General features: G+C 39.7%; 32 protein-coding genes, 3 tRNA genes and 4 pseudogenes. 23 read left to right on the top strand and 16 right to left on the bottom strand.

Annotation, left to right across the window (positions count from 1 at the left end):
- Positions 1–161 precede the first annotated feature (161 nt).
- The 6 genes from BACCOP_RS05485 to BACCOP_RS05455 all read right to left on the bottom strand — a co-directional run bounded on the left by BACCOP_RS05485 (position 162) and on the right by BACCOP_RS05455 (position 12,398).
- Positions 162–1,844 carry a SusD/RagB family nutrient-binding outer membrane lipoprotein gene (locus BACCOP_RS05485; RefSeq protein WP_007566306.1) on the bottom strand — a complete coding sequence of 561 codons (1,683 nt, stop codon included), beginning with the start codon at positions 1,842–1,844 and terminating at the stop codon, positions 162–164.
- Between the two features lie 565 nt (positions 1,845–2,409).
- Positions 2,410–3,363 (bottom strand): IS110 family RNA-guided transposase, encoded by a 954-nt coding sequence (locus BACCOP_RS05475; RefSeq protein ID WP_007566304.1) that lies wholly within the window; start codon positions 3,361–3,363, stop codon positions 2,410–2,412.
- Between the two features lie 134 nt (positions 3,364–3,497).
- A complete protein-coding gene (locus tag BACCOP_RS05470; RefSeq protein ID WP_040311849.1) occupies positions 3,498–6,692 on the bottom strand; it encodes a SusC/RagA family TonB-linked outer membrane protein in 3,195 nt (1,064 codons plus the stop codon).
- A gap of 19 nt (positions 6,693–6,711) precedes the next feature.
- Positions 6,712–7,545, bottom strand: a complete 834-nt coding sequence (locus BACCOP_RS05465) for a glycoside hydrolase family 16 protein (protein WP_007567110.1) — start codon at positions 7,543–7,545, stop codon at positions 6,712–6,714.
- Between the two features lie 304 nt (positions 7,546–7,849).
- A complete protein-coding gene (locus BACCOP_RS05460) occupies positions 7,850–11,866 on the bottom strand; it encodes a hybrid sensor histidine kinase/response regulator transcription factor (RefSeq protein WP_040311848.1) in 4,017 nt (1,338 codons plus the stop codon).
- Between the two features lie 187 nt (positions 11,867–12,053).
- On the bottom strand, positions 12,054–12,398 hold the full coding sequence (locus tag BACCOP_RS05455; RefSeq protein WP_007567108.1) for a winged helix-turn-helix transcriptional regulator: 345 nt from the start codon (positions 12,396–12,398) through the stop codon (positions 12,054–12,056).
- Positions 12,399–12,565: 167 nt separating this feature from the next.
- Here BACCOP_RS05455 and BACCOP_RS05450 point away from each other — a divergent pair, with 167 nt between their 5' ends.
- On the top strand, positions 12,566–13,096 hold the full coding sequence (locus tag BACCOP_RS05450) for a DJ-1/PfpI family protein (protein ID WP_007567107.1): 531 nt from the start codon (positions 12,566–12,568) through the stop codon (positions 13,094–13,096).
- Between the two features lie 5 nt (positions 13,097–13,101).
- On the opposite strand, the gene BACCOP_RS05445 is transcribed toward BACCOP_RS05450, so the two are convergent.
- From BACCOP_RS05445 to dinB, 4 genes are all read right to left on the bottom strand, one after another.
- Positions 13,102–14,334, bottom strand: coding sequence for a clostripain-related cysteine peptidase (locus tag BACCOP_RS05445; protein ID WP_007567106.1), 1,233 nt, complete (start codon positions 14,332–14,334; stop codon positions 13,102–13,104).
- Positions 14,335–14,336: 2 nt separating this feature from the next.
- Positions 14,337–14,747: a hypothetical protein gene (locus tag BACCOP_RS05440; RefSeq protein WP_007567105.1), complete on the bottom strand. Its 411-nt coding sequence runs from the start codon at positions 14,745–14,747 to the stop codon at positions 14,337–14,339.
- A 167-nt stretch (positions 14,748–14,914) separates the two neighbouring features.
- Positions 14,915–15,775, bottom strand: coding sequence for a sigma-70 family RNA polymerase sigma factor (locus BACCOP_RS05435; protein ID WP_007561648.1), 861 nt, complete (start codon positions 15,773–15,775; stop codon positions 14,915–14,917).
- Between the two features lie 171 nt (positions 15,776–15,946).
- Positions 15,947–17,047: a DNA polymerase IV gene (gene dinB, locus BACCOP_RS05430; RefSeq protein WP_040311859.1), complete on the bottom strand. Its 1,101-nt coding sequence runs from the start codon at positions 17,045–17,047 to the stop codon at positions 15,947–15,949.
- 113 nt (positions 17,048–17,160) lie between these two features.
- Between dinB and BACCOP_RS05425 the strand changes: the two genes are divergently transcribed.
- Genes BACCOP_RS05425 through fmt form a run of 3 tightly spaced genes read left to right on the top strand, consistent with a single transcriptional unit; the run spans position 17,161 to position 20,525 of the window.
- Positions 17,161–17,724 carry an L-threonylcarbamoyladenylate synthase gene (locus tag BACCOP_RS05425; protein WP_040311858.1) on the top strand — a complete coding sequence of 188 codons (564 nt, stop codon included), beginning with the start codon at positions 17,161–17,163 and terminating at the stop codon, positions 17,722–17,724.
- A 15-nt stretch (positions 17,725–17,739) separates the two neighbouring features.
- Positions 17,740–19,539, top strand: coding sequence for a chloride channel protein (locus BACCOP_RS05420; RefSeq protein ID WP_007567102.1), 1,800 nt, complete (start codon positions 17,740–17,742; stop codon positions 19,537–19,539).
- A 14-nt stretch (positions 19,540–19,553) separates the two neighbouring features.
- On the top strand, positions 19,554–20,525 hold the full coding sequence (gene fmt / locus BACCOP_RS05415; protein ID WP_007567101.1) for a methionyl-tRNA formyltransferase: 972 nt from the start codon (positions 19,554–19,556) through the stop codon (positions 20,523–20,525).
- Between the two features lie 73 nt (positions 20,526–20,598).
- Here the strand turns inward: fmt and BACCOP_RS05410 are convergent, their stop codons facing one another.
- Positions 20,599–21,339 carry a NigD1/NigD2 family lipoprotein gene (locus BACCOP_RS05410; protein ID WP_007567100.1) on the bottom strand — a complete coding sequence of 247 codons (741 nt, stop codon included), beginning with the start codon at positions 21,337–21,339 and terminating at the stop codon, positions 20,599–20,601.
- A gap of 156 nt (positions 21,340–21,495) precedes the next feature.
- On the opposite strand from BACCOP_RS05410, the gene BACCOP_RS05405 reads away from it, so the two are divergent.
- The 9 genes from BACCOP_RS05405 (at position 21,496) to glmM (ending at position 32,075) form a co-directional block, all read left to right on the top strand.
- Entirely contained in the window at positions 21,496–22,047 is a 552-nt protein-coding gene (locus tag BACCOP_RS05405) for an RNA polymerase sigma factor (protein WP_040311857.1), read from the top strand.
- Entirely contained in the window at positions 22,044–23,339 is a 1,296-nt protein-coding gene (locus tag BACCOP_RS05400; protein ID WP_007567098.1) for a porin family protein, read from the top strand. The genes BACCOP_RS05405 and BACCOP_RS05400 overlap by 4 nt, the downstream gene beginning before the upstream one ends.
- A gap of 76 nt (positions 23,340–23,415) precedes the next feature.
- Entirely contained in the window at positions 23,416–24,075 is a 660-nt protein-coding gene (rpe, locus tag BACCOP_RS05395; protein ID WP_007567097.1) for a ribulose-phosphate 3-epimerase, read from the top strand.
- A 4-nt stretch (positions 24,076–24,079) separates the two neighbouring features.
- Positions 24,080–26,044 (top strand): ComEC/Rec2 family competence protein, encoded by a 1,965-nt coding sequence (locus BACCOP_RS05390; RefSeq protein WP_007567096.1) that lies wholly within the window; start codon positions 24,080–24,082, stop codon positions 26,042–26,044.
- Positions 26,045–26,092: 48 nt separating this feature from the next.
- Positions 26,093–27,127, top strand: coding sequence for a DHH family phosphoesterase (locus BACCOP_RS05385; RefSeq protein ID WP_007567095.1), 1,035 nt, complete (start codon positions 26,093–26,095; stop codon positions 27,125–27,127).
- Between the two features lie 101 nt (positions 27,128–27,228).
- A complete protein-coding gene (locus tag BACCOP_RS05380) occupies positions 27,229–28,773 on the top strand; it encodes a Gfo/Idh/MocA family protein (RefSeq protein WP_007567094.1) in 1,545 nt (514 codons plus the stop codon).
- An 18-nt stretch (positions 28,774–28,791) separates the two neighbouring features.
- On the top strand, positions 28,792–29,880 hold the full coding sequence (locus BACCOP_RS05375; protein ID WP_007567093.1) for a phosphotransferase enzyme family protein: 1,089 nt from the start codon (positions 28,792–28,794) through the stop codon (positions 29,878–29,880).
- A 111-nt stretch (positions 29,881–29,991) separates the two neighbouring features.
- Positions 29,992–30,687 carry a DUF4827 domain-containing protein gene (locus tag BACCOP_RS05370; RefSeq protein WP_022124832.1) on the top strand — a complete coding sequence of 232 codons (696 nt, stop codon included), beginning with the start codon at positions 29,992–29,994 and terminating at the stop codon, positions 30,685–30,687.
- Complete coding sequence (glmM, locus tag BACCOP_RS05365; protein WP_007567091.1) at positions 30,687–32,075, top strand: phosphoglucosamine mutase; 1,389 nt, start codon at positions 30,687–30,689, stop codon at positions 32,073–32,075. Before BACCOP_RS05370 ends, glmM begins: the two co-directional genes overlap by 1 nt.
- A 144-nt stretch (positions 32,076–32,219) precedes the next feature.
- On the opposite strand, the gene BACCOP_RS05360 is transcribed toward glmM, so the two are convergent.
- The 3 genes from BACCOP_RS05360 to BACCOP_RS05350 all read right to left on the bottom strand — a co-directional run bounded on the left by BACCOP_RS05360 (position 32,220) and on the right by BACCOP_RS05350 (position 32,484).
- Positions 32,220–32,293: transfer RNA gene (locus tag BACCOP_RS05360), tRNA-Met, on the bottom strand.
- Between the two features lie 21 nt (positions 32,294–32,314).
- Positions 32,315–32,388: transfer RNA gene (locus BACCOP_RS05355), tRNA-Met, on the bottom strand.
- Between the two features lie 22 nt (positions 32,389–32,410).
- Positions 32,411–32,484 (bottom strand) — tRNA-Met (locus BACCOP_RS05350).
- Between the two features lie 219 nt (positions 32,485–32,703).
- Between BACCOP_RS05350 and BACCOP_RS05345 the strand changes: the two genes are divergently transcribed.
- The 10 genes and pseudogenes from BACCOP_RS05345 to BACCOP_RS05305 all read left to right on the top strand — a co-directional run bounded on the left by BACCOP_RS05345 (position 32,704) and on the right by BACCOP_RS05305 (position 42,087).
- A complete protein-coding gene (locus BACCOP_RS05345; protein ID WP_040311856.1) occupies positions 32,704–33,084 on the top strand; it encodes an START-like domain-containing protein in 381 nt (126 codons plus the stop codon).
- Positions 33,085–33,163: 79 nt separating this feature from the next.
- Positions 33,164–35,071, top strand: a complete 1,908-nt coding sequence (locus BACCOP_RS05340; RefSeq protein WP_007567089.1) for an LptF/LptG family permease — start codon at positions 33,164–33,166, stop codon at positions 35,069–35,071.
- 4 nt (positions 35,072–35,075) lie between these two features.
- The gene (locus BACCOP_RS05335; protein ID WP_007567088.1) at positions 35,076–36,290 is read left to right on the top strand and encodes a bifunctional 3,4-dihydroxy-2-butanone-4-phosphate synthase/GTP cyclohydrolase II; all 1,215 of its coding nucleotides are present in this window, start codon (positions 35,076–35,078) and stop codon (positions 36,288–36,290) included.
- An 11-nt stretch (positions 36,291–36,301) separates the two neighbouring features.
- A complete protein-coding gene (locus tag BACCOP_RS05330) occupies positions 36,302–37,003 on the top strand; it encodes a Bax inhibitor-1/YccA family protein (protein WP_007567087.1) in 702 nt (233 codons plus the stop codon).
- Between the two features lie 72 nt (positions 37,004–37,075).
- Positions 37,076–38,269 carry a pyridoxal phosphate-dependent aminotransferase gene (locus BACCOP_RS05325; RefSeq protein ID WP_040311847.1) on the top strand — a complete coding sequence of 398 codons (1,194 nt, stop codon included), beginning with the start codon at positions 37,076–37,078 and terminating at the stop codon, positions 38,267–38,269.
- A gap of 482 nt (positions 38,270–38,751) precedes the next feature.
- A pseudogene (locus tag BACCOP_RS05320) lies at positions 38,752–39,516 on the top strand (reverse transcriptase domain-containing protein); the annotation flags it as partial.
- 108 nt (positions 39,517–39,624) lie between these two features.
- Positions 39,625–39,789: pseudogene (locus tag BACCOP_RS21530) on the top strand (DUF4372 domain-containing protein); the annotation flags it as partial.
- A 160-nt stretch (positions 39,790–39,949) separates the two neighbouring features.
- A pseudogene (locus BACCOP_RS20985) lies at positions 39,950–40,789 on the top strand (IS4 family transposase).
- A 38-nt stretch (positions 40,790–40,827) separates the two neighbouring features.
- Entirely contained in the window at positions 40,828–41,487 is a 660-nt protein-coding gene (locus BACCOP_RS05310) for a group II intron maturase-specific domain-containing protein (RefSeq protein WP_007565755.1), read from the top strand.
- Between the two features lie 105 nt (positions 41,488–41,592).
- Entirely contained in the window at positions 41,593–42,087 is a 495-nt protein-coding gene (locus BACCOP_RS05305; protein ID WP_007567082.1) for a hypothetical protein, read from the top strand.
- A gap of 40 nt (positions 42,088–42,127) precedes the next feature.
- Here the strand turns inward: BACCOP_RS05305 and hemW are convergent, their stop codons facing one another.
- Both hemW and BACCOP_RS19605 read right to left on the bottom strand, forming a co-directional pair.
- Positions 42,128–43,258, bottom strand: coding sequence for a radical SAM family heme chaperone HemW (hemW, locus tag BACCOP_RS05300; protein WP_040311846.1), 1,131 nt, complete (start codon positions 43,256–43,258; stop codon positions 42,128–42,130).
- Between the two features lie 49 nt (positions 43,259–43,307).
- A pseudogene (locus BACCOP_RS19605) lies at positions 43,308–43,718 on the bottom strand (transposase); the annotation flags it as partial.
- Positions 43,719–43,822 lie beyond the last annotated feature (104 nt).

Raw genomic sequence — 43,822 nt, 5'->3', positions numbered from 1 at the left:
GAATTCCAACAAAGGGTCAAGGATTCGGGGATCGTCATTTTCTGTTGCTGTAGAAAATGGAGTTTCTTCCGTGCAGGCGATGAGTCCGAAGCTCATAGCAAGCATGATTAATAGTATGTGGTATATCTTTTTCATATCTGAATCTAATTAAAAAATGATTGTTATTTTGTTGCATCTTTGTCCCACCATACCGGAGTGTACCAGTTGTCTGTTCCTCCCATGCGGTTTAGAGCTTCTTCGTAACTTACTTTATTGTAAGATGATTCCAGAACCGGGTAGCAAAGGCGCACCGGAATTTCAGTACCGCCGGTCAGATATTGTCCGAAACCGTATTCAGCAGGTGATTTCAATTTCGGATAACCAGAACGGCGTATGTTTGCCCAACATTCAGCCGGATTGGTGAAGTGGAGAATCCAGGCCTGTGTATTGATGGCTTCTTTTTTCTGTTCGTCAGTATGTCCGATTCCGTTTTGATTTATATATTCTTCGAATGTTTCATCCGAAACCTGGTCGCATCCATAGCTTTCTGTCAGGAAATCGATAGCTGCACGTACTCCTGTTCTGTACAGTTCGTCTATAGACTTACTTCCTGTATTCCATCCTTTGAGAGAAGCTTCGGCCAATAGAAATTCAACTTCTGCGTATGTCATGACTACGCCGGGGTTTGTACTTTTCAGAAAGTTGTTAGCCAGTTTAGGTTCTGTTTCACGAGCTACTGTTGTGCTTATGGAAGGATTGGTTTCTGCAAGCTCCTTCAAAATATCGCTGTCATATCCACTAGGCCACGGATCATAGCTGAATGCTCCCGGTTCGCATGGCTGGAAAGCGATACCTTTTTCCAGCATTTCGTTTGTCAGATCGATGCGGTTATCGGGGCTGGTAGAACTCATCAGGCCATCGTAATAGCAGCGTCCGATCATAAACGTACGAGGATCACCTGTGTTATACAACTGATTGAAGAGAGTAGAACATAGATAGCTTGGGTTATTGGCCGGATCGTTACCGAACAACAGTTGTGACAAGGCATTTCCACGGTAGTCTGTATAGGCTTCTTGTCCGAAACTGAATGATTTTTCCATGTATTGGATAAGTGCATTGTCATCATTGCTTTGGAAGATGCCGCCTTCGTCTTGCAGGGCTGCCTCAAACTCTTCCTGAGCTTTTTGAGGAGCGACATTGGAGATACGCATGGCAAATCTCATTCTCAATGAATTGGCAAGTTTTTTCCATTTGCTTACGTCGCCGTTGAAAATAACATCACCTGTAATTTTGTCTTTGCTGACATCCATGTTGTTGCCGGCAGTTTTGAGTTCTGTGAAGAAATCGTTGTAGATTTCTTCCTGTGTATCGTAACGTGGGTTGAATTTCTCTTCCAGAAAGCCTTTGCCTGCTTCACTGCAAGGTACATCTCCATGAATATCTGTAATGACCGACATAAGGTATACTCTGTAGATACGTACTGCCGAATTGATATTTACTTTTTCAGCATTATCGGCTGTACGATATTGAGCATCTGTCAGATTTTTGATAGCTGTGGTATAGAATGTTGTCCAGACACGTCCCATTTCATTATTGTCGACAGTATGTCTGCCTCCATAGTTTGTTGTATTCCAACATCCCATAAGTTGTTGGTTGAATGCATACAGGTAGTTTCTGTAAATTTCTACCATTCCTAGATCACCGTAAGTCTGTAGCTGGGCTGTGGTAAGCTGTGCATTCGGATCGATAGTTGAGGCTTTCGACGGATCTGTATTCATATTCTCCATATACTCATCGCTACATGCTGTAAAGAATATGATGAATGCCGCCAATATCAGGGTAAAATATGATTTATAGTTTTTCATACGTAAATATTAAGCGTCCTACACACAAAGTAGGACAGGTTTATACTAAAATTGATATAAATCCGAGGTTTTGGATAAAAGAAAGATTAGCACTTATGAGAACACAAGTGCGGCTATTGTACAATAATAAATAGCAACAGCTAAGAATTTAAAAGTTTCATACACGTGTACATAAGTCACAATCTTTGGCGCTTAGCTGTTGAGACCAATTTCATTGTCGGGCTATGGTAATTCCAGTAAAAGTCGGCCTTTGGTCTATATTATTAGTTCAGTGTTACAGCTTGTGGAACTTTAGTAAGTGAGACATTGTATCCAAGCTTTTTAAGTTCAGAAGACAAATATACCTTGCGTTTCTGCTCTATCTTGGATTGCATATATTGTGCTCCAAGTTCATGGTAACGGGACCCTGTACTCAGTATCAGATAAACGGATATCAACTGAGAATGTCCCACTGCAATCAAGGCACGTTTCTTTCCTCTGCGGGCAGCTATACGATGGTATCTCTCACTAAAAAACGTATTCTTTGTACGGGTCGCAGCCCATGCGGCTTCTGTGATTACCGCCTTTACCTGTTTGTTTCCGTGAGTGATTCGTGCGCTTTTTTTTTACCCGCACTCTCGTTGTTGCCCGGAGAAAGACCGGCCCAGGACGAAAGATGCTTTTCAGAAGGGAAGTGGGACATGTCAAGACCTATCTCAGAAACCAGATCCTCTACAACCTTGGTGCTAAAACCGGGAATCTCCCTGAGAAGTTCAAGGACATTCTCGTACTTGGACAACAGTCTCTTTATACGTTCGGACAAATCATCAACCAAAGTCTGAGTCTGGTCTATATCCTTTCGGATCATCTGAAGAAGATAAATGTGATGCTCTTCAACAAAACCGGTACACGCCTCAAGCAATTCTTCAGGACTGGCTGACAGTTTACCGTGATAAACTGAATTTATATCATCAAGAGTAAGGACTTTGCCTTCACAAAGCATATCAATAAGAGAAGTAGCTGTCGTACCGCTTGTATTACTTACTACACTTGAAAGCTTGATGTTGCAGTCTTCAAGAATACGCATCATACGGTTCTTCTCTGAAGCTATCTGCTGAATAAGCTTGTTCCGGTAACGCGTCAGGTCACGAAGCTGACGCTGCTCCTTGGGAGGAATATAGCTCGGTTTGAGAAGACCTGCCAGAAGAAGCTTGCAGATCCATTCGCTGTCCATCTTGTCTGTCTTGTGACCCGGAACATTCTTAATGTGACGGGCATTGACTATCCAGACATTGGGAATGGAATCTTCAAGAACCTTATAAACCGGCTTCCAGTAAACACCGGTACTCTCCATTCCCACATGCGTTACACCATTGGACAATAGCCATTCTTTCAATTCATTCAAAGAACTCGTGAAGGTTTTGAATGAGCGGGTCTCGCGTTGGATGCCTGCTCCGTCAATTGTCGCCACCACAACCTTCAGGTGGACGTCGATACCGCAAGCGCGCTGTATCAACTGAGGGAATGTCACTTCTGCCATAACTGATACATTTTAGGGTTACACTATACAAAGGTAACTTCAGCTTGACTATTTACATTCTCTTGGGCGTGATTTTTTATCTCATGGGTATTTCATTGTATTTCTTCTTTAATATATTACGTAATGAACTATCTTTAGAATTTGAGATTGACATTGAATCCGTAACTTCTGCGTGATGGGAGTGAACCATATTCCAATCCCATACCGGTTGTATTGTTATAGTTTGAATCCGGATCAATATTTGGAATATTCTTCCATACGATAAACGGATTACGTGCAACGAATGAAACTGTGAGTCCTTTTACTACGTTTTTCAGCCATGACTGAGGTACTCTGTAGCTTAAGGTGATTTCACGGCATTTGATGTATGAATTGTCGTAGATAAACATTGACGGAGCATTTCGGCAGACACTCATCCAGTAATCTTCCGGGTTAATGTAAATATCATTCGGACGATAAGTTCCGTCACCGTTATCAATTACACCCGGAGCAATGAAACCACCGGTAGGAGTCCAGTCGGGAGAACCTTTGGCAATACCTGCGGCCTGGCGTTGTTCTTCCGAGCGATACCATTCTTCACGGCCTGCGAGTGTTTCTTTACTTTTACCAGATTCATAAGAAGCACGGGCAGACATAGAATAGAGGTCAGCTCCGACTTTGATATCGAAAAGAGCAGAGAGAGATAAGTTTTTATAAGTAAGCGTTGTTCCAAGACCTCCGGTCCAGTCCCAGGAAGCATTACCCAGTACATGATTGCTCTTGTCGTACTGTGGAAGTCCGGTCTGCGGGTCTATAAGAATATCTCCGTTTTCATTGCGTTTGAAGTCCGGTCCTACGATGGCTCCGAAGTTCTCGCCGACTTTTGCTGCAACTTGTACATCCAGCCATGCTGCTTTTTCAAGTTCGAACATGTCCATGCCATCTACCAGTTTCTTTACTTTATTGCTGTTCTTTGAAAAGTTCAGGTTCAAATCCCAGGAGAAATCCTTAAGTTCTATCGGACGTGTGTTAAGTGCGATTTCGATACCTTTATTTTCAATTTCACCAGCGTTGATCAGGCGGTAGTTATAACCGGAAGTCCATGAACTGGCCATACCCATAATCTGATTCTTACTGTTTTGAGTGTAGTAAGTAAAGTCGAGTCCGATACGGTTCTTCAGGAACTTCATCTCCAGACCAAGTTCGAAAGAGTTGGTCTTAGTCGGTTTCAAGTTTTTATTAGGCATTGTCGAATTATTGATGTATCCGATGGTATAGCCCGGGTAGGTAAATTTCGATTTGCTGTAAACCAGTCCCAACTGATAAGGATCGGTGTCGCTACCTACTTGTGCCCATGATAAACGGAACTTTCCGTAAGGCATCAGGTCACTTTGTTTTAGTAATTCCGAGAATACAAAACTTCCGGAGAATGACGGATAAACATATACATTGTTTCCGATAGGCAGGGTAGACGACTGGTCGCCGCGTAAAGTTGCATCGAGATAAACCAAATGTTTCCATCCTACGTTTACTGCACCATAAACCGAATTGATTTGTTTACGGTAACTGTTCTGTTCCAAGCTGGTTTCATTGAAGCTCATCAGGGCTACTACATCACGAATCTGCATATCCTGGGCAGTAGTGACGGTAGTCTGATTATTGACCTTGTAAACGTTTCCTCCCAATGTTGCATTGAAATCGAAATCTCCCCACGTATTGTTATAGAGGGCAAGTAGTTCGAAGTTGTACATGCGGTTACGGAAATTACTGTTCTGCAAATAACCGGCTTCGTATCCCGGGGTAGTAGGAGCTTTGAAATCTTCGAATATGAAGTAGTTCAGTTCTGCACCGATTGTACCTTGCAGTTTCAGGTGTTTGTTAATGTTCCAGATTGCTTTTCCATTGAAACGGAACTGGTCTTTCTTCGAATTGTTGGAGTTTTTGTAAACGTCCCAGTAAGGATTTACGTTGTATGGGTCCATACCATTCCAGTTGGAATATTCACCGTTTTCATCCTGATAGTTTTTCAGCCATTCCTGATCGTAGGTTGTTGCCAGAGTCATCAGGTTCTTTCCGATGTTCGATTTGCTGTCACCCAGTGCCGGGCGATTTTTTACAGCTTCGCGAGTATAGTTGGCACTGAAGTCAACATCTACCTTTCCCAGACTGGTGTTGGTACGCAGGTTGAAAATGTCACGGCTCATGTTCGACTGAGGAACAATATCTTTGTTTCTCATATCGGTATAGGTGAAACGTACACCTGTATGTCCGCTGTTGGCACTGATGATAGCTGTATTGGTAGCTGTCAGACCTGTTTGGAAGAATCCGGAAGTATTGTCTGGAATGATGAGATAAGGACGTGCTACACCGTCAAAATATGTCAGCATATTACTGCCGTCAGCTTTTGGTCCCCAGCTTTTGTTCGTATTTGAAATGGCATCGATGCTGTATGTTCCGTTGCTTCCCATACCATATACCTGCTGTATATCGTTCCATTTAGCCAACTGGGTATCGAAGGTGAGTGTACCATTATATTCTACACTGAATTTCTCTTTTCCATTGGCTTTTTTGGTTGTAATGAGGATAACTCCATGACTGGCACGGCTACCGTAAAGAGCAGATGCAGCAGGACCTTTCAATACAGACATGTTTTCGATATCATCGGGATTGATACTGGAAATTCCGTCACCTAAATCGAAACCTCCTGAAGTACCAGCACTACCATAGTTGGTATTATCAAGAGGCACACCGTCGATGACATACAACGGCTGGTTGTTTCCTGTCATTTCTGTACTACCACGCAAAATAACTCGTGTTGATCCGGAAGGACCTCCGGCTGTCTGGCTGACTACAAGTCCCGGAACGCGACCTGCCATTGAGTTGATTACGTTTGTTTCCTTGGCTTTTGTAAGCGATTCACCTTTTACCTCATCAACTCCGTAGCCCAATGCCTTACGTTCTCTTTTGATACCTAATGCAGTTACTACTACTTCATTCAATACCTTACTGTCTTCAGCCATGACAATATTCAATGGCTTTTTACTTGCTTCTATTTCTATCGTTTTGTAGCCAATGTAACTGATAACCAGTGTTGCACCTGGAGCTACGTTTAATGTAAACTTTCCATCTAAGTCGGTGATGGTTCCGTTGGTAGTATTTCCTTTTTCTATAACTGATGCTCCGATAACGGGACCGGTAGCATCGGTTACAGTTCCGGTTACAGTGTGGGTCTGTTGCTCAACAGCAGAATGAACTGGTTGGGTAATTGCTTTCATCGGTGAAATTCCACCTATAAAACAAAGTGAGAGTGTGCCACATAATAGTGTGTACCTGCAATTTTTTGTTTTCATAGATTTGTTTGTATTAAGATTAATAAACTTTTATCCAGTCGATATACATGTTTACCTTCTCTCCGTCTTTCAATGCAGTGATGGCATTGACATCTGTGATGCCGGTAAAACTTCCACCTACAGCCAGATTGAACAGGATGTAGAAGTTATGGTGAAAATATTCATAACGTCCGCTGACTTTGCTGATGTCGAAAGTGTAAAACTTGGTTCCGTCTATGCTTACAGTCAGACTGTTTTCATTCCATTCCAGCAAGTAGGTATGATATTTCCCATCTTGCAGACTCTGTGAAACATTATCGGCATGATATTCCTGACGATGTCCGCTTTCGTAGTCGGTTCCATAGTGGATGGCTGTGTTGAGATAGGTTTCAGACGTACCGTTGATTATACCGTTTTCCTGTCCCATTTCCATAATATCGATTTCTCCGCACTGAGGCCAAGGCATATTATTGTCGCCCATCATCCAAAATGCAGGCCATAGACCATTTGCTGTTTGGGGAAGCTTGATGCTTGCTTCTATCTTACCATATTGAAAACTTTTTTTACCTTGACTGTTTACTCTTCCGGAATAGATTTTGTCTCCTTTCCGTTCTGCCGTTAAAATAAGTACAGATCGTCCTTCATCTGTCCCGGTCGATACATGTGCTGCATCATATATTTGCAGTTCTTGATTTACCCATCCGGCTTCGTGTTCTTCTTTGGTCCATACATTGCTGTCGAATGTTTCGAAGTCATCTTTAAATACAACTTTTTCCTGAGATTCTTCCTGCGGATTCATGTTTACTTCATCGGATGAGCAGGACTGATACATTGAGCACATTGCCAGTGCCAGTAGAATTTTTACTTTTTTCATATTACAGATATTTATGGGTTAAGATCATTATCGGTTCGTAGGGAGCCCGGTTGTAGCTGCGGTGACTAATACGCCGTGTGGCTGTTGAGCTCTGTGCAAAAGTGGGGATTGTATGCAAATAAGATGGTCAGATAGCTGACATATAAGGTTTGATTGCTGACATTTCTACTGGAAGTGATAGTTTTATGACTATCTGAAACAGCTTTATGCCGGTGAAAAGAGTCGTTTTTGAGAGAAGAAGGCATAAAAAAAGCCGGTAAACTGTTTTTTTACCGACTTTCTTATGTAAGACTAAATGAATTTCTTATTGCTTGTCTGATGATGAGGCTGAACTGTCCTGCTCATATTTGCTGGGCTGAATGCCAAATTGTTTTTTGAATAGCATGCTGAAATATTTTACATTTATAAATCCTGTATCAGTAGCTACTTCTGTCACGTTTTTGCCTTGCTTCAGCAGTTCGGCTGCTTGTTGTAATCGGATGATACGGATAAACTCTTGCGGAGCTTTTCCTGTCAGCGATTTGAGCCGGCTGTAAAAAAGAGTACGGCTCATAGCCATTTCCTGACACAGACTGTTGATATTGAATTCTGCATTGCTGATATTCTCAATGACCAGTTGAGTAGCACGTATCACAAATGCATGGTCACTTTCGGAAAGTGCCGGCTGGTTATCAATGGTGTCATCACTTTGTTGAGCTGGCTGGTCAGGAGTTGATGTGGTATTGTTTCTGCCATTTTCTACCTCTTTGAGAGCTTGTCGCATGAAGAAATCTCGCTGACGATTTCTGTTTTCTATGAATCCGCGTACCTTTAACTTTAGTATTTCTGTACTAAAAGGTTTGGGGATATAATCGTCTGCGCCTTTTTTCAATCCTTCTACTACGGCATCATAATTGGTTTTGGCAGTGAGCAAGATAAAAGGTATACCGGCTGTATCCGGATTTTCTTTTACCATTTGACATAATTCGTCCCCCTGAGTCCCCGGCATCATTACATCCGATAAGATCAGATCGGGATATTCATTCGACAGATAATCGAGAGCTTCTTTCCCATTTGCGACATCAATGACACGATAATAGTGTTCAAAGGTCTTGCGTAGATAGTAGCGCAATTCTTCGTGATCTTCTACTATCAGCAACGTATCTTTACCTTCCAGTTTCTCTTCAACCTCTTTCTTCTCTGGTGAAGAATATGTAGTATTTTCGTTTTGTTGTGAAGGTGATGATAGGTGTGAAGTAGCCTGAAGTGTTTGTGATACGGCAGCTGTATTATGAGCTTTCTGTAATGTAACAGAGAATGTTGTACCTTTGTTTACTTCTGATTCATAAGATACTTTTCCATGTAGCATCTTTACAATACGCTGTACCTGCAATAAACCGAATCCTGTGCCAGACTCGTGTGATTCTCTGGCATTTTCAGCCCGGTATACACTGTTAAATAAGTGTTTTCTGGCTTTGGAGGGTATACCGATGCCATTGTCTTTTACTTCGATGATAACTTTTTGCTTATTATATCGCAGACTTATTTCTATATTTCCGTGTGATGGAGTGTACTTGCATGCATTGGAGAGTAAATTGTCGAGTAACATTTCCATTAGATGTCTGTCTGCCATGGCATATACATCCTGATCTGGTAATGAAATATGCAAATGCAACTGTTTTTTGTCGCATAGTGCCTGGAAGCTTGCACATTCTTCAACAAGCAGTTCACTCAGATTTACAGGTTCCAGTGTGATAGACTTCTTGTGTGTATCTACTTTCTCAAACTCCAGCAGTTGTGTGATGAGAGTGTGAAGCTTGCGCGTGTTGTTACGTGCCATATCCAGCAGCTGACGTGCATCGACAGATAGTTCCTGTTGTTTTCCTAAATCTTCCAGTGGGGCCATAATCAGTGTAACCGGAGTTCTGATGTCGTGAGCCGTATCTATGAAGAATTTGATTTTGTCTTCATCATATTGCTTCTGAAGCTGGTTGCTCTTGAAGCGGAGGATAAAGTAAAAAATACCTCCTACCAGACAGATATATACTATCCATGCATACCATGAGTTCCACCAGGGCTGTGCGATTTGTATGGGTAGTGTCTGCTCGGATATAATTTCTCCATTACTTTTTCTCAAACTGCGTACTTTGAGTGTATATGTTCCGGGAGATACATTGGTATATCGTACAGATCCGTTTGAAGATAGATTACTCCATGACTTTTCGTATCCGTCTAAAATATACTGATAAGCAATGTCGTGCTGGAACCGATAGTTTATAGATTCGAACGTAACGACAAACGAATTGTGGCTGTATCCCAGATGGACGTCCTTATCGACTAGCATCTGATAGATGCAGGGATGTAGCTGTCTGGCTTCATGCGGATTGAGATATTCAACTCGTAAATCGGTAAATCGCAGTGGAGCTTGATAATCTACCATCATTACTGCGTCGGGAGAAATAAATACAGCTCCGTTAGTGCTTCCGTATGCAAATCTTCCATCAGATAATTGGGTATACGATGATTTATTATATACTTTGTCTATGTCATAGATATAATTCAAATTTGATACCTGGAAGTCTTTAACAATAGCCAGTCCTTTTCCTGTACTTGCCCATATACCTCCCTGGGAATCCCGTTGCAGACTGTATACGTCGTCAGACAACATACCTTCGTGGGTAGTAAATGTTTTCAGCTCGTGAGTATTCATGTTATATAAACTCAGTCCTCCTCCTTCTGTACCTAACCATACCGTTCCGTCATCATTAAAAAGCATGGAAATGATGTAAGCACTGGCATTTTGCTCATTGAGATCTTGAGTGGTAGCATAAGGTTTGACAGTTCCACTCTGTTTGTCTATTATGCAGAAGCCGTTTACTGTGGCTACTGCTATCTGATGATGGTTTATAGCCATAATGGAGTGTATCCAGTTCACATCGAACACCTGTTTACGTTGTCTTGATTTGTCCCATTTAACCAGTCCGCCATCAAGTCCCCCAATCCACAAGTCGCCGTCATAATCTTCGGTGATCGAGAATATGTAGTTGGTAGTCAGTTCTCCTTTTCCTTCTGTGAGGTGTGTGGTTGTTTTTCCGGACTTATCTATTTGATACACACCGTCTCCGTAGGTTCCGGCCCATATATTGCTGTCTTTACCTTTGCACAACGTTACGGTAACGGTTGATTTCAGTATATGTTTCCAGATGCCGGAGGGAGTTAAAATACTGATTCCGTCGTCAGTGGCAAACCATATATCACCGTTGGTATTTTCTTCGATATCATTGACATTATCGTTTGCCAGCGATTGTGGATTACCTCTTTCATGGTTGAGGATAGTTATAGGATATTTCAGGTAGATAGCAACAGATACTCCTCCCGTATAACTTCCTATCCAGATATTTCCCTGATGATCGCGGGTTACGGCATAAACTCCATTTCCTTGCAGGTAGATATCGCTGTTATCTTCTGTATTGATAAAAAGATTACTTCTTTTAGTTTCCAGATTGACTGTATGTACACCTCCTCCATCTATTCCGATCAGTAGGGTATGGTCGTCGTAGGCTGTGATGGCCCGGATGGGACTGGAAAAGCAGGAGTTCTGTTTTTCGATGTGTTCTACTATGCCAGTTGTCGGATCCAGTGTCCATAGTCCATTATTGAATGTTCCGATCCAAAGCTGTTTATGTGCGCTATCATAAAAAAGAGTTTGTACGTTTTTGTTCTCTGTGAGAACTTTGGTGTGCCGAGGATTTGAACATGATATATATAACACTCCGTTGGATGTTCCTGTAAATAGAGAATCTCCTACACAGATAATGTCATTGATGTACTTATTCGGAATAATCTGTGAAACAGCTTCATCGGGAGCTTTTTTGTATAATCCTTTACTTAACCCCAGCCATAATGTTCCGTTTGGGCCCATACAGAGCTTATTCAGGATAATTTCTCCCTTGATAGATTCGCCTAAATATAATTCTTGTTCGAAACTGTCTGTATCAGGCCGGTATCGATAGATTCTGCCAGTGTGATCGTATGCCCATAATCCGTACTTTTCGTGATACAGTAAGCGGATTCTGCGTCCAGCCATATCACCATAATAGAAGTTTCCCTCTAAGGTATAGTTTTTTACCATCTGGCCATTGTATCGGTCTATACCTGCTTTTGTTGCAATCCACATTGCATGATGGTTGTCTTCTACGATTGAAAACACTCGTTGGCTGCTAAGTCCTTCTACGTGACCGATATGTCTGATGTTGAACATCTTGTTTGTCAATTCAGCCTGAGCAGTAGTACTTATAGCCCATACAAGGAGAATAATGATATATTTCAGTAAGATTTTCATGCGGTAAAGTTTATCAAAGACATGAGGTCGTTTTTCATAAGTATGATATACTGATTTTGTTGGTGATTCAAGGATTATTGTAAAAATAGCTGTATGCAAAATCATTTGTCATATATTGCAAAAATAATTAAACTAAATCAAATATGAAAAACGCATGTGAATATAACTTTTCTATTTTGCTGTATAGTTACTTTTGTCGGTCTTTCATGATTTCTTCTGCATGATCAAGTGCCCAATTGGTTAACATTTTCAATATTGGCATTAAACTTTCACCTCGTTGAGTCAACTTATATTCCACGCGAGGGGGAACTTCCGGATAAACGGTGCGTTTTATCAGTCCGTCTGTTTCTAAAGAGCGTAATGTAACAGTTAGCATTCGTTGTGAGATCTCTCCGATACTTTTCTGTATGTCATTGAACCGCATAACTCCGTTGGTATGGAGGCTTATTAAAACCAGCATTGCCCATTTGGTACTAATGCGTGCGATGATATCTCGGATAGGACATATACCTGAATGATGAAAGTTTTGCATATATTAACAGTTTGTAAATGCTTGTTTTATAATAATACTTACACTGGTGTAAGTGACTGACGTTGATGTGCCTTCTTGTATTATCCGGGTAAGGTCGATACATTTGCAACACAAAAGTAATAAAGTTACTAATAATAACTAATGTATATTTAAAAAAAACTAGAATTATGGCAAAGCGTGTTGCAGTATTAGCCGTCAATCCGGTAAATGGATTGGGGCTGTTTCAGTACTTGGAAAGTTTTTACGAAAACAAAATTGAGTATCGTGTCTATGCCGTAGCGGAAACGACTGATATTCGTACGAATTCAGGTATCGCACTTCGCACAGATGATACTGTAGAACATTTGAAAGGGCATGCCGATGAGTACGATGCACTGGTCTTTTCTTGTGGAGATGCGATTCCTGTTTTTGGAGAGCATGCTTCAGAAGCTCCTTATGTTGCTATGATGCAGGTTATTAAGGAATTTGCAGAAAAAGGTAAACTGATGGCAGGGCATTGTGCTGCTGCACTGATGTTTGAAATAGCCGGTGTGACAGAAGGTAAGCGACTTGCCCTTCATCCAATGGTAAAATCGGCTATAAGCAAAGGGATTGCTACGGATGCTGAGTATGAAATTGATGGCAATTTCTTTACGGCACAATGCGAACATACCCTGCCTTCGATGATGCCTCAATTGATTGAAGTACTGAAGAAATAAATCGATTAGGGTTGTATTTTATCCCACCCGGCAGCGTTATACCATGCGATAGATGACTGACAGTATCTGTCCCACGTATAACTGATATTTCTGCCGGGGAAATACATACCCATACCGCAGAAACGTTCCGGAGCTATTTTTAAAGTTCCCAATGGATATTCTTCTCCATCTAAGCAATCTTTGGCAATGACAGCCTTGTTGATGCTGCTCTGTACATTGGCAGATACGACACCTCCGTTCAGTTGCGAAATGAAGTCGACTACATCGAACGAAAAATATCGATATTCGCCGTAACCGTATTGCTGGACTTGTGTATAATCTAAAGTCTGGAGTTCCGACTGATGGCTGAGGAGTTCTGCTTGTATGGCTTGGGCTACTTCTCCCATTGCTGTACAATCAACTGCGGCGTACGTACCCCACCAGTTGTTTTCCTTATTAAATTGTGCTGTTTCACTGCATATCTTTGCATAATCAATCACATCCTCATAGAGATTGATGAAGAAACGATCGTAAGGAAAACCAGCTATAGGGGTTTCCATTACAGAAGCTACGCAGTAGTGAGTTGCATTGCGCAATTCATAGAAAACTTCTGCTGTACCCATCATGCAGGCATCGAACAGTGTAAATTCGAGATTGCCGCTGGGGAAACTTTGCTCTAAGGTTGTTGCCAGTTCTGGAATATTAATGGCATTGCTTGTATCACCATCAATTCCAAAGGAACGTGAATATTGTGCATTAGTAGAAGGAAGCCATCCGGTAGCGTGGGAGCCCAATATCAAGCCGTACGATTCTGCTGGAGCAATGTCTTGCATGATTCGTAGGTTTTCTTTCATAATATCGGAATTGGTAGCGATGCCGAGTTGTGCCTGATGATGTTTTGCCTGCGCTATCACATTTTCTATGGTTAGTGAAGAGCCTTGTAAAATTTCCTGACCATTTATTTTCCCGTAACCGTCAGTCTGGAATTCCAATATTTCCGCAGTTTTTATGTATTGATTTTTGTTTGAAGGTTTATAATAAACCATTAGGGTACAAGTATCTTTGGCGGTGGATAGACTTTCATACATCCATTGTAGGTTCTTCATAATACATGCATCAATATTATCAAAAGGACTATTTGCTGCCATATAAGCAAGTACCACACGTTTGGCACGTGCAGATTCGTGGTATTCGGGAATCTCATCGGAACAGGCGTTTAAAACCAGTATCGAAATGAGATATAGCAAGACTTTCTTCATGCTTAATAATATAATTCGGCTTTCTTGAAGATAAATTCAGGATCAACCTCTAATACCACGATACTTTTATTCTTCTGATATTTTTCCTTCAGCTTGTTTATTTCTTTTTGCAGATTTTTCTTTTTCCGGTTGAAATAAACGAAGCAAGTGCGGTTTTTTAACTGTTTGTTTGACTCCAGATAATCTTTAAGCTGCATGCTGTATTCTGCACGTCCGACAAGCAGATCCTTATCATCAACAGCAGCACTGTCTACGTACTGTATATTAGTAAAGTAAACCAAAGAATCTGAAAATGATGCAGAAACTCCTGTAATGTAAACACCGTATTTATGTTTGTCTTTTGGTGATTTTGCCAGCGCAGGGAAAATTGCAGACGCAACCAATAAAAGGCAGAGTAATTTAAGATATTTCATGATTTAGTTTATTTTAGGTCACAAAAATAGATATTTGCGATAATATATGAAAAAGGAATAGAGAAAATTAACAAAGAAAAACGCATGGATATAAAAAAAGATGCAATAGTGTGGCGCTCTGCCCACTGTTGCATCCTGTTTTGTTTTCGGAAACGATCTTTATCTTATTACCCTAAATAAGATTTGAGCAACTTGCTACGAGAATTTTGTCTTAATCTTCTGATAGCTTTTTCTTTAATCTGGCGTACGCGCTCACGTGTGAGGCCGAATTTATCGCCGATTTCTTCCAACGTCATTTCTTGCGTGTTAATACCGAAAAACATTTGGATAATATCCTTTTCTCTTTCGGTTAGCGTAGAAAGTGCTCTGTCGATTTCCCTCGAAAGTGATTCATTAACCAGCGAACGGTCCGCCATTGGAGAGTCGTCGTTTACAAGGACATCCAGCAAGCTGTTGTCTTCTCCTTCTACGAAAGGAGCATCTACAGAAATGTGGCGTCCTGAAACTTTCAGCGTATCTGAAATTTTATCTACCGGAATCTCAAGTTCGTCTGCTAGTTCTTCCGGTGAAGGACGACGTTCGTTTTCTTGTTCGAACTTGGAGAATGCCTTACTGATTTTGTTCAGTGAACCAACTTGATTCAACGGTAAGCGTACGATTCGCGATTGTTCTGCCAAAGCTTGAAGAATAGACTGGCGGATCCACCATACAGCATAACTGATAAATTTAAATCCACGAGTTTCGTCAAACTTTTCAGCAGCCTTTATCAAACCTAGATTTCCCTCGTTTATCAAGTCAGGAAGGCTCAAGCCTTGATTTTGGTACTGTTTGGCTACTGATACTACGAATCGCAAGTTGGCACGTGTAAGTTTCTCCAAAGCAATGCGGTCCCCCTTACGAATACGCTGAGCGAGTTCTACTTCTTCTTCAACCGTAATCAGGTCCTCGCGACCGATTTCCTGCAAATACTTATCAAGAGAAGCACTCTCTCGGTTAGTGATACTTTTGGTAATCTTTAGTTGTCTCATTATTATACACCGAATTTGGCTACAAAAATACTAAAAAACTTTCATATAGCGATTCTTTCATTAAGAAAGATTAAACATAAAGCTAAAAATATTCGGATAATTTTCAGGGATTTTGTCGTGTTTTTATTGAAAAAACGTCAGATTTTTTGAGAATGAAGACACTTTTCTCTTTTATTCTTTAAAATTCAGAGTTAATTGGATCCATTTTTCTTTATTGCTTTCTGTAAATTGAGATTCTTCTTCTTTGGGGTTAGAAACGGAGAGTCCGAGAAGCCGTATAGGATGTTGCTCGTAGTCTACTTCCGCAAGTAATTGTTTGGACAGCGGAAGGATATCTTGCAAAGTATGCAACTGTTTGTTAACACTAATACTGCGTGTAATCTGAGTAAAATCGTGAAATTTTACTTTCAGTGTAAGTGTACTGCCTTGAAAATCTTTGGCTTTAAGCCGTTCTGCCAATTCGCATGCGACATGGTACAGTTCTATGATAACAGATGATTTGAGTGATATGTCTTTTTCGAGTGTGTGCTCACATCCTATTGATTTCCGGATACGTATAGCTTCAACCGGACGGTTATCTATGCCTCGGGCAAAGTCGTAATATACTTGCCCCATTTTTCCAAATTGCCTTGTCAACATTTCTAGTGAACAGTTACGAAGCGTACTTCCATTGTAGATTCCCAATGTATGCATCTTTTTGGCTGTGACAGGTCCTACTCCCCAAAAAGCTTCAATCGGTAATCCGGCAATGAATTCTTCAGCTTGGTCGGGGTGTATAGTACAAAGACCGTCTGGCTTGCGCAAATCGGAAGCAACTTTGGCCAGGAATTTATTATATGATATTCCGGCAGAGGCTACAAGGTTTAACTCTTTTCGTATCCGGATTTTTATTTCCCGGGCTATATCTACAGCCAGTTTGATGTCTTTTTTATTTTCTGTCACATCCAGAAATGCTTCGTCAAGTGATATCGGTTCAATAATGTCTGTATATTCGTGAAAAATTTCGTGAATCTGTGCCGATACACTTTTGTATACATCCATACGCCCTTCTACGAATATCAGTTCTGGGCAGATTTTTAATGCTTTTACCGATGACATAGCCGAACGCACTCCATACTTGCGTGCTTCGTAACTTGCAGCAGCCACAACTCCTCGTTTCTCTGAATGTCCGACTGCTACAGGCTTACCTTTTAAATCTGGATTGTCACGCTGTTCTACAGAAGCGTAAAATGCATCCATATCTATGTGTATGATTTTCCGGCTCGTGTTCATGTTTTGACGTAAAAGCTCTTTCATGCAAATTTAATGAAAGTTTTTTGGGCTATCATAAAAATCATTTGTACTTTTGTGAGGCTTTGAATAAACTAGCGAGAACAGTCATTATGATGAAAGATGAAATTAAAAAGGCATGTGAGATCATGCAAAAAGGCGGTGTGATACTTTATCCGACTGACACCGTTTGGGGAATAGGCTGCGATGCAACCAATGAGGAAGCTGTAAAGCGAGTATATGAAATTAAGCATAGAGCTGACAGTAAAGCAATGCTGGTACTTGTAGATAGTCCGGTGAAGGTCGATTTTTATGTTAGTGATGTACCTCCTGTTGCTTGGGATTTAATCGAAATGACTACCAAACCTTTTACTATAATTTATGATGGAGCACGTAATTTAGCTCCTAATTTGCTTGCAGAGGATGGCAGTGTGGGTATTCGTGTAACAAATGAAACCTTTTCGAAAGAATTATGTTTCCGCTTTCGTAAAGCGATAGTTTCAACTTCTGCCAATATCAGCGGCCAGCCTGCACCTGCTATTTTTTCTGAGATAAGTGAGGAAATAAAGAATGCGGTAGATTATGTAGTTGATTTTCGTCGTGAAGAAAATGGTCATCCTAAGCCTTCCAGTATTATTAAATTAGGTAAGGGCGGTGTTGTGAAAGTTATAAGAGAATAAAAAATTACGCGTTCGATGAAAACTTCACAAGATAAGTTCGATTTGCTTCAACGTTTTATCCGATGGAGGGAAAAACATATTACAAATAAGCAGTTTATTTTAATATTGAGTTTTCTTGTTGGTATATTTACCGCATTGGCTGCTTATGTGTTGAAGTTTCTTGTAGAATATATAAAGGAGTTCCTGACAGAGAATTTTGACCCTATGGGGGCAAACTGGCTTTATCTGGTATATCCGGTAGCGGGTATTTTTATAACCAGTTTGTTTATCCGTAAGGTGGTACGTGATGATATCAGTCATGGTGTAACTAAGATTCTTTATGCCATATCGCGTAAACAAAGTCGCATTAAACGGCATAATATTTGGTCGTCGGTTTGTGCTTCTGCCATAACTATCGGATGTGGTGGATCTGTAGGAGCTGAGGCGCCGATTGTATTGACAGGATCTGCTATAGGCTCTAATTTGGGAAGTGTTTTCCGTATGGATCACAAGACCTTGATGTTGCTGGTTGGTTGTGGAGCGGCTGGTGCTGTATCTGGTATTTTTAAAGCTCCTATAGCTGGATTAGTATTTACGCTGGAGGTGTTGATGATAGATCTGACGATGGCTTCACTTCTTCCGTTGCTGATAACGAGTGTTACCGCAGCTTCTGTTTCGTATCTGCTTTTGGGTACAGAAGCAATGTTTCAGTTTCATCTGGATTATCCTTTTTCGCTCGAACGCATTCCATATGCCATCGCTTTAGGTATATTTTGTGGCTTGGTTGCTTGGTATTTTACTCGTTCAATGAACTGGATAGAAAATATATTCCGCCGGTATTCCAATCCTTATGTTAAGTTTGTTATTGGTGGAGCTATGCTGAGTATTCTGATATTTCTTTTTCCACCATTATATGGTGAAGGATATGATACCATTAGTTTGTTGTTAAACGGTGAAACCTCGGAAGAGTGGAATACTGTAATGAACAATTCATTGTTTTATGGTAGCACGCATCTGTTGGTCGTATACCTTATTTTGATAATCTTGTTTAAGGTTTTTGCTTCTAGTGCAACAAATGGAGGTGGTGGTTGCGGTGGTATTTTTGCTCCTAGTCTGTTTTTGGGATGTATATCGGGGTTTGTCTTTTCGTATGTATGTAATGAGTTCCATATCGGAAATACATATATTCCGGAAAAGAATTTTGCTCTGATGGGAATGGCTGGTCTGATGTCGGGAGTTATGCATGCTCCACTGACGGGTATTTTCTTGATTGCAGAACTGACAGGTGGATATGATTTGTTTCTTCCGCTAATGATTGTTTCTGTATGTGCCTATCTGACTATCATCGTATTTGAGCCTCATAGTATTTATTCTATGCGTCTGGCAAAAACAGGCGAGCTGATAACCCATCATAAAGATAAGGCGGTATTGACACTGATGAATATGGAGAGTATTGTGGAAACAGATTTTCTGAAAGTACGTCCTGATATGGATTTAGGTGAGATGGTGAAGCGTATTTCTCAATCTAGCCGTAACCTTTTTCCTGTGGTTGATGTAAATGATGAACTAATTGGTATAGTAGTTCTTGATGATATTCGTAATATTATTTTCCGTCAGGAATTATATCACCGTTTCCGGGTAGAAAGTTTTATGAAGCCTCCTAAAGCACCTATTATTAGTACAGACTCTATGGAAGTTGTGATGAAGAAGTTTGACCAGACAGGGGCCTGGAACTTACCTGTAGTTGATGAGGATAATAAGTATATTGGGTTTGTTTCGAAATCAAAAATGTTGAATACCTATCGTCAGGTATTGGTGGATATTTCAGCTGAATAAAAAGTACAAGACTTATGGATAAGAAGGATTTGAGAATTGTATATATGGGAACTCCCGAGTTTGCAGTGGAAAGTTTAAAAAGACTGGTAGAGGGAGGATATAATATAGTAGGTGTCATCACGATGCCTGATAAACCGATGGGGCGTCACGGAAGTGTATTGCAACCGAGTCCGGTAAAACAATATGCGGTTTCCCAAGGTTTAAAAGTGCTACAGCCTGAAAAATTAAAAAATGAAGAGTTTGTAGCAGAACTTCGGAGCCTGAATGCTGACTTACAGATTGTGGTCGCTTTTCGTATGTTGCCTGAAGTCGTATGGAGTATGCCGCGTTTGGGTACGTTTAATCTTCATGCTTCATTGCTTCCTCAATACCGTGGGGCAGCTCCGATAAATTGGGCTGTGATAAATGGAGATACCGAAACTGGTATTACAACCTTTTTCCTGAAGCATGAAATTGATACAGGAGAGATTATAGATCAGGTCCGTGTACCTATAGCTGATACTGATAATGTGGAGGTTGTTTATGAACGTTTGATGCGTTTGGGAGGTGATTTGGTTTTGAAGACTGTGGATGCTATTCTGGAAGGTTCTGTAAAAACAATTCCACAAGAAGAATTGGCTCAGGTTGGTGAACTTCGTCCTGCTCCAAAGATATTTAAAGAAACCTGTCGTATCGATTGGACAATAGGCGTGAAACGGATCTACGATTTTGTACGTGGTTTATCACCTTATCCAGCTGCATGGACTGAACTTTATCAGGAAGGGACTGATCCTGTTATGCTGAAGATATTTGAAACTGAAAAATTATTCTGTGAACATTCATTGGCTCCGGGTACTATTGTAACCGACTGTAAAACATATTTTAAAATAGCATCGTCTGACGGATATGTGAATGTTCTTTCGTTACAGCTGGCTGGTAAAAAACGTATGGAGATAAATGATTTCTTGCGTGGGTATCGCCATACAGAAAAAGCATATGTGAAGTAATAAAATAAAAAACCATTCAGAACAGCCCGAAAAGAGGGAAGGGGCTGTTACTGAATGGTGCAGAGATATAAACTTAGAAACAACAAGACTCAATATAACGTGACGGATTTTGTTCTGTTTGTGTACCTTGAGAGTTTATTTTAACTATCCATTCTGCACGACTGTTTGCCCCGCTGTCATAGATAATCTTAAATCCCTTACATTTAGACTCATCATAATCAGGGATGCTTTCCAGTGTATATGAAACAATTCCCCACAATCTTTCAGAATAAGTATCTCCTTGATTATTGTGACGGAATTCTACCTGTAGTAACCCATTTTCATCCAGTTGAGTTTCAGAATTTAACACTAGGCTGATTCGGTGGCTGATGTTTGTACTTCCATAATATTCATATTGAATGTTCAGATGTTTCTGACTGATAGAAGCAGCTGTAATTTGAATAGGACTATTGCCAAATACATCTTCTATACCAATTCGTAAGTCATCAGCTTTTTTGGTTAATACTTTGTTTACTCTTACTAGTTCTACCTGCATACCTGTTTTTCCTTCTTTAGTTGTGTTTTCTGTATATTGAAAAACAGCAAGTATTCTTTGCCCCGTAGAATCTGTTTGGGTGGAAGTAATGAATCCGGGGTTAGTCGGAATTAATAATCCATATGAGTCAGATTCTATTGTTATGTCGTTTTCATCTGCATTGACAGTTCCCAGTGTCGGAAAAAAGGTTTCGGGTTCATTATCATCCAGACACGAGGAGAATAATGTGCAGCAGAGTAATATTCCAATAATTTGTTGTAAACAGTTTCGTCGTTTCATGGCTGTTGCTTTTATAATCCGTTTATATAACGGATAAATTTACTTTTTACTGCATCTTAAATTGTTAAAAATAATTTAGAATAAAATTTATTTCTCTTTATGTGCAGTATTTTTGCCGCAAGGACATTTCATATTAAAATGCAGATGAAAGCCGATATGTCAGAGGAAGAATTGTCGTTGCAATGCCAACGGGGAGATATGCGGGCACGCCACACGCTGTATGAGCGCTATGGTGGGTTGCTCATGGCTATATGCCTTCGCTATATCGGTGACCGTGAAACTGCAGAAGATATTTTGCATGATGGTTTCTTGCGTATATTTCAATCTATCAAGCAGTTTTCTTATCAAGGTGAAGGCTCTCTCAAAGCTTGGCTTTCGCGGGTGATGGTAAATGAAGCATTAGGGTACTTGAGGAAGAAGAATACGCAAGTGCAGCAAGAGGTATTGATGACTGAAATACCTGATGTTCCTGATACTGATGACAGTGAGTTGGATGATATACCTCGTTCTGTGTTGATGAAGTTTATATCAGAACTTCCTGATGGTTATCGTACAGTATTCAATTTATATGTATTTGAAGATAAAAGTCATAAAGAAATAGCTTCTTTATTAGGGATAACAGAACATACTTCTTCATCGCAGTTCTATCGTGCAAAAAGCTTATTGATAAAGAAAATTAATGAATATAGAAAAAGGAAACTAGAATGAAAGAGGATGATAAATGGGTAGAAAACCTTCGCAATAAACTGGAGGATTATTCTGAACCTCTTCCCGATGCTTTGTGGGAAAGGTTAGAGGAGGAGTTGTCTGCGCCACGCGTCATTCCAATGTGGAGGACACGTCGCTTTGTTGCAGCTGCTGTTTTGGTCGTAGCCGTTTCGTCGTTGACGTTTTGGTTTATAAATTCTCCTACTGCCGATTATATGCGTAGTAATGAGGCGTTGGTTGAAGAATTAGACTTTTCATCAACTCCTGATGATGAGGTTTTATCTTCTTCTGAAAAGATATTTTCATCAGATAATTCAAAAATGGATTCTTCGGATCCGGTCGTAGCGTCTTCTCCGGCTAAAGTCTGTTTGGCGAAAATCGAGACACCTGAAAATCACAATCAGGAGGTTATTGCTGAAAGTGAAATAATGTCTATAAAGGAAGAGTATAAGGTAGAGGATAAGGAACAAGAAACCGGCAGTACGAATTATGACACTGATAAAAAACGGGCGTATCGTACTTTGGAAGCAGACCGTCGTCAAGTTAAGCGAAACCAAGAAATGCTGGCTATGGGGAAAGGTGAAAAGGACCGTAAGTGGTCGGTTGGTTTGTCTGCAGGAAATACTCCTTATTCTTCATCTCGCTCATTTGGAGGTATGAGCCGTCTGAATAGTCGGTCGCTTTATGCTACTCCTATAAATATGGGAGCCGTTTCTGAAAGTGATGAACAGACTGCTTATAGTCAGGTATTGCTTAATAACCGTGATTGCAGTTCTACTACAGATGTGAAACATAAAATGCCGGTAACGGTAGGTCTCTCGATAAAGTGGAATATTACTCGCGAATGGGCATTGGAAACTGGAATGAATTATACAATGCTTTCTTCGGAATTGCATTCCGGTTCAGGTTCATATATCGAAGAACAACAGAAATTGCATTATATAGGAATTCCTTTAAAAGTACATCGCTCAATATGGAATAATCGTTGGTTTTCATTTTATGCATCAGCCGGTGGAATGGTTGAAAAATGTGTATCAGGAAGTATGGATGCTGTATATGTAAACGGAAACTCAAATCGTGAAGTTGAACACACTTCGTTAAAAGTTAATCCTTTGCAATGGTCTGTTTCGGCAGCCGCAGGAGCACAGGTGAATTTTACTAAACATTTAGGATTATATGCTGAACCTGGTATTGCATATTATTTTGATGATGGCAGTCAGATTGAAACGATTCGCAAAGAACATCCATTCAATTTCAATCTTCAGTTTGGTTTGCGTTTCAGCTTTGAATAGAGCTGTTTTTGTTGAACCTTACCTCTTATCTCGATAAAAATACTTATCTTTGTTCTTAGGAATAAGTTTTTAAAGTATGAAGAATGAATTGAAAATATCGCCTTCTCTCTTATCTGCAAATTTTGCTAATCTGAAAGAAGATATCGAGAAGATAAACCATAGTGATGCAGACTGGTTGCATATAGATATAATGGATGGGGTTTTTGTTCCAAATATATCTGTTGGATTCCCTGTCTTGAAATATGTGGCAGAGCTGAGTGAAAAACCATTGGATGTACATTTGATGATAGTGCAACCGGAGAAATTTATTCGAGAGGTAAAAGAACTGGGCACCATGATGATGAATGTGCATTATGAGGCGTGTACTCATTTGCATCGTGTGGTGCAGCAGATAAAGGATGCAGGTATGCGTGCAGGAGTAACGTTGAATCCATCCACTCCGGTGTCAATGCTTACTGATATTATCAGTGATGTGGATATGGTGCTGCTGATGAGTGTTAATCCTGGTTTTGGAGGACAGAAATTTATTCCTCATACACTGACAAAAGTACGTGAGCTTCGTGAACTGATAGATCGTAGTGGCTCTCAGGCACTGATAGAGGTCGATGGTGGTGTAAATCTGGAAACTGGTTCACAGCTGGTTGAGGCAGGAGCGGATGTGTTAGTTGCTGGTAATGCAGTTTTTAAAGCTCCCGATATGGTTGACATTATTCGTCGTTTGAAGGAGCTAAAATAATAAAATGGTGAGTTCTCGTTTCACATTTTATCCTTTGTTCCGGTTGTCGGTAGCACTGGCAACCGGAATTTTTTTATCTGATGTGTTTGCTTTAGATGGAACTTACTTGTATGCACTTTGTTTTGTTTTTGTTCTGTCTGTTCTTTTGTCTTCTATATTTTACTTTTCGAAGACTTATCGGATTCGTTTCTTGTTTGGGATATCTGTTAGTCTAAGTTTTTTGCTTCTAGGAGGAATACTATTTGTTATATCATTGGAAAATATACATCACGAGTGGGATTCTGATAAAGCGGTGTATGTTGCTTCCGTATGTGATATTCCTCGTGTGAAAGGCAAGACTATTCAGGCAACTGTCAATGTGGAAAAAGTAAAAGATGTTGCTACAGGAAGTTGGAAACCGGTAAATAAGCAGGTACTTCTTTATTGGATGCCTGATTCTATGCAACCTCCATTACAATGTGGTGATCGAATGTGCTTTCGTGCACATGTCGGGATACCTATGTCTGATGCAGATTTTACGGGATTTGATTATGGACAATATCTTCAGCGACAGGGGATAAGTGGAACGGCAATAGTCTACTCCGGATATTGGCGTAAACTGCTTCAGCCGAGTACTCCAACATTTAAGATGCAGGCTTTGATGCTTCGAGAACAAATCGTTAAAAAGTTTCGTACATGGAATTTGGAAGATGATGTGTTGGCTATAATATCGGCACTTACTATAGGTGATAAATCAAAACTTACTCGTGAGATAAAAGCTACATACAATGCAGCTGGGGTTAGTCATATTCTTGCGCTTTCTGGTTTGCATATTGGTATACTATCGATGATTCTTTCGTGGCTGTTCTATCCTTTACGGCGGGTTTGTGGCGGAAAATGGATTGCAAGTTTTCTCATTGTCGGACTTTTGTGGGGATTTGCTTTCTTGTCTGGGCTGGGTCCTTCGGTAATAAGGGCGGTCACAATGTTTTCTGCGTATGTGGTAGCTTCTATCTTTTCAGAGGATCGCTTCTCGGGTTTTTCAGCTTTAACTTTGACAGCTTTTATAATGTTGATATACCAGCCCATGTATTTGTTTGATGTCGGTTTTCAGTTATCATTTATGGCTGTATTGGGCATTTTCTTATTTTATCCATTAATTGATAGTTTATTTGTAGTGCGAAATAAAATTGTTGCTTACTTGTGGAACATTATTTCTCTTTCTCTTTCTGCCCAATTAGCAACACTGCCACTTATATTATACTATTTTGGAACGTTTCCGGTTTATTTTTTGCTATCTAATCTTGTTGTTGCTCCAATAGCTGTTTTTATCCTGTCGGCTACGCTGCTGGCATTGGCACTTGGGGTATTTCCTGTAGCCGCAAACTTTGTGGTACAGGGATTGGATTTTGCGGTACGGACTTTGAATGAGGTAATGGAGCAGATACAACATTGGTCGGGAGCACAAATTACATCTGCCTATCTTTCGGTATGGCAGGCATGGTTACTTGCTGTTGCAATAGTGACTTTATGGAGGTATGTTGTCTGTCGTAATGCACGTAGGCTGATTGTATTTCTACTGACTGTAAATGTTTTGATAGTGTCCTTTTTGTGGAAACAAAGGGAGCTGGCTGGTGCTTATATTTATTTGTCTCGTGCTGGAGTTTATACCAAATACGACAGAGATATTAATGAGTTGTCTTCTGCATCATGTATCTATAAGGTTAGAGATATTTGTATTGTTTTGGTCGATAATAATAAATGGAGAAAACAAAAGGCACTTTCTCCTTTGCATGTAGATTATGCTTATATATGCCGTGGATTTTATGGTTCTGTAGCTGATTTCAAACGGTTGTTTCAGATAAAACAAGTTGTTTTAGATACTTCGTTAGAAGACTCATATCGGGAAAAATTGAAACGAGAATGTGAAATCTATGGGTTGAATTATATCGATATGTCAGAAAAAGGTTCTTACGCTATTCTTCTGTAGATTAAGAATTAATTTGTATTTTTGCCATTCAATTTAATTCGTTTTTTTATGTTGACAAAAGTTATACTTCAAGCCAATATTGATAAGGTTGCTAAATATTTTGAACGTGCTGACAAGATAGTTATTGTAACTCATGTATCTCCTGATGGTGATGCTTTGGGCTCTTCGTTAGGATTACTTCATTTTCTGGAAACACAAGAGAAAAATGTACATATAATTGTTCCTAATGCTTTTCCTGATTTCTTACGTTGGATGCCTGGAGCAAAAGATATTATCCGCTATGACAAATATTCGGAATTTGCCGATGAACTTATAGCTGAAGCCGACGTAATTTGCTGTTTGGATTTCAATGCTTTATCGCGTATTGACGCAATGGCCAAACCTGTTGCTGCTTCTGCTGGGCGTAAGGTGTTGATCGATCATCATTTGAATCCAGAAGACTTCTGTCGTGTAACTATATCTCATCCTGAGATTTCTTCAACCTCTGAATTAATTTTTCGTTTGATTTGTCGGATGGGTAATTTTGAAGATATAACTCGTGAAGGAGCTGAATGTCTTTATACTGGTATGATGACTGATACGGGAGGATTTACTTATAATTCGAATAGCCGTGAGATTTATTTTATCATTAGCGAATTATTATCGAAAGGTATCGATAAGGATGAAATTTACCGTAAGGTCTTCAATACATATTCGGAAGATCGTTTACGCCTTATGGGGTATATTTTATATGATAAAATGCAGGTCTTCCCTCGCTTTCATGCTGCATTGATATGGCTTACCAAAGATGAGCAGAGTAAATTTCATTATGTGAAAGGAGATACTGAAGGATTTGTCAATATTCCACTGCAGATGAAGGGAGTTTGTTTTTCAGTTTTTCTCCGTGAAGATACTGAAAAAAATATGATAAAGGTATCATTGCGATCTGTAGGAACCTTCCCTTGTAATAAAGTCGCATCCGAATTTTTTAACGGAGGTGGACATCTGAATGCTTCTGGTGGAGAATTCTATGGAACGATGGATGAGGCTATTGAACTCTTTAAGCAGGCATTGGTGAAATATGAGGACTTGCTTAATAAGTAAAATCAGGAATTGATTTGGACTATATATTTCTTTTTTAAGCAGATCAAAGAATATACTGTCATAATTCAGTCTTAAAATGAAACTTAACTTTAAATGAAAATATGAAAAAACTAAAAGTACTGGTTTGGAGTATGTGTCTTGTGTTAGGGGCATGTGCAGTGAAGCCGACTACTGAAGTGTATACGTCGGAAAGAGGAACACAGTGGGAATGGAATAAAGGTACAATTGTCGTGCATACACCAGAAAGACCTGCTGGTCAGAAAAGTGTATTGGGACTGACTGTACCCAAAATGGACGTCGTTCGTGTTGGTTTTGTTGGGCTAGGTATGAGAGGACCTGGTGCTGTTGAACGTTTTACACATATTCCCGGTACTCAGATTGTTGCCTTATGTGATTATGAGCAGAAACGCGCAGAAGATTGCCAGAAATACTTGAAGGCAGCATCTCTGCCTAAAGCTGCAATTTATTCAGGTGAGAAAGGCTATGAAGAGTTGTGTAAACGCGATGACATCGATCTGGTTTATATAGCTGCCGACTGGTTACATCATTTTCCTGTTGCAAAATGTGCCTTGGAGCATGGTAAGAATGTTGCTGTAGAAGTTCCTTCAGCTATGAATCTGAAAGAATGCTGGGCTTTGGTCAATTTGAGTGAAACAAGTCGTAAGCATTGCTTTATTTTGGAGAACTGCTGTTATGACTGGTTTGAGATGAATACCTTGAATATGGCTCAGCAGGGAGTGTTGGGTGAGGTAATTCGTGCGCAGGGAGCTTATATCCATAATTTGGAAGCTTTTTGGGATTATTATTGGAAAAACGGTAAAGAAGATAAGTTAGGATGGCGTCTAGATTATAATATGAGACATCGTGGTGATGTGTATGCTACTCACGGACTTGGTCCTGTAGCACAGGCTCTTGACATTCATCGTGGCGATCGTATGGCGACATTGGTGGCTATGGATACAAAGTCGGTAGTAGGTAAGTCTTTGGTGGAAGAGCGTACAGATTCTGTATGCAATAACTTTCGTAATGGTGACCATACGACAACGCTGATTCGTACTGCTAAAGGAAAAGTTATCGAGATACAGCATAATGTAATGACTCCACAACCTTATAACCGTTTATATCAACTGACTGGTACAAAGGGATTTGCTAACAAATATCCGGTTGAAGGATATGCACTTGACGCTAAACAATTGGCAGCTTCGGGAGTACAACCTAAATTGGACGATCTTAGCTCACATGGCTTTTTGCCGCAAAAGGAAATGGAAGCTTTGGTAGAAAAATATCAGCATCCTATTCTGAAAAAATATGGAGAGATGGCAAAAGAAGTTGGTGGACATGGAGGTATGGATTTTATTATGGACAGTCGTCTTGTGTACTGCCTTCAGAATGGATTGCCATTGGATATGGATGTATACGATTTGGCTGAGTGGTGCTGCTTGGCTGAGTTGGGAGAACTATCTATGGATAACGGTTGTGCTGCTGTAGAATTTCCTGATTTTACACGTGGAGAGTGGAATGTAGTAAAAGGTTATAAGCATGCGTTTGCTAGTCCTGAGGACGAAGCTGCAACTGCTAAAAAAGCCGCTGAAATTACTGCAAAACTGAAACAGCAGGGAGCAAAAGAATGGGCAAATAACGAATAATCAAGATAGCGTGAACTGATGGAGATTTTAACTAGCATAATTTCTCATTTCCCCGAGGCTGGTGAAGTGAAAAAAATAAGTCCGTTGACTTCCGGTTTAATAAATAAGACTTATCTCGTGCAGACACTTGATGATTCTGTCTCTGATTATATATTACAGTGCATCAATCATCAAGTCTTTACTGATGTTGATATGCTTCAGCATAATATAGAAGTTGTAACAGCTCATATCCGTAAAAAGTTAGAAGAAAAACAGACAAAAGATATAGATAGGAAAGTGCTTCGCTTTTTGAAGTCGGATACCGGGAAGACATATTATTTTGATGGCAAAAAATATTGGCGGATGTGTGTCTTTATTCCGGATTCCCGTACACTGGATGCTGTTACCCCAGAATCTTCTTATCTGGTAGGCTTGAAGTTTGGTGAGTTTGAGGCAATGCTTACAGATTTGCCAGAACCATTGGGGGAAACGATTCCTGATTTTCATAATATGAAATTTAGGATGCAACAATTGCGTGAAGCTGTGCAGAAAGATGCTGTAGGACGTATGGAAAAAGTACGTTGTCTCGTGGATGAGATAGAGCGTGATACTGATGAAATGTGTTGTGCAGAACGTCTGTTTCAAGAAGGAAAATTACCAAAACGTATTTGCCATTGTGATACGAAAGTAAGCAATATGTTGTTTGATGATAAAGAGGAGGTATTATGCGTAATCGATTTGGATACAGTTATGCCAAGTTTCGTATTTTCCGATTTTGGTGATTTTTTGCGTTCTGCAGCTAATACAGCTCCTGAGGATGAGCCGGATTTGAATAAAATACATTTTAAATTCGATATATTCAAGCATTTTGCTAAAGGGTATATTGAGTCTGCTAAACATTTTCTGACTCCTTTGGAAATCGAACTATTGCCTTATGCTGTGACTTTGTTCCCATATATGCAGGCTGTGCGTTTTTTGGCTGATTATATTAATGGTGATACTTATTATCAGATTAACTACGCCGAGCACAATTATGTACGTGCATTGGCACAATATAAATTGTATAAAGAAACGAAAAAAAATGTGCCTGAGATGAAGGCTTATATAGAGACATTGGTAAAGTCATGATTTATTGATTGCTTATAGGTATATCAATGTGTGTTAAGGGCTGTTAATGCACTGTTGCCTTTTGAAATATATGAAGCAATTTGCTATTTTTGCGCCATAAATGATATGAAAATGAAAAAGATAAAACTGTTTTTTGCGGTATTCTGCACACTGGTCTTCTGTTTGCAAAGTTGTGATAACGGTAAGACTTATGCTGAGATGAAGGAGGAAGAAGCTGATGCTATCAACGCTTGGATTCTGAATCATAATTATCAGGTAATTAGCGAGAAAGATTTCTATAATCAGGATACAATTACGAATGAGAATCAGTTCGTATTGTTCGAAGAAAGTGGTGTCTATATGAATATCCTGCAGCAAGGGGAAGGAGATTCTAAATTGGCTGATGGATATTATGAAATAGCATCCCGTTACATAGAAGTTGCTATTCAAACTCGTGATGAGATGTTTAGCGCCGGTGATACACTTTCTGGAAATATGAATTTGTATAATTATCCTCTTTATACAGCTAACTCAAGCTGGAGTTTGCCGCAGTATATGCTTTATCCAGAGGTCTATAAATTGACGATAAGTGGTACATCATATTCGGCTGCATTTACTGAAAGCTATCAGATGTATTCTATTTATGGTACGACCTCAGTTCCTTCAGGATGGTTGATCCCATTAAAATATATCAAACCATCTCGTACCGTATCTTCTGATAAAGTAGCACGTGTACGTTTGATTGTACCTCATGGACAGGGAACAAGTCAGGCTTCACAATATGTTTATCCTTGTTATTACGAAATTACATACAATTTAGGTAAATAATGACACTTATTAAATCTATATCAGGTATCCGAGGAACGATCGGAGGAAAAGCGGGGGAAGGATTAAACCCACTGGATATCGTAAAATTTACTTCTGCTTATGCGACTTTGATTCGTCGTACTTCAACAGTGAAAAGTAACAAGATTGTTGTAGGACGTGATGCTCGTATTTCTGGCGAGATGGTAAAGAATGTAGTTTGTGGTACATTGATGGGAATGGGCTTCGATGTAGTGAACATCGGTTTAGCTTCAACTCCTACTACAGAACTGGCTGTTATAATGGCTGGTGCATGTGGAGGTATTATTCTTACTGCAAGTCATAATCCCAAACAGTGGAATGCATTGAAACTGTTAAATGAGCATGGAGAATTCTTAAATGCAGCAGAAGGTGAAGAGGTGCTTCGTATTGCAGAAGCGGAGGCTTTTGAATATGCTGATATTGATCATATTGGTTCTTATATAGAAGATAATACATATAATGAGAAGCATATTGAAAGTGTATTAGCTTTGAAATTAGTTGATGTAGAAGCTATACGACGTGCGAATTTCCGCGTAGCAATAGATTGTGTTAATTCTGTAGGTGGTATTATTCTTCCAGAATTGCTTCATCGCTTAGGAGTACAGCAGGTAGAAAAGTTATATTGTGAACCTACGGGAAATTTCCAGCATAACCCAGAGCCGCTTGAGAAGAATTTGGGAGATATCATGAATCTGATGAAAGGCGGAAAAGCAGATGTGGCATTTGTTGTCGATCCGGATGTAGACCGTCTTGCTATGATTTGTGAAGATGGAACGATGTATGGTGAAGAATATACATTGGTAACTGTTGCCGATTATGTTTTGAAGCATACACCAGGAAATACGGTTTCTAATTTGAGTTCTACACGTGCTTTGCGTGATGTAACCCGTAAATATGGTATGCAATATAATGCAGCTGCAGTGGGTGAAGTGAATGTAGTTACGAAGATGAAAGAAACAAATGCTGTAATCGGTGGTGAAGGAAATGGTGGGGTGATTTATCCAGAATCACATTATGGACGTGATGCACTGGTTGGAATTGCTCTTTTCTTAAGTCATTTGGCGCATGAAGGCAAAAAGGTTTCTGAGTTGCGTGCTTCTTATCCCAATTATTATATTGCTAAGAACCGTATTGATCTTACACCGCAAACTGATGTTGATGCAATATTGGCAAAAGTGAAAGATCTCTATAAAGCAGAGGAGATAAATGATATAGACGGTGTAAAGATTGATTTCCCGGATAAATGGGTTCATTTACGTAAAAGTAATACAGAACCGATTATTCGTGTCTATTCAGAGGCTGCGACAATGGAAGCTGCTGATGAATTAGGAAAACAGATTATGGATATCGTATATAGTTTAGCGAAATAAAAGCGAGGGAAAAAAGTGTGATGCGAATTTTCGTGTCACACTTTTATTTTGTCCAAGAAGAATAGATTATCTATATAAAAATAAAAAAAGACACCCAGGAGTGGAAGCCTCCCAAATGCCTTATATCTGCGCTTTTAAGCTTTGTAGCGGGACCCGGGATTGAACCGGGGACCTCATGATTATGAATCATGCGCTCTAACCAGCTGAGCTATCCCGCCATTTGCAATCGATTTTTTGAGTAGCGGGACCCGGGATTGAACCGGGGACCTCATGATTATGAATCATGCGCTCTAACCAGCTGAGCTATCCCGCCATTTTGCAATCGATTTTTTGAGTAGCGGGACCCGGGATTGAACCGGGGACCTCATGATTATGAATCATGCGCTCTAACCAGCTGAGCTATCCCGCCATTTGTTTTTCGTTTGCGGGTGCAAAGGTAAGTTAAGTTTTTGAATTGTGCAAGATGCTTGAGCGTTTTTTGGGGATTTTATGTGTATTTCTTTAGTCTGTAAAGATTTTTTCGAGTCATTTGGCGAAAAAATATCTTTCATTATCTAGTATATGAAAAAAATAGTTTATTTTGCCTCCGTAATCTTTAATACCTTAATAAAACAATAGTATGGAATCTATGAAAAAGAAAATACGTATTGAGTATCCACTCAATCCAGCTTCAGGAAGTATTTTATGGGGGGCTATCAGTACTCCTTCTGGTTTGCAGAGATGGTTTGCTGATAATGTTTCAAAAATAAATAAGACTTATACCTTCAAATGGGGGAAAACAGAAACACGTAATGCTGAAATTCTTAATCAGCGTACAGAATCCTTCATTCGTTTTCATTGGATAGATGATGATCCCAAAACATATTTTGAGCTGAAAATTCATTATAATGAACTTACTAAAGATCATCTCTTGGAAGTTACCGATTTTGCAATTCCGGGTGAAGAAGAAGATACCAGAAACCTGTGGAATTCTCAAATAGAAATTTTAAGAAGGATATGTGGGGTGTAATTCCAAAAATAATGTAAAAACATCATTACCTCTCCGTTTTTTATGCTACTTTTGTGCGCTGATAATGATAATATAAGGAATGCTACGCATAAAAAAACTTGATATATTTGTATTAAAGAGCTTTTTGTTGCTCTTTGCGGGAACTTTTTTCATCTGTTTATTTATCTTCATGATGCAGTTTTTATGGAGATATGTAGATGAGTTGGTGGGGAAGGGATTGGAGATTAATGTACTTGCACAGTTTTTCTTTTATTCAGGATTAACCCTTATACCTTTGTCTCTTCCTCTTGCCATCCTGTTGGCTGCATTGATGACTTTTGGTAACTTTGGAGAACGTTATGAATTGCTTTCAATGAAAGCTGCGGGTATTCCCTTATTACGTATAATCCGTCCGGTTGTATTGTTTTGTGTGTTTCTGGGGGGAATATCTTTTTTCTTCCAGAATATTATCGGTCCACGTGCTCAAAAGCAATTATGGACATTGCTGGTTTCCATGAAACAAAAATCACCGGAAGTTGATATTCCGGAAGGTGTTTTTTATAGTGATATCGATGGATATAATATTTATGTAAAGCATAAAGATCGTAAGACTGGTCTGCTGAAAGATATTTTGATTTATAATTTTTCAGATGGTTTTGAAAATGCCCATATCATTTGGGCAGCAGAAGGAAAACTGGAGTTGACAGCAGACAAGCAACATCTGTTCCTGCATCTGTATAATGGTGAGCAGTTTGAAAATCTGAAGTCACAGTCTGTTATTTCTCGTAACGTACCTTATCGACGGGAAACTTTCAAGGAAAAGCATACATTGATTCAGTTTAGTTCGGAGTTTAATATGGTGGACGGAAGTTTTCTTGACCGTCGTTCGGATATTAAGAATATGCACGAAATATCTGTTGCCATAGACTCACTTACAACGCATGCCGATAGTGTAGGACGTTCTATGTATAGCGATATTATGTCTACCACTTACCGGGGAGCTGTTCTGACTCCGGCAGATTCTGTAAAAATAAAAACCGAGAATATTGCTGTTATCAATACAGACAGTATTTATAATTCGATGACTTCACAGGAAAAGTTAAAGGTGCTGACAACAACAGAGAATCGGGTGAAGTCGTTGTCTACAGATTGGGATATGAAGAGTTTCCTTACCAAAGATACAGACAACAGCATTCGCTCTCACCGTTCAGACTGGCATAAAAAGATAACTTTATCTTTGGCATGTATCATATTCTTCTTTATCGGAGCACCTTTAGGGGCTATTATCCGAAAAGGAGGGCTTGGAATGCCGGTTGTTATTTCTGTATTGATCTTTGTCATCTATTATATTATCGACTCTGGAGCAACCCGTGTTGCAAAGAGTGGGGAAATGAATATCGTTTTAGGTACTTGGATGAGTACAATAGTCTTAGCCCCCTTGGGAGCATTTTTTACCTATAAGTCAAATAAAGACTCTGTTGTGTTTAACTTAGACGTTTATGCAGCTTTCTTCAGAAAGTTGTTTGGCATACGTCAGTCTAGACATATGTTTAAGAAAGAGGTTATTATTCATACGCCTGAGTATGCAAAAGATATTGAAATATTGGATGAGATAAGTAAAGACTGTCAGACATATCTGGAAACTCATCGATTGAAAGGAATGCCTAATTACATTCAGATTTTTACTAATAACAAGCATGATGATGCAATAGCTGAAATTAGTAAAAAAATGGAAGCGCTTATTGAAGAGCTTTCAAATACTAAAGATGCTGTTTTGCTGAATCTGATGAACAATTATCCTTTCTTGTCGGTTAAAGCACATAAGAGCTTGTTCGATAACCGATGGCTGAATCTGCTGTTTGGTATTATTGTACCAGCCGGATTATTGCTTTATCTGAATATCTGGCGATACAGGCTTCGTTTGGAAAAGGACTTGAGAGTGATTATAAAAACCAACCAAAGTATAATAGAGCAAATAGAAAAACAACAATTATATTTACAAAAATAGCATTATGAATAAAATTAAATTAGATACCATTGAAGAAGCGATAGAAGATTTCCGTAAGGGTGAGTTCGTTATTGTCGTTGATGACGAAGACCGTGAAAATGAAGGTGATTTGATTATCGCTGCAGAGTTGATTACTCCGGAAAAAGTTAATTTCATGCTGAAGCATGCCAGAGGAGTACTTTGTGCACCTATTACTATTTCGCGTTGTAAGGAATTGGATTTGCCACATCAGGTTTCGAATAATACTTCTGTTTTAGGAACACCGTTTACCGTTACAGTCGATAAACTGGAAGGTTGTAGCACAGGAGTTTCGGCTGTCGATCGTGCTGCTACCATTCGTGCTCTTGCCGATCCTGCTTCTACACCAGAAACATTTGGACGTCCTGGACACATTAATCCGTTGTATGCACAAGATAAAGGAGTATTACGTCGTGCCGGACATACTGAAGCATGTATTGATATGGCAAAACTTGCCGGATTATATCCAGCAGGTGCTTTGATGGAAGTAATGAATGAAGATGGTACAATGGCCCGTCTTCCGGAACTTCGCAAAATGGCAGACGAATATGGCTTTAAACTTATTTCTATAGCCGATCTGATTGCTTACCGCTTGAAACAGGAGTCATTGGTAGAAAAAGGTGTAGAAGTAGATATGCCTACAGAGTTTGGACATTTCCGTCTTATACCGTTCCGTCAGAAAAGTAATGGATTGGAACATGTTGCTTTGATTAAAGGACAGTTCACTCCTGATGAACCTGTATTGGTACGTGTTCATTCTTCATGTGCAACCGGTGATATTTTCGGTTCATTACGTTGTGATTGTGGCGACCAGCTTCATAAGGCTATGCAGATGATTGACCAGGAAGGAAAAGGAGCTGTTATCTATCTTATCCAAGAGGGTAGAGGTATCGGTTTGATGGAAAAGATGAAAGCATACAAGCTACAGGAAGAAGGCATGGATACTGTAGACGCTAATATTTGTCTGGGTCATCAGGCTGACGAACGCGATTACGGAGTTGGTGCTCAGATCTTGCGTGAAGTAGGTATTCATAAAATGCGTTTACTTACCAATAATCCGGTAAAACGTGTAGGACTTGAAGCTTATGGATTGGAAATTGTAGAAAATGTGCCAATCGAGATAACTCCAAATCAATACAACGAGCGTTATCTCCATACTAAAAAAGACCGTATGGGTCATACCTTACATTTTAACAAGTAATTTTTATTATTATGGAAACAAATAATTTAGTAAAGACTTATGCCTCTAAGGCTGTGCAGTCTGCTTTAATGCGTAGTGTGTACACATGGATGACTCTTGCTTTGGTTATTACAGGGTTCGTATCTATGTATGTAGCCAAATCGTATACACTTTTGTCTGTAATTATGCAGAACTCTATGGCTTTCTGGGGACTGATTATAGCAGAATTAGGACTAGTATGGTATTTGTCTGCCCGAATTAATAAGATGTCTTTTACTACTGCTACTGTCCTGTTTATCGTTTACTCTATATTGAATGGTGTGACATTGGCATTTATATTCTTGATTTATACCATGAGTTCCATTGCCACTACCTTCTTTGTTACTGCAGGCACATTTGGGGTGATGGCTCTTTTCGGATATGTTACGAAGAAAGATCTTACTCGTATCGGAAGTTTGTGTATCATGGGAGTAATAGGTATCATTATTGCTTCGGTAGTAAATATGTTTCTGCATAACTCGATGATGGACCTGATTATTTCCTGTATAGGAGTATTGCTTTTTGTCGGGCTGACTGCTTACGATTCACAAAAGATCAAACAGTTGCTTACTGCAGATGATATAGAGGTAAATGAGACAACACAAAAGATTGCTTTAATGGGAGCGATGACTTTATACCTCGATTTTATCAACTTGTTTTTGTACCTGTTGCGCTTGCTCGGTGACAGAAAGTAAGATGAATTCTTTTTTATTTGAAAGAAAACGACTTATTTTGCATAAAATTTTGAACTAAATAAAACAAAGGCAATGAATCAACTATCAGATCGTTTGAATAGCTTGTCACCTTCGGCGACATTGGCTATGTCACAAAAAAGTAGTGAACTTAAAGCACAAGGTGTTGATGTTATTAATTTAAGTGTCGGTGAACCCGATTTCAATACTCCCGACCATATAAAAGAAGCTGCAAAGCAAGCAATCGATGAAAACTATTCACGTTATTCTCCTGTAGCCGGATATCCAGCTTTGCGTAATGCTATCGTTGCTAAACTGAAAAATGAGAACGGTTTGGAATATACTGCTGCTCAGATTAGTTGTGCAAACGGTGCAAAACAATCTGTTTGCAACACAATCATGGCTTTAATCAATAAAGGTGATGAAGTTATCGTGCCTGCTCCTTATTGGGTTAGCTATCCGGAAATGGTGAAGCTTGCCGAAGGAACTCCTGTTATTGTACGTGCTGGTATTGATCAAGATTTTAAAATTACTCCGGCACAGCTTGAGGCTGCTATTACTCCTAAAACTCGTGCACTGATACTTTGTTCTCCTTCTAACCCGACTGGTTCTGTATATTCACAGGAAGAACTGAAAGGATTGGCAGAAGTGTTGGCTAAACACGAACGTGTTATTGTTATTGCTGACGAAATTTACGAGCACATTAACTACATCGGCAAACATCAGAGCATTGCTCAGTTTGCAGAAGTTAAAGATCGTGTAGTTATTGTAAACGGTGTGTCTAAAGCTTATGCTATGACGGGATGGCGTATTGGTTTCATTGCCGGACCAGAATGGATTGTAAAAGGTGTGAATAAATTGCAGGGACAATATACTTCAGGACCTTGCTCTGTTTCACAAAAAGCTGCTGAAGCTGCTTATACTGGAACACAGGCTCCGGTAGAAGAAATGCGTAAAGCTTTCGAACGTCGTCGTGACCTCATTGTGAAACTGGCAAAAGAAATTCCTGGATTCGAAGTAAACTTCCCTCAAGGTGCTTTCTATTTATTCCCGAAATGTGATTCATTCTTTGGAAAGAAAGACGGTGATCGTGTTATCAATAATGCTGACGACTTGGCAATGTATCTGTTGGAAGTAGGTCATGTAGCATGTGTAGGTGGTACTTCATTCGGTGCTCCTGAATGTATTCGTATGAGCTATGCTACTTCTGATGAAAATATCGTAGAAGCTATGCGTCGTATTAAAGAAACATTGGCTCGTTTGAAATAATTCTGGAATATTATTTCTGCTTATAAGTCCTCCGCTATCAGTGTGTCAAACATTGATAGCGGTTTTTTCGTACGCCCAGCATGGGCGTGCGCTATAGGGTGTAAGTCCCGAACGAGCCCTGATAGTGGGAATCGTTAGCCCAAGGCAAGGGTGTCCTTCGCGAGGAGGAACCTGAAGGAAGCTGGCGGCAAACTCTCGGCTCTACGAACAGAAACTGATTATAAGGCTACATTTGGAGGACAAGTTTGCTAAACAAAATAAAGTCCTATAACTATCCGAATCCCTATGTAGTAGAATCAGAGGGTATATGAGATGAAAGCGTACGTTCTTATCTGGGGAGGTCTCACGGACAGATGCACCACAACTGTATCTGGTTGAAACAAGATTTGTCGTGAGAAGTCAGCCGAAGCCATAGTACCTGTTACTCACCATAATGGGGAAGGGCTGAACCTTAATTATGTAAGATACCTGAATGTTACCTTATGATGGGAAGAAAGCAGAACATAGAAACTCTATCCGACCAATCGTCGCAGAGGGTGGAACCTGAAGTGCTGATTGGTATGCAGACTTTCATTGGGATAACTGAAAATCATCTTACAGCCATTAAACATGAAAAAGGAGAGTTATTGGAATACATTCTTTCCCCTTCTAATCTAAACCTTGCTTATAAACAGGTAAAGAGTAACAAGGGTAGTGGCGGCATTGACCGTATGGAAGTGGACGAGTTGCTTCCTTATCTTCGTTGCCACAAGGATAAGCTAATAACTTCCATTTATGATGGTAACTACCATCCGAACCCCGTGCGTCGTGTGGAGATTCCCAAGTCGAATGGGAAGACACGTAACTTGGGTATCCCCACGGTTGTTGACCGTTTGATTCAGCAAGCCATCTCACAAGTGCTTCAACCTCTTTATGAACCTCAATTTTCACCAACCAGCTATGGTTTCCGCCCTCATCGTAGTGCTCATGATGCGTTATTAAAATGTGGCGAATATATCTCTGCCGGTTATGTGTTCACGGTTGATATGGATTTGGAGAAATTCTTTGATACAGTCTGCCATAGTAAGTTGATAGCAATCCTGTCACGTACCATCAAAGACGGTCGTGTCATTTCTCTGATTCATAAATATCTGAACTCCGGTGTACTTATAGGAGGCAAGAAAGAGGCCAGTCCGGTCGGAGTTCCTCAAGGTGGTCCATTGAGCCCCTTATTAAGCAATATAATGCTTACATTACTGTCCCGTAAAAGTGGATAAATAGTTCTTTGAAATAACTGAAATATAGCTTATTATACTCTATTTGTAAAGCGCGACGATTTGAAATTGTACCTTTGAAACCAAATCAAATGGCTTCAAATGAATCAAGACAAATATGTTTTCGCTCAATTGGTAGAGTTTTTGAACAACAATAAATTCAGAAGAATCGTGGACAAATACGATGGAAATCGTTACGTCAAACATTTCACTTGCTGGAACCAGCTTCTTGCTATGATGTTCGGACAGCTAAGCAATCGTGAGAGCCTACGCGACCTGATTGTTGCATTGGAAGCACATCAAGCCAAGTGTTATCATTTGGGATTGGGTCGTGAACCCTTGGCCAAAACCACACTTGCATCAGCTAACCAAAATAGGGATTACAGAATCTTTGAAGATTTTGCATTCTTCATGATGAAAGAAGCCAGTGATAAACGAGCTACTCATATTCTGGATATCGAAGGAAAGAAGTACGCTTTTGATTCAACCACCATTCCGTTATGTTTGGCAACATTTCCTTGGGCTAAATTTCGAAGTAAAAAAGGTGGAGTCAAGGCACATGTCCTTTATGACATTGAGGCTCAGGTTCTGGCTTTTTTTACAGTAATCCACAGCTTCAAAACATGACTCAACAGCAACGTCTGCAATTCATTATGAACCAAATGCATACTATATTTTTGATAGAGCGTATGATTCGTTTAAGGAACTATATCGGATTCATCTTACTGGCTCTTTCTTTGTCGTAAGAGCCAAGTCGAATCTTAAATTTAAGTTCTGCAAATGGAAACGCAGACTACCAAAGAATATACTATCTGATGCTGAAGTGAAATTATCAGGATATACCTCTGAAAAGAAGTATCCGGAATCATTCAGGATTATCAGGTTCTATGATGAAGAAGATGATCGTGAATTTACCTTCCTGACAAATGCCAAACATATATCTGCACTTGATGTAGCTAATCTCTATAAAAAGAGATGGCTTGTAGAACTGTTCTTCAAATGGTTGAAGCAGCACCTTAAAATCAAAAGGTTCTGGGGCACCACAGAAAACGCAGTCCGTATTCAGATAAGTGTGGCTATTATCACTTATTGTTTGGTAGCTATTATCCAACATGATTTGCACTTAAGCCGTTCGACCTATGAGGTCCTACAGATTTTGAGCATTTCATTAACGGATAAAACACCTTTACAAGAGTTGTTCAATAAGACTAATTTCAATGATGTCAAAGAGCAATTAAATCCCCTTTTCCCGGGGTTGTTTGATTAATATTTAATTCGTCCCGATTTTAACGGGACACTAATGTAATGCTTAATGAGTTGGACAAGGAACTGGAGAGACGTGGGCATTTGTTCGTTCGGTATGCTGATGACTTGGTCATCTTTTGTAAAAGCCGTCGTTCCGCCCAACGCACATTGGATAATCTGCTTCCCTTTATTGAAACGAAACTTTTTCTAAAGGTGAATAAGGATAAGACCCATGTTGCTTATATGCGTGACATCAAATTCCTTTCCTATGCCTTTGGTCGTAGAAATGGCAAATGCCAATTCTACATCCATGTCGATAGTATCAAGAAGATGAAGATTAAGATACGTGAACTCACCAGCCGTAATAACGGCTGGAGCTCCGAATATCGTAAACAACGTTTGACTTGGTATATCCGTGGTTGGCTCAACTATTTTAAGTTTGCAGGTCTCAAAAGTAGGATAAAGGAATGGGACGGCTGGCTCCGTCATCGCATACGGATGTGTATTTGGAAGTCTTGGAAACGAGTCCGAACCCGGTATCGAAATCTGAAGAAGCTTATTCCCGATGAGAGCCGTGTGCGAATGGCTGCCTTTTGTCGTAAGAAATACTGGCGAATGGCAAGTCATCCCACTGTACAAGCGGCTTTGTCGGATGAGCGTTTGCTTCGAGCTGGTTACCCTACTTTTAAGATGTACTATCATCCTGTGTTTAAAGGTTAATTAGGGAACCGCCGTATGCCGAACGGCACGTACGGTGGTATGAGAGGTCGGAACGGGAATTAATCCCGTTCCTCCTACTCGATTATTAAAAACAATACAGAAATCATGAAAAAATATTTGCTGACAGCAGGCTGCGGTTTTGCTTTGTTGGTTGTATCGTCTTGTAATAAAGAAGAGATAGGAGCATATACTCCCATACCTAAGCTGCACTTAGGAGAACCTTTTACTTATAAATGTGACGTAAGCAATTATGTGCAGCTTGAATACGACTCACTGGGGCAGGCAGCTATCCTGAATTTTTATAAAGAAGAAATAACAGAGTTGGATGATGTACATTATGATGAACATACCTGTACGTTTTCCTTTCATAAAGGAGAAACGGCAAAATATAAAATCAGTTGGGATTATACTTCACGGTTAAATGTAATCCGTTTCTTATATGGTCAGAACGGTATGTGGTACCGGATGAACAATGATAAGAACGAATATATACTTACTGCCAATGATGGAATGACTGTACGTGTTGTAGCCTATCGTGCCAATTATGATTCCCTCAGCTTTACTATCAATAATTTTTGCATTGAGGAGTACAATGATTGATTAAATAAAGTGTTTTTCTCAATATAACTTCCCCTCCGTATCAGTCTACCCATAGCATGTCGCTCATGATGCCGTCGGAAATAAAAATGCCTTTTTCTGTGAGTTTCAAAACTCCTTCAGGCTGTTCCAGAGTACCTTGCTGTAAATGCGGGTAGGCCATACGGAGGCAATAATCGTACAGCTTGCTGCCAAATGTTTTTTTCAGCATGTCGAGATTCATCCCCCACATCGTACGTATGGTAGTAATTACAAAATCGTTATAGCGTGTATATAAATTCAGCTCTTCTATTTCAGAATAAGGCTCTCCCTCGTTTATATTGGTGATATATTCGTCTAAAGAGGATATATTCCATTGTCTTGATACGCCATTGTATGAGTGTGCAGAGGGACCACATCCTAAATACTTCTTTCCGGTCCAGTAACTTGAATTATGTCGTGAGTACATTCCCGGCAGACAAAAATTGGATATTTCGTAATGTTGGTATCCTTTTTCTTTCAGTTTATGAATGAGTAGTGTGAATAAGGATACGCTCAGTTCTTCATCAGCCTCTTCCATCCGATGCTGTTCACGCAATTTCCAAAGTGCAGTTCCTTCTTCATAAATCAGGTGATAAGCCGATATGTGTTCCGGTTTCATACGGATAGCCTGATTCAGATCTGATTCCCAGGTTTGCATGCTTTCTCCCGGCAGTCCATACATGAGGTCGATACTGATATTCTTAAATCCAGCTTTTCTGCACCGTTCGAAAGCATCAATAGCTTGTTGTGCAGTATGCCTCCTATGTAGCAGGCGTAAAATATCTTCTTGAAAAGTTTGGATACCCATACTCAGTCGGTTGAACGGAAACTCACGTAGCATACTGACGTAGGAACTTGTCAGGTCATCAGGATTTGCCTCAATGGTTATTTCTGCATTCGGCTGAATATCGTAGAGTCGGCCGAGTGTCTGAAAAATAAGCTCAAAATCTTTATATTCCAGTTGCGATGGAGTTCCTCCACCCAGATAGATTGTTTCTATTTTTTCACCTTCCAGATAGTTTTTTCTTTCTTCCAGTTCACGGCACAAAGCGTTGATATAACTGGATTTTTTTTCATTTTGGGTAGTAGAATAAAAGTCACAGTATATACAGCGACGTTTGCAAAAAGGGATATGAAGATAAATTCCTGCCATTTGTTTTTCTATTTTTCGGATCACTACTGTCCACTAAAAATGGACAAGGTTAAAAATTAAATAAATTCGGTTCACTTGAATCATATCGGTCTTTGACATTTTTGAAATTCGATTTGTCAAACAAGTCACTGAGATGTGTTTTGTCGGTCAGAGAGATTCCGAGTATTTGGAGAATTTCATAGACGCTACGTTCTAATTTCATATCGTGTTGGACTATTGCTACTAAGCAGTAAGTGATTATCGCACAATAGATTTGTATGCGTACAGCGTTTTCCGATGTTCCCCAGAACTTCTTAATCCTGAGGTGGTGTTTTATCCATTTGAAGAACAGTTCAACACTCCATCTGTTTCTATAAAGCGATGATATAAACTCTGCAGATGCGTCAAGATTATTTGTCAGGAAGATGTGTCGTGTACCGTCTTCAGGATTTTCAATGATGAGTTTTCTAAGTTCCTCAGGTAATCCTTAGAACTTTTATAACCGTAAAGCATCGATGACATCGATACTACACTTCTGCATCTTCGTTTCAGGTTTAGGCTTGATCCGTACATTTGGTTTTGGCT

This window comes from Phocaeicola coprocola DSM 17136, from assembly GCF_000154845.1.
Classification (GTDB): domain Bacteria; phylum Bacteroidota; class Bacteroidia; order Bacteroidales; family Bacteroidaceae; genus Phocaeicola; species Phocaeicola coprocola.
Note: the sequence above shows the minus strand (reverse complement) of the source record. Positions and strands in the feature narration are given on the sequence as shown.

Excerpts from the sequence above, each read along its gene's own strand:
- BACCOP_RS05435 (WP_007561648.1), bottom strand. The coding sequence starts at position 15,775 with ATGAGACAACTAAAGATTACCAAAAGTATCACTAACCGAGAGAGTGCT.
- BACCOP_RS05405 (WP_040311857.1), top strand. The coding sequence starts at position 21,496 with ATGTCAGAGGAAGAATTGTCGTTGCAATGCCAACGGGGAGATATGCGG.
- BACCOP_RS05345 (WP_040311856.1), top strand. The coding sequence starts at position 32,704 with ATGAAAAAGAAAATACGTATTGAGTATCCACTCAATCCAGCTTCAGGA.
- BACCOP_RS05425 (WP_040311858.1), top strand. The coding sequence starts at position 17,161 with ATGAAAGATGAAATTAAAAAGGCATGTGAGATCATGCAAAAAGGCGGT.
- BACCOP_RS05305 (WP_007567082.1), top strand. The coding sequence starts at position 41,593 with ATGAAAAAATATTTGCTGACAGCAGGCTGCGGTTTTGCTTTGTTGGTT.
- BACCOP_RS05340 (WP_007567089.1), top strand. The coding sequence starts at position 33,164 with ATGCTACGCATAAAAAAACTTGATATATTTGTATTAAAGAGCTTTTTG.
- BACCOP_RS05375 (WP_007567093.1), top strand. The coding sequence starts at position 28,792 with ATGGAGATTTTAACTAGCATAATTTCTCATTTCCCCGAGGCTGGTGAA.
- BACCOP_RS05380 (WP_007567094.1), top strand. The coding sequence starts at position 27,229 with ATGAAAAAACTAAAAGTACTGGTTTGGAGTATGTGTCTTGTGTTAGGG.
- dinB (WP_040311859.1), bottom strand. The coding sequence starts at position 17,047 with ATGAACACGAGCCGGAAAATCATACACATAGATATGGATGCATTTTAC.
- BACCOP_RS05450 (WP_007567107.1), top strand. The coding sequence starts at position 12,566 with ATGGCAAAGCGTGTTGCAGTATTAGCCGTCAATCCGGTAAATGGATTG.
- BACCOP_RS05385 (WP_007567095.1), top strand. The coding sequence starts at position 26,093 with ATGTTGACAAAAGTTATACTTCAAGCCAATATTGATAAGGTTGCTAAA.
- BACCOP_RS05335 (WP_007567088.1), top strand. The coding sequence starts at position 35,076 with ATGAATAAAATTAAATTAGATACCATTGAAGAAGCGATAGAAGATTTC.
- BACCOP_RS05475 (WP_007566304.1), bottom strand. The coding sequence starts at position 3,363 with ATGGCAGAAGTGACATTCCCTCAGTTGATACAGCGCGCTTGCGGTATC.
- BACCOP_RS05440 (WP_007567105.1), bottom strand. The coding sequence starts at position 14,747 with ATGAAATATCTTAAATTACTCTGCCTTTTATTGGTTGCGTCTGCAATT.
- BACCOP_RS05370 (WP_022124832.1), top strand. The coding sequence starts at position 29,992 with ATGAAAAAGATAAAACTGTTTTTTGCGGTATTCTGCACACTGGTCTTC.
- BACCOP_RS05465 (WP_007567110.1), bottom strand. The coding sequence starts at position 7,545 with ATGAAAAAAGTAAAAATTCTACTGGCACTGGCAATGTGCTCAATGTAT.
- BACCOP_RS05400 (WP_007567098.1), top strand. The coding sequence starts at position 22,044 with ATGAAAGAGGATGATAAATGGGTAGAAAACCTTCGCAATAAACTGGAG.
- BACCOP_RS05460 (WP_040311848.1), bottom strand. The coding sequence starts at position 11,866 with ATGAAAATCTTACTGAAATATATCATTATTCTCCTTGTATGGGCTATA.
- glmM (WP_007567091.1), top strand. The coding sequence starts at position 30,687 with ATGACACTTATTAAATCTATATCAGGTATCCGAGGAACGATCGGAGGA.
- BACCOP_RS05485 (WP_007566306.1), bottom strand. The coding sequence starts at position 1,844 with ATGAAAAACTATAAATCATATTTTACCCTGATATTGGCGGCATTCATC.
- hemW (WP_040311846.1), bottom strand. The coding sequence starts at position 43,258 with ATGGCAGGAATTTATCTTCATATCCCTTTTTGCAAACGTCGCTGTATA.
- BACCOP_RS05410 (WP_007567100.1), bottom strand. The coding sequence starts at position 21,339 with ATGAAACGACGAAACTGTTTACAACAAATTATTGGAATATTACTCTGC.
- fmt (WP_007567101.1), top strand. The coding sequence starts at position 19,554 with ATGGATAAGAAGGATTTGAGAATTGTATATATGGGAACTCCCGAGTTT.
- BACCOP_RS05445 (WP_007567106.1), bottom strand. The coding sequence starts at position 14,334 with ATGAAGAAAGTCTTGCTATATCTCATTTCGATACTGGTTTTAAACGCC.
- BACCOP_RS05325 (WP_040311847.1), top strand. The coding sequence starts at position 37,076 with ATGAATCAACTATCAGATCGTTTGAATAGCTTGTCACCTTCGGCGACA.
- BACCOP_RS05390 (WP_007567096.1), top strand. The coding sequence starts at position 24,080 with ATGGTGAGTTCTCGTTTCACATTTTATCCTTTGTTCCGGTTGTCGGTA.
- BACCOP_RS05420 (WP_007567102.1), top strand. The coding sequence starts at position 17,740 with ATGAAAACTTCACAAGATAAGTTCGATTTGCTTCAACGTTTTATCCGA.
- BACCOP_RS05470 (WP_040311849.1), bottom strand. The coding sequence starts at position 6,692 with ATGAAAACAAAAAATTGCAGGTACACACTATTATGTGGCACACTCTCA.
- BACCOP_RS05310 (WP_007565755.1), top strand. The coding sequence starts at position 40,828 with ATGCTTAATGAGTTGGACAAGGAACTGGAGAGACGTGGGCATTTGTTC.
- rpe (WP_007567097.1), top strand. The coding sequence starts at position 23,416 with ATGAAGAATGAATTGAAAATATCGCCTTCTCTCTTATCTGCAAATTTT.
- BACCOP_RS05455 (WP_007567108.1), bottom strand. The coding sequence starts at position 12,398 with ATGCAAAACTTTCATCATTCAGGTATATGTCCTATCCGAGATATCATC.
- BACCOP_RS05330 (WP_007567087.1), top strand. The coding sequence starts at position 36,302 with ATGGAAACAAATAATTTAGTAAAGACTTATGCCTCTAAGGCTGTGCAG.